General features: G+C 73.0%; 50 protein-coding genes (1 of these 50 running past the window's edge). 34 read left to right on the top strand and 16 right to left on the bottom strand.

The window, feature by feature from the left end; translation table 11 throughout:
• Positions 1-29 precede the first annotated feature (29 nt).
• Positions 30-734 (top strand): NRDE family protein, encoded by a 705-nt coding sequence (locus tag D5H75_RS04565; protein WP_119925009.1) that lies wholly within the window; start codon positions 30-32, stop codon positions 732-734.
• Between the two features lie 21 nt (positions 735-755).
• Entirely contained in the window at positions 756-1,982 is a 1,227-nt protein-coding gene (gene mshC / locus D5H75_RS04560) for a cysteine--1-D-myo-inosityl 2-amino-2-deoxy-alpha-D-glucopyranoside ligase (protein WP_119925008.1), read from the top strand.
• A 132-nt stretch (positions 1,983-2,114) separates the two neighbouring features.
• Here mshC and D5H75_RS04555 read toward each other — a convergent pair whose 3' ends face one another.
• The 3 genes from D5H75_RS04555 to bdeA form a co-directional block, all read right to left on the bottom strand.
• Positions 2,115-3,959 carry an AMP-dependent synthetase/ligase gene (locus D5H75_RS04555; RefSeq protein ID WP_119925007.1) on the bottom strand — a complete coding sequence of 615 codons (1,845 nt, stop codon included), beginning with the start codon at positions 3,957-3,959 and terminating at the stop codon, positions 2,115-2,117.
• Positions 3,960-4,056: 97 nt separating this feature from the next.
• A complete protein-coding gene (locus D5H75_RS04550; protein ID WP_119925006.1) occupies positions 4,057-5,259 on the bottom strand; it encodes a PucR family transcriptional regulator in 1,203 nt (400 codons plus the stop codon).
• A gap of 210 nt (positions 5,260-5,469) precedes the next feature.
• Entirely contained in the window at positions 5,470-6,387 is a 918-nt protein-coding gene (gene bdeA / locus D5H75_RS04545; RefSeq protein ID WP_119925005.1) for a bis(hydroxyethyl) terephthalate hydrolase, read from the bottom strand.
• A 325-nt stretch (positions 6,388-6,712) separates the two neighbouring features.
• On the opposite strand from bdeA, the gene D5H75_RS04540 reads away from it, so the two are divergent.
• From D5H75_RS04540 to D5H75_RS04515, 6 genes are all read left to right on the top strand, one after another.
• Positions 6,713-8,605, top strand: coding sequence for a substrate-binding domain-containing protein (locus D5H75_RS04540; RefSeq protein WP_202637799.1), 1,893 nt, complete (start codon positions 6,713-6,715; stop codon positions 8,603-8,605).
• Between the two features lie 195 nt (positions 8,606-8,800).
• Positions 8,801-9,604, top strand: coding sequence for an ABC transporter ATP-binding protein (locus D5H75_RS04535; protein ID WP_119925003.1), 804 nt, complete (start codon positions 8,801-8,803; stop codon positions 9,602-9,604).
• A complete protein-coding gene (locus D5H75_RS04530; protein ID WP_119925222.1) occupies positions 9,601-10,383 on the top strand; it encodes an ABC transporter ATP-binding protein in 783 nt (260 codons plus the stop codon). Before D5H75_RS04535 ends, D5H75_RS04530 begins: the two co-directional genes overlap by 4 nt.
• The gene (locus D5H75_RS04525; protein WP_119925002.1) at positions 10,380-11,270 is read left to right on the top strand and encodes a branched-chain amino acid ABC transporter permease; all 891 of its coding nucleotides are present in this window, start codon (positions 10,380-10,382) and stop codon (positions 11,268-11,270) included. Before D5H75_RS04530 ends, D5H75_RS04525 begins: the two co-directional genes overlap by 4 nt.
• Complete coding sequence (locus D5H75_RS04520; RefSeq protein WP_340137747.1) at positions 11,263-12,507, top strand: branched-chain amino acid ABC transporter permease; 1,245 nt, start codon at positions 11,263-11,265, stop codon at positions 12,505-12,507. The genes D5H75_RS04525 and D5H75_RS04520 overlap by 8 nt, the downstream gene beginning before the upstream one ends.
• A gap of 16 nt (positions 12,508-12,523) precedes the next feature.
• Positions 12,524-13,771, top strand: coding sequence for an ABC transporter substrate-binding protein (locus tag D5H75_RS04515; RefSeq protein ID WP_340137746.1), 1,248 nt, complete (start codon positions 12,524-12,526; stop codon positions 13,769-13,771).
• A 303-nt stretch (positions 13,772-14,074) separates the two neighbouring features.
• On the opposite strand, the gene D5H75_RS04510 is transcribed toward D5H75_RS04515, so the two are convergent.
• The 3 genes from D5H75_RS04510 to D5H75_RS04500 form a co-directional block, all read right to left on the bottom strand.
• A complete protein-coding gene (locus tag D5H75_RS04510) occupies positions 14,075-14,539 on the bottom strand; it encodes a YbaK/EbsC family protein (RefSeq protein WP_119925000.1) in 465 nt (154 codons plus the stop codon).
• Between the two features lie 96 nt (positions 14,540-14,635).
• Positions 14,636-15,484 (bottom strand): PAC2 family protein, encoded by an 849-nt coding sequence (locus D5H75_RS04505; RefSeq protein ID WP_119924999.1) that lies wholly within the window; start codon positions 15,482-15,484, stop codon positions 14,636-14,638.
• Positions 15,485-15,584: 100 nt separating this feature from the next.
• The gene (locus D5H75_RS04500) at positions 15,585-16,043 is read right to left on the bottom strand and encodes a universal stress protein (protein WP_119924998.1); all 459 of its coding nucleotides are present in this window, start codon (positions 16,041-16,043) and stop codon (positions 15,585-15,587) included.
• Between the two features lie 473 nt (positions 16,044-16,516).
• Here D5H75_RS04500 and metH point away from each other — a divergent pair, with 473 nt between their 5' ends.
• From metH to D5H75_RS04435, 13 genes are all read left to right on the top strand, one after another.
• Positions 16,517-19,987, top strand: a complete 3,471-nt coding sequence (metH, locus tag D5H75_RS04495; protein ID WP_119924997.1) for a methionine synthase — start codon at positions 16,517-16,519, stop codon at positions 19,985-19,987.
• A gap of 82 nt (positions 19,988-20,069) precedes the next feature.
• Positions 20,070-20,774, top strand: a complete 705-nt coding sequence (locus D5H75_RS04490; RefSeq protein WP_277949914.1) for an HAD family hydrolase — start codon at positions 20,070-20,072, stop codon at positions 20,772-20,774.
• A gap of 249 nt (positions 20,775-21,023) precedes the next feature.
• Positions 21,024-21,527, top strand: a complete 504-nt coding sequence (locus D5H75_RS04485; RefSeq protein ID WP_119924995.1) for a cellulose synthase — start codon at positions 21,024-21,026, stop codon at positions 21,525-21,527.
• A gap of 230 nt (positions 21,528-21,757) precedes the next feature.
• Entirely contained in the window at positions 21,758-22,765 is a 1,008-nt protein-coding gene (locus D5H75_RS04480; RefSeq protein WP_119924994.1) for an ABC transporter permease, read from the top strand.
• Between the two features lie 105 nt (positions 22,766-22,870).
• On the top strand, positions 22,871-24,637 hold the full coding sequence (locus D5H75_RS04475; RefSeq protein WP_119924993.1) for an ABC transporter substrate-binding protein: 1,767 nt from the start codon (positions 22,871-22,873) through the stop codon (positions 24,635-24,637).
• A 191-nt stretch (positions 24,638-24,828) separates the two neighbouring features.
• A complete protein-coding gene (locus D5H75_RS04470) occupies positions 24,829-25,824 on the top strand; it encodes an ABC transporter permease (protein ID WP_119924992.1) in 996 nt (331 codons plus the stop codon).
• A complete protein-coding gene (locus tag D5H75_RS04465; RefSeq protein ID WP_119924991.1) occupies positions 25,821-26,879 on the top strand; it encodes an ABC transporter ATP-binding protein in 1,059 nt (352 codons plus the stop codon). The genes D5H75_RS04470 and D5H75_RS04465 overlap by 4 nt, the downstream gene beginning before the upstream one ends.
• Complete coding sequence (locus D5H75_RS04460; protein WP_119924990.1) at positions 26,876-27,955, top strand: ABC transporter ATP-binding protein; 1,080 nt, start codon at positions 26,876-26,878, stop codon at positions 27,953-27,955. The genes D5H75_RS04465 and D5H75_RS04460 overlap by 4 nt, the downstream gene beginning before the upstream one ends.
• Before the next feature lie 227 nt (positions 27,956-28,182).
• The gene (locus D5H75_RS04455) at positions 28,183-29,856 is read left to right on the top strand and encodes an ABC transporter substrate-binding protein (protein ID WP_119924989.1); all 1,674 of its coding nucleotides are present in this window, start codon (positions 28,183-28,185) and stop codon (positions 29,854-29,856) included.
• 9 nt (positions 29,857-29,865) lie between these two features.
• Entirely contained in the window at positions 29,866-30,873 is a 1,008-nt protein-coding gene (locus D5H75_RS04450) for an ABC transporter permease (RefSeq protein ID WP_119924988.1), read from the top strand.
• Positions 30,873-31,790 (top strand): ABC transporter permease, encoded by a 918-nt coding sequence (locus D5H75_RS04445; RefSeq protein ID WP_119924987.1) that lies wholly within the window; start codon positions 30,873-30,875, stop codon positions 31,788-31,790. Before D5H75_RS04450 ends, D5H75_RS04445 begins: the two co-directional genes overlap by 1 nt.
• Positions 31,791-31,792: 2 nt before the next feature.
• Complete coding sequence (locus D5H75_RS04440) at positions 31,793-32,794, top strand: ABC transporter ATP-binding protein (RefSeq protein ID WP_119924986.1); 1,002 nt, start codon at positions 31,793-31,795, stop codon at positions 32,792-32,794.
• Positions 32,791-33,900, top strand: coding sequence for an ABC transporter ATP-binding protein (locus tag D5H75_RS04435; RefSeq protein WP_119924985.1), 1,110 nt, complete (start codon positions 32,791-32,793; stop codon positions 33,898-33,900). Before D5H75_RS04440 ends, D5H75_RS04435 begins: the two co-directional genes overlap by 4 nt.
• 147 nt (positions 33,901-34,047) lie before the next feature.
• Here D5H75_RS04435 and D5H75_RS04430 read toward each other — a convergent pair whose 3' ends face one another.
• Together D5H75_RS04430 and D5H75_RS04425 are read right to left on the bottom strand one after the other, a co-directional pair.
• Entirely contained in the window at positions 34,048-34,257 is a 210-nt protein-coding gene (locus D5H75_RS04430; RefSeq protein ID WP_119924984.1) for a hypothetical protein, read from the bottom strand.
• Between the two features lie 262 nt (positions 34,258-34,519).
• Entirely contained in the window at positions 34,520-35,659 is a 1,140-nt protein-coding gene (locus D5H75_RS04425) for a site-2 protease family protein (RefSeq protein ID WP_242453968.1), read from the bottom strand.
• Positions 35,660-35,760: 101 nt separating this feature from the next.
• Here D5H75_RS04425 and D5H75_RS04420 point away from each other — a divergent pair, with 101 nt between their 5' ends.
• The 6 genes from D5H75_RS04420 (at position 35,761) to arc (ending at position 42,313) form a co-directional block, all read left to right on the top strand.
• Positions 35,761-36,642, top strand: coding sequence for a RecB family exonuclease (locus tag D5H75_RS04420; RefSeq protein WP_119924982.1), 882 nt, complete (start codon positions 35,761-35,763; stop codon positions 36,640-36,642).
• Between the two features lie 233 nt (positions 36,643-36,875).
• Positions 36,876-38,093: a sensor histidine kinase gene (locus D5H75_RS04415; RefSeq protein WP_242453967.1), complete on the top strand. Its 1,218-nt coding sequence runs from the start codon at positions 36,876-36,878 to the stop codon at positions 38,091-38,093.
• A complete protein-coding gene (locus D5H75_RS04410) occupies positions 38,090-38,773 on the top strand; it encodes a response regulator (RefSeq protein ID WP_119924981.1) in 684 nt (227 codons plus the stop codon). Before D5H75_RS04415 ends, D5H75_RS04410 begins: the two co-directional genes overlap by 4 nt.
• A gap of 207 nt (positions 38,774-38,980) precedes the next feature.
• Positions 38,981-39,430: a VOC family protein gene (locus D5H75_RS04405; protein ID WP_119924980.1), complete on the top strand. Its 450-nt coding sequence runs from the start codon at positions 38,981-38,983 to the stop codon at positions 39,428-39,430.
• Positions 39,431-39,490: 60 nt separating this feature from the next.
• The gene (locus D5H75_RS04400) at positions 39,491-40,390 is read left to right on the top strand and encodes a tRNA (adenine-N1)-methyltransferase (RefSeq protein ID WP_119924979.1); all 900 of its coding nucleotides are present in this window, start codon (positions 39,491-39,493) and stop codon (positions 40,388-40,390) included.
• 159 nt (positions 40,391-40,549) lie between these two features.
• Positions 40,550-42,313 (top strand): proteasome ATPase, encoded by a 1,764-nt coding sequence (gene arc, locus D5H75_RS04395; RefSeq protein WP_119924978.1) that lies wholly within the window; start codon positions 40,550-40,552, stop codon positions 42,311-42,313.
• Positions 42,314-42,538: 225 nt separating this feature from the next.
• Here the strand turns inward: arc and D5H75_RS42680 are convergent, their stop codons facing one another.
• Positions 42,539-43,357, bottom strand: a complete 819-nt coding sequence (locus D5H75_RS42680; protein WP_242453966.1) for a TetR/AcrR family transcriptional regulator — start codon at positions 43,355-43,357, stop codon at positions 42,539-42,541.
• Positions 43,358-43,427: 70 nt separating this feature from the next.
• Between D5H75_RS42680 and D5H75_RS04385 the strand changes: the two genes are divergently transcribed.
• The 5 genes from D5H75_RS04385 (at position 43,428) to D5H75_RS04365 (ending at position 49,881) form a co-directional block, all read left to right on the top strand.
• Entirely contained in the window at positions 43,428-44,426 is a 999-nt protein-coding gene (locus D5H75_RS04385; protein ID WP_242453965.1) for an ABC transporter ATP-binding protein, read from the top strand.
• On the top strand, positions 44,426-45,226 hold the full coding sequence (locus D5H75_RS04380) for an ABC transporter permease (protein WP_119924976.1): 801 nt from the start codon (positions 44,426-44,428) through the stop codon (positions 45,224-45,226). Before D5H75_RS04385 ends, D5H75_RS04380 begins: the two co-directional genes overlap by 1 nt.
• Before the next feature lie 159 nt (positions 45,227-45,385).
• Positions 45,386-46,501, top strand: a complete 1,116-nt coding sequence (locus D5H75_RS04375) for an acyltransferase family protein (protein ID WP_202637798.1) — start codon at positions 45,386-45,388, stop codon at positions 46,499-46,501.
• Positions 46,502-46,596: 95 nt separating this feature from the next.
• Positions 46,597-48,111, top strand: a complete 1,515-nt coding sequence (gene dop / locus D5H75_RS04370; RefSeq protein WP_206781946.1) for a depupylase/deamidase Dop — start codon at positions 46,597-46,599, stop codon at positions 48,109-48,111.
• Between the two features lie 228 nt (positions 48,112-48,339).
• Positions 48,340-49,881: an MFS transporter gene (locus D5H75_RS04365; protein WP_119924974.1), complete on the top strand. Its 1,542-nt coding sequence runs from the start codon at positions 48,340-48,342 to the stop codon at positions 49,879-49,881.
• Between the two features lie 79 nt (positions 49,882-49,960).
• On the opposite strand, the gene D5H75_RS04360 is transcribed toward D5H75_RS04365, so the two are convergent.
• The gene (locus tag D5H75_RS04360; protein WP_119924973.1) at positions 49,961-50,809 is read right to left on the bottom strand and encodes a helix-turn-helix transcriptional regulator; all 849 of its coding nucleotides are present in this window, start codon (positions 50,807-50,809) and stop codon (positions 49,961-49,963) included.
• Positions 50,810-50,970: 161 nt separating this feature from the next.
• On the opposite strand from D5H75_RS04360, the gene D5H75_RS04355 reads away from it, so the two are divergent.
• The gene (locus D5H75_RS04355; protein ID WP_119924972.1) at positions 50,971-51,939 is read left to right on the top strand and encodes a TIGR03885 family FMN-dependent LLM class oxidoreductase; all 969 of its coding nucleotides are present in this window, start codon (positions 50,971-50,973) and stop codon (positions 51,937-51,939) included.
• Positions 51,936-53,615: an alpha-amylase family protein gene (locus D5H75_RS04350; protein WP_119924971.1), complete on the top strand. Its 1,680-nt coding sequence runs from the start codon at positions 51,936-51,938 to the stop codon at positions 53,613-53,615. Before D5H75_RS04355 ends, D5H75_RS04350 begins: the two co-directional genes overlap by 4 nt.
• A 59-nt stretch (positions 53,616-53,674) precedes the next feature.
• On the opposite strand, the gene D5H75_RS04345 is transcribed toward D5H75_RS04350, so the two are convergent.
• From D5H75_RS04345 to D5H75_RS04320, 6 genes are all read right to left on the bottom strand, one after another.
• Positions 53,675-54,520, bottom strand: a complete 846-nt coding sequence (locus tag D5H75_RS04345; RefSeq protein WP_119924970.1) for an ABC transporter permease — start codon at positions 54,518-54,520, stop codon at positions 53,675-53,677.
• Complete coding sequence (locus tag D5H75_RS04340) at positions 54,517-55,419, bottom strand: ABC transporter ATP-binding protein (RefSeq protein WP_119924969.1); 903 nt, start codon at positions 55,417-55,419, stop codon at positions 54,517-54,519. Before D5H75_RS04340 ends, D5H75_RS04345 begins: the two co-directional genes overlap by 4 nt.
• A 4-nt stretch (positions 55,420-55,423) precedes the next feature.
• The gene (locus D5H75_RS04335; protein WP_119924968.1) at positions 55,424-55,909 is read right to left on the bottom strand and encodes a Clp protease N-terminal domain-containing protein; all 486 of its coding nucleotides are present in this window, start codon (positions 55,907-55,909) and stop codon (positions 55,424-55,426) included.
• On the bottom strand, positions 55,906-56,139 hold the full coding sequence (locus D5H75_RS04330; RefSeq protein WP_119924967.1) for a hypothetical protein: 234 nt from the start codon (positions 56,137-56,139) through the stop codon (positions 55,906-55,908). The genes D5H75_RS04335 and D5H75_RS04330 overlap by 4 nt, the downstream gene beginning before the upstream one ends.
• A gap of 110 nt (positions 56,140-56,249) precedes the next feature.
• Positions 56,250-56,660, bottom strand: coding sequence for a hypothetical protein (locus D5H75_RS04325; RefSeq protein ID WP_119924966.1), 411 nt, complete (start codon positions 56,658-56,660; stop codon positions 56,250-56,252).
• Positions 56,661-56,764: 104 nt separating this feature from the next.
• On the bottom strand, positions 56,765-57,107 hold the final stretch of the coding sequence (locus tag D5H75_RS04320; protein WP_119924965.1) for a PIG-L deacetylase family protein. It continues 368 nt past the right edge of the window; 343 of the gene's 711 nt are visible here — the last part of the coding sequence; its start codon lies beyond the right edge, outside the window — the gene reads right to left on this strand; its stop codon occupies positions 56,765-56,767.

Genomic DNA, 57,107 nt, shown 5'->3' with positions numbered 1-57,107 from the left:
CCCTCGTTACCCCTCCACGGTGATCATTGATGTGCACTGTCGTCGTCTCCTGGGCGCCCGGGGCGCCCACCCTGCTGCTCGGCGTGCGCGACGAGGTCGCCGACCGTCCCTGGGAGGGCCCGGGCGCCCACTGGCCGCAGTGGCCCGGGCTGCTCGGCGGGCGCGACCTGCTCGCGGGCGGGACCTGGCTGGCGGTGGACCCGCGCCTGCCGCGCGCCGCCGCGCTGCTCAACGGCGTCGGCCCGCTGGCCCCCGGGTCCGTCCGCCGCTCCCGGGGCGAGCTGCCGCTCCGGGTCGCCGCGACCGGCGTCCTCGACGGGGACCTGTCCGTCTACGACCCGTTCCACCTGGTGCTCGCCGAGCCCTCCGGGTTGCGCATGTGGCACTGGGACGGCGTACGGCTGACGCGGTCGGCGCCGCCCCCCGGGGTGCACATGATCGTGAACAGCGGGTGGGAGCGGGGCACGGACAACCCGCGCGTCGCGCACTTCCTGCCCCGGTTCGCGGCGGAGCCGGAGCGGAAGGCGTGGCGGGAGATCGCGACGGGCGGGGACCGGCCCGCGCCGGAGGACCCCCGGGCGCTGATCGTGCGGGCCGAGCTGCCCGACGGGCGGGCGTGGGGGAGCTCCTCGGTGAGCCTCCTCGAACTCGGCGGGGACGGCCTCGCCTACGAGTTCTCGGACCTGTCCGCGTGGCGTCCGGTGGAGATCGATCCCGAACCTTTCCCCACATAGCAGGCGTATAGGCTGGCAATCATGAGATCGTGGTCCGTTTCTGAGCCGCCCGGCCTGCCCGGCCCGGGCCTGCCCCTCCGCCTGTACGACACCTCGGCGCGGGAGGTGCGGCCCACCGACCCGGGCCCCACGGCGAGGATGTACGTCTGCGGGATCACGCCTTACGACGCGACCCACCTGGGTCACGCCAACACCTACGTCGCCTTCGATCTGGTCAACCGCGCCTGGCGCGACGCCGGGCACGCGGTGGACTACGTCCAGAACGCCACCGACGTGGACGACCCGCTGCTGGAGCGCGCCAACGCCACCGGCGAGGACTGGCGGGCCCTCGCCGACCGCGAGATCGAGCTGTTCCGCGCCGACATGACCGCGCTGAACGTGCTCCCGCCCAAGGAGTACGTCGGCGCCGTCGAGGCGATCCCGCTGGTCGTGGAGCTGATCGAGAAGCTGCGGGAGAAGGGCGCCGCCTACGAGGTGGACGGCGACGTCTACTTCCCCGTCGGCTCCGACCCGCGCTTCGGCGAGGTGTCCGGGCTGGACCGCGAGACCATGCTGCGGCTGTTCGCCGAGCGCGGCGGCGACCCCGACAGGCCCGGCAAGAAGGACCGGCTCGACTGCCTGCTGTGGATGTCCCAGCGCGAGGGCGAGCCCGGCTGGGACTCGCCGTTCGGCAAGGGCCGCCCGGGCTGGCACATCGAGTGCGCGGCGATCTCGCTGCGGTACCTGGAGATGGGCTTCGACCTCAACGGCGGCGGCTCGGACCTGATCTTCCCGCACCACGAGATGGGCGCCTCCGAGGGGCAGGTCGTCACCGGCTCCTGGCCGTACGCCCGCCGCTACGCCCACGCCGGCATGGTCGGCCTGGACGGCGAGAAGATGTCCAAGTCCCGCGGCAACCTGGTCTTCGTGTCCCGGCTGCGCGAGAGCACCGACCCCATGGCCATCCGCCTGGTGCTCCTGGCCCACCACTACCGCTCGGACTGGGAGTACACCGCCGACCAGCTCGCCGCGGCCGAGGCCCGCCTGGACCGCTGGCGCCGCGCGGTGGCCGTCCCCGGCGCCCCGCCCGCCGACGCCGTCCTGGCCCGGGTCCGCGAGCGCGTCGCCGACGACCTGGACGCCCCCGGGGCCGTGGCCGCCATCGACGCCTGGGCCGACGCCGCCCTGGCCGCCGACTCCGGTGCCGGTTCCGGCGCGGGCGACCTGGTCCGCGCGACCGCCGACGCCCTCCTCGGCGTCCGCCTCTGACCGGGCCCCCGCCGCTCCGGCCTTGATCCACCCCGGAACGCCCGCCCCGTCCCGCCGTACGGCGCGGCGCGGGCGGGCGTCCCGCCGTACGGCGAGGCGCCGGCCGTACGGCGGAACGCGGGGGAGCGGGGGTCAGGTGGCGTCGTAGAGGGTGTCGATGACGTCGGCGTACTTGGCGTGGATGACGCGGCGCTTGAGGGAGAACTTGGGCGTCAGCTCGTCGGTCTCGGTGGTCCACTCGACCGGGAGGACGCGCCAGTGCTTGATCTGCTGCACGCGGGCGAGGCGGGCGTTGGCCTGCTCCACGGCGGTCGCGACCTCCGCGACGACCTCGGGCCGCTCGGCGAAGTCGGCCAGGCTCGTGAAGGGGATGCCCCGCGCCTCGGCCCACCTGGGGGCCACCTCGGGGTCGAGCGTGATCAGGGCGACGGGGTAGGGGCGGCGGTCGCCGTACGCCAGGGCCTGGGCGATCAGCGGGTGCCGCTTGAGGTGGTTCTCGATCAGTGAGGGGGCCACGTTCTCGCCGCCGGCGGTGATGAACAGCTCCTTCTTGCGGTCCACCACGCGGTAGTAGCCGTCCTCGTCCACCTCGCCCACGTCGCCGGTGCGCAGCCAGCCGTCGGCGTCGATCAGCTCGGCGGTGGCCTCGGGCAGGTTGCGGTAGCCGGAGGCGGCGATGGGCCCGCGCATGAGGATCTCGCCGTCCTCGGCCAGGCGGACCTCGACGCCCGGGACGGCGCGGCCGACCGAGCCGAAGCTGTAGTCCCCGGGGCCGTTGGCGGTGAACGCCCCGGTGGTCTCGGTCATGCCGTAGACCTCCAGGATGTTGATCCCCAGCCCGGCGAAGAAGCGCTGCACGTCCAGGGACAGCGGCGCGGCGCCGGAGCCGACCCAGTGGGCCCGGTCGAAGCCGATCAGCCCGCGGATGGTGGACAGCAGGCTCGCGTCCGCCTTCTCGTACGCCTCGCGGATCTCCTCCGGCGGGGTCGCGCCGCGCTGCCCGGCCTCCAGGTAGGCGACTCCCGCGGCCATCGCCTCGCGCACCCTGGCCTGCTGCTCCTCGGGCTGGGTGGCGAGCACGGCCAGGAGGCCGGCCATGAGCTTCTCCCAGACGCGCGGCACGCCGAAGAAGGTGGCCGGGCGCACCTGGCGCAGCACCCCGGCGAGTTGCAGCGGGTCGGGGCAGAAGTGCACGTGGGAGGCCTTGAACAGGGGCAGGTACATGCTGAGCACGCGCTCGGCGATGTGGGCGTAGGTGAGGTAGGAGATCTGCGGGTTCAGCTCGCCCAGCTCGCCCACCCGGTCGACGACGGCCACCTCGAAGCAGACGTTGGCGTGCGTGAGCGGGACGCCCTTGCAGACACCGGTGGTGCCCGAGGTGTACAGGACGGTGAGGGTGTCCTCCGGGCGGATGGCCTCGTACCTCGCCCGCACCGCGGCCTCGTCGTACCGCTCCCGGCCCAGCTCCATCAGCCGGTCCCAGGTCAGGTAGCGCTCGCCGTCCGGGCAGGCCGCCGGGTCCAGGACGATCACGTGCTCGATGTGGGGCAGCTCCGCGAGCGCGCTCTCCCAGCGGGCCAGGTCCGCCGCGCCGCCGAGGACCACGGCGCGGGCCCGGCAGTCCGCGGCGATGTAGGAGACCTGCTCGGGGGCCAGCGTCGCGTAGACGGTGATCGGCACGGCGCCCGCGTGCAGCGCGCCGAGGTCGGCGAGCACGTGCTCGGTCCGGTTCACCATCATGAGCGTGACGGCGTCCCCGGGCTCGATGCCCAGCGCCAGGAACGCCGAGGCCGCCTCCAGGACGCGCCGCCGCGCCTCGCCGTACGTCAGGGTGTCCCATCCGTCGCCGGCGGGGTTGGAGTAGGCGGGGGCGTCGGGATGCGCGGCGGTGATGTCGGCGAACTGGGCGCAGATGGTGCGACCGGCGATCTCGTCCAGGATGGCGGCACGCTCGGCGAGGATGGGGGAATCGGCCATGCGCGAGTCCAATCAGTGACCACTTACAAGGGTGGGTGTATCTGACCACGCCCCGCCCCCCGGGGCAATACCTCGCGCCGCCGCGATCCGGGCCGGATCAGGCGGGCGGGCCGAGCGTGTGGGCGCTCAGGGCCAGGGCCAGCTCGGCCAGGTGGCGGGGGCGGGTGACGGAGCGGCCGGTGAGCTCCTCGATCTTGCGCAGCCGGTTCAGGACCGTGTTCGGGTGGCAGTACAGGCGGGACGCGGCGCGCGGCGCCGAGCCGTCGCAGTCGATCCAGGTCGAGAGCGTGGACAGCAGGACCGCGCGGAAGACCGGCTCGACCCCGTCCAGGCCGCCCAGGACCTCCCCGGCCAGGCGGCCGGACAGCTCCGGCTGGGAGACGATCAGCGCCTCGGGCAGGCGGCGGTCCAGGCGGGCGATCTCGGTCTCCGGCGCGCGGCACGTGCGCAGCGCGAGCTCCGCCAGCCAGCGGGCGCGGCCCAGGTCGGCCAGGCTCTCCACGACCGGGCTGATCCCGGCGTGCCCGCGCACGCGCGGCGCGAGCACCTCCACGAGGTCGTCCAGGCCCGCCGCGCCCAGCGCGACCAGGCCGATCTGGGCGTCGGCGCGCATCCGCCAGACGAAGCGCAGCCCGCCGCCGTCCCCGGGCCGGTCGAACCCGCCCCCCTCCAGCGCGTCGCCCTGGCTCAGCACCACCACGGCGTACCTGCCGCGCGCGGGCAGCCCGAGCAGCCGCGTCACGGTCGGCAGCAGCGCCGGCTCCCCGCCCCGGCCCTCCAGCAGCGCGTCCACGAGCGCGTGCACCCGCTCCTCGCTGCGCCGCAGCAGTTCGTACTCGGTCCGCCGGTAGGCCTCGGCGGCGGCCGAGGACTGCTCGTCGATCGTGTGCCAGGTGCGGGTGGCGTGCCGTACCAGGGAGGTCACGTGCTCCGGGTCGTCCTCGGTCACGACCTCGACGAGCCCGTCCCAGAACACCCGCCCGGCCAGCCGGTACGACCGCAGCAGGTGGTCCAGCGGCAGGCCCTGCTCGGCGCGGCGGCGGCCGAGCCAGGCGGCCCACTCCAGGTCGGCGCGGCCGTCGCCCGGCCGCAGGATCGCCCGCATCCCGTGGCCCAGGCCCAGGTGGCAGGAGTCCCACAGATCGTCGGTGAGCCCGGCGGGCCGGTCGCGGCCCTCGCCGCGCAGGATCTCGGCCACCAGCCGGTCGGCGAGCCGGGGCAGCTCGCCCGACAGCCGCCGCACCGCCGCGCGTACCACGGCGCCGCTCTCCCGACCGCGCGCCTCCGCCGCGACGTTCACGCGCCACCTCCGGCCGTCGTTCGGGGCCGCCCGGCCCAGGCGCGGGCGCCCACAGGTGCGCCCATGCTGTCATCCCGCTCCGGGTGTTTCCAGCGGAAACCGCCCGCGTTGTGTGGATTCACAGTCCGCCGGAGTCTCGGTCCGGCTCCGCGACGCGGCGGGCCGCCCCGCCGGGGTACGGCGGGGCGGCCCGGGCCGCTCGGGGCGGGGTCAGCCGGAGTGGGGGCAGGTGTCGCGGTACTCGGAGATCTCCGTGCTCACGCGCGGGGGCGGGCAGAGGAACTGCTCGTACCGGGTGTCGTTGTCGATGAAGCGCTTGAGCCAGGAGATGCTGAACCTGGCGATCGTGGTGTCGGAGACGTTCGGGGCGAAGTGGCTCGCCCCGTTGAGTTCCAGGTACGCCTTGTCCAGGGTGGACGGGAGACTGGCGTAGAACGGCTCGCTGTGGCTGGAGACCGGGGCGATCGAGTCGTTCTCGGCCCCGATGATGAGGGTGGGCACGCGGACCTCGGGCCAGGTCTTGTCGAGGTTCCACGGGGTGAGCGGGATCGCCGCCTGGAGCGAGGGGCGCGAGACCGTCGCTTCGAGGCTCCCGCCGCCGCCCATCGAGTGGCCCATCACGCCCAGGCGGGAGGCGTCGACGCGCGACCGGACGGAGCTGCGCTGGGTGAGGTAGTCCAGCGCGGCCAGGAGCTGGCGGCCGCGGCTGTCCGGCTGGTCGCCCGTGGTGATCGTGTCGATGGTGAAGATCACGAAGCCCTGGGAGGCCAGGCGCGGGCCGTACCACGCCATGCTGGACTGGGAGGCGGTGTAGCCCGGGGCGATCGCCACCGCGCCGAACGTGCCCTCGGCGGTGCTGGTCGGGTAGTAGATCGTGCCGCCGCCGAAGCCGCTGACCGCGAGCCTGGACACGCTCACCTGGGAGATCGCGAACGGGCCGCGCTCGGCCCGCACGCTCTGCTCGGTCGGCGCCGGGCCGCGCTCGTAGGGGTTCTGCGCCGCCTGGGCCGCCTGGGCCGTCCGCGCCGCGGGGGCCGCCGGGGCGGCGTGGGCGTGCGGCGCCACCGCGAAGGCGGCGGCGGCCAGGGCCACGAGGGCGGGGCAGACCCGTAGGGACCGGCTGGGCATGTCGGTGTCCTCTCTGGTCGGTTCCGCGCGGCGGGGGAGACCGCGCGGTAGTCAGGGAGTGTGAATCGCCGGGCGCGCTTCGGCAACGGTGTGAGACCTTCCGGCTCCCGCCCGTGAAATCCCCGGCGACCTGGGTGTACGGCGGGCCGGTTGGGCGTGGTCACAAAAGGCGGGCGGCAACGCGTTGGGCCGGGACAGTCTTGGCGCCGTCCCGTTGACCCCGCGGGAACGGGCCCGTGAACCTGCGGTGATCTGAGTGACCGGCGTGGCGGCACGGCCGACGCGGTTCGCCGCGGGCGCCGGCCGGACTGATCGGATGATCGCGATGAAGCCGAGCCGGAACGTGAACGGGCGTCATCACATCGAAGGGTCCGGGCGAGCGACGCCCGGCCTGGCGGACCCCCCGTACCCCGGCCGTTCCCGGGGCGGGCGGCGGCGGGCGCGGCGGGGGAGGGGCCGGGGCGCGGCGGCGCTGGCCGGGGCTCTCGTCTGCGCCGCGGTGCTGGCCGCCGCCGGCGTCCGCGCCCTGGACGCGGCGGCCGGGGAGCCCTGCGCGGGCCCCGTGCTCACGCTCCGGGTCGCGGTCGCCCCCGCGCTGGCCCCGGCCCTGCGGCCGGCGGCGGACCGCTTCGGCCGGAGCGCCCACGTCGTGGACGGGGCGTGCGCGCGGGCCGTCGTGCGGGCGGAGGACCCCGGCGCGACCGCCGCGCGGCTGGAGAGCGGGCGGGGGGAGCGGCCCGACGTCTGGATCCCCGACTCGGCGATGTGGCCCGCCCAGGTGCAGCGGCCGGGCGCGCTGCGCGTGACCGCGACCTCGGTCGCCCGCACGCCCCTGGTCGCCGGGCTGACCGGCCCGGACCCGGGCGCGGGCGGCACGCCGTCCTGGCGCGACCTGCTCGTCGCCGCCGGATCCCTGCCCGGGGCCGCGCGCCCGTCGCTGCGCCTGCGGGCGCCGGACCCCGGCCGGGACGCCTCGGGCCTGGGCCTGCTGATGATCACGCACGGCCTGCTGCGCCCGGAGCGGGCCGCGACGGGCCTGTTCACGAGCGTGGTCAGGTCGGTCCGCGAGCACCGCTTCGCGCCCCCGCGCCCGGGCGAGGACCCGGCCGCCGCCCTCGCCCGCGCCCTGGCGTCGTCCCCGCCCCGCTCGGCGTCACCGGCGCACCCGGCGGGCCGTACGGCGGATGCGGCGGCGACGGCCGGCCCGGCGGCCCCGGCGGAGGCGGCCCCGGCGGAGGCGGACGGGGCGGCGGACGGGGTGGCGGACGGGGCGGCGGGCGGGCTTGCGGGCGGGGCGGACGGGCGGCACGTGGCGGTGGTGGCCTCCGAGCAGGCGTTCTCGGCGTACGCCCGGAGCGGGCGGCCCCCGGTCCGCGTCCTGCGCCCGGCGGGGGCCGGCCTGGACCTGGATCATCCGTACGTCGTGACCGCCGCCACGGGCGCCGCGCGCCGCGCCGCCCTGCTGCTCGAACGCGAGCTGACCTCCGCCGCGACCCGGGCGGAGGTGCGCGCGGCGGGCTTCCGCACCGGGACGGGGGAGCCCCCTCCCGCGGCGGCGGAGGTGCGGCAAGTCGTGCAGGCCTGGTGGCGGCTCACGCTCACCGCCCGCATCCTGTCGCTGATCGACGTCTCGGGCTCGATGGCCGAGAAGGTGCCCGGCTCGGGGATCTCCCGCATGGAGGCGATCGTGCGCGTCTCGCGGGCGGGGCTGCGGCTCCAGCCCGACGACACCGAACTGGGCCAGTGGGTGTTCTCCACCCGGATGGACGGCCGCCGCGACTGGCGCGAGAACGTCTCCCTCGGCCCGCTCGGCCGGGACTCCCGGCGGCAGCGCATCCTCGGCGCGCTCGACCGCATGCGGCCGAAGCCGGACGGCGACACGGGCCTGTACGACACCGTGCTGGCGGCGTTCGAGCACATGACGCGGACCTACCGGCCGAACATGGTCCACACCGTGCTGCTGTTCACCGACGGCCGCAACGACGACGCCGACGGGCCCACCCTGCGCGAGACGCTGGACCGGCTGCGCGAGATGTACGACCCGAGGAGGCCGGTGCAGATCGTCATGGTCGGGTTCGGGCCGGGCGTCGAGCGCGCCGAGCTCGAACGCATCGCCGAGGTGACGCGCGGCGGCGTCCACGTCGCCCGGACGACCGAGGACATCGAGCGCATCCTGCTGAACGTCACCGCGCGCCGCGTCTGCGCCCCGGACTGCTGAGGCCCGCGCGGCCGGGGGACTCGCCCGCCGCCCGCCCACGCGGGCCGCCCATGCTGCCATCGCGGAGCCGGCTTTTCCAGATCGGCCCGCCCGGACTGTGCGGGCGCACAATCGCGGGCCGCGCGGATTGCGTCCCCACCCCGCATTAGAACCTTGCTCTGGACCGGCCCCCGAAGCCCGTGCTGGGGTGCCCGCATGAGTCCCCCCGCGCTGCGAGTGCGCGACCTCACCGCCGCCTACGGGCCCGTCCCGGCGCTGCGCGGCATCACCCTGGAGGTGCCCGCCGGCGGCGTCGCCGCCGTCCTCGGCGGCAACGGCGCAGGCAAGTCCACCCTGCTGCGGGCCCTGTCCGGCGTGCTGCCGTTCCACGGCGGCGCGGTCACCGGCGGCGAGATCACCGCGGGCGGGACGAGCCTGCGCGGGCTGCGGCCGGACCGGATCGTCGCCGCCGGGGTGGTGCACGTCCCCGAGGGACGGCACGTCTTCGCCCGCATGACGGTGGCCGAGAACCTCCGGGCCGGCTCGCTGGGCGCGCGCGACCGCCGCCGCGCCGCCGAGGCCCGCGACCGCGTCCACGCCCTGTTCCCGATCCTGGCCGAGCGGTCCCGCCAGCCCGCCGGGCTGCTGTCGGGCGGCGAGCAGCAGATGCTGGCCATCGGCCGCGCGCTCATGGCCGGCCCCGACCTCCTCCTGCTCGACGAGCCGTCCCTGGGCCTGGCCCCGCTGGTCACCGCCCGCATCGCCGGCACGATCACCGAGATCAACCGGTACGGCACCGCCGTCCTGCTCATCGAGCAGAACGCGGCCCTGGCGCTCCGCCTCGCCGATCACGCCTACGTCCTGGAGACCGGCGCGGTCGCCCTGCACGGCACGGCGGACGAGCTGGCCGCCTCCGACGAGGTCCGCCGCCGCTACCTCGGGGTGGCCACCTCCGGGGAGGACGAGGAGGACCTCGGCCCCGGCCCCGCCGTACGGCCCCTGGCCAGGTGGGCCGGATGAGCGGCGAGGTCCCCCGGCTGGAGGTGCGCGACGTCACCGTGCGGTTCGCGGGCGTGACGGCGCTGGACGGCGTGGGCTTCACGGTGGAGCCGGGCTCCCTGCACGCGGTGATCGGCCCGAACGGGGCCGGCAAGTCCACCTGCTTCAACGTCCTGTCGGGCCTGTGCCGGCCCGCGTCCGGCAGCGTGCGGCTCGGCGGGACCGAGCTGGTCGGGCTGCCCCCGCACCGGATCGCCGCGCTCGGCGTCGCGCGGACCTTCCAGAACATCGCCCTGTCGCCGCACCTCACCGCCGCCGGCAACCTCATGCTCGCGCGGCACCGGCTCACCCGCGCCGGGTTCCTGGCCTGCGGGCTGCGCCTGCCGTCCGCCCGGCGGGAGGAGCGCCGCCACGCCGCCCGGGTGCGGGAGATCGCCGAGTTCACCGGGGTCGCCGCGCACCTGGCCACGCCCGCCGGGCTGCTGCCGTACGGCGTGCGCAAACGGCTGGAACTCGCCCGCGCGCTCTGCCTGGAGCCCGCGGTGCTGCTGCTCGACGAGCCCGTCGCCGGGATGAACGGCGGCGAGCGGCGGGAGATGGCCCGCACGATCCAGCGGGTCCGCGCCGGGCTCGGCGTGTCGGTCCTGCTCGTGGAGCACGACATGGACCTGGTGGCGCGGCTGGCCGACGAGGTCACCGTGCTCGACTTCGGCCGGCGGATCGCCGGGGGGACGCCGGAGGAGATCCAGCGGCACCCCGACGTGGTCCGCGCCTACCTGGGAACGGAGGCCCCCGCGTGACCGCGCTGGCGGAACTGCTCGTCAACGGGCTCGCGTCCGGCGCGGTGTACGCGCTCGTGGCGCTGGGATTCGTGATCGTCCACCGCTCGACCGAGGTGATCAACTTCGCTCATCCGTCGCTGCTGCTGGCCGGCGGGTACCTCGTCGCGGTGCTCCACGACGACATCGGGTTCTGGCCCGCGCTCGGGGCCGGGGTGGCGGGCGCCGCCGCGCTGGGCGCGCTGGTGGAGTTCGTCGTGCTGCGGCGGCTGAGGTCCGGCTCGCACGGCACCCTGAGCATCGTCACGATCGGCGTGGACATCGTGCTCACCGTCGAGATCGCCCGCCGCATCGGCGCGGAGGTCCTGCCGCTCGGCGACCCCTGGGGCGACCGCGTGGTCCAGGTCGGCGGCGTCACGATCGCGCAGGCCCGGATCGCCGCCCTCGGCGTCGCCGTGGCCGCGATCACCGTGTTCCTGCTGGCCTTCAAGTACACCTCCTGGGGCGTGGCCATGCGCGCCGCCGCCGAGGACCGCGCCACGGCCGCGCTCATGGGCGTGCGGCTCGGCCGGGTCTCCGCGGGCGCGTGGGCGGTCGCCGGGGCGCTCGCCGCGCTGGCCGCGCTGTTCCTGTGCGTCTTCCCGACCCCGGGGCTCGACCGCGCCACCTCCTTCGCCGCGCTCAAGGCGCTGCCGGCGGCGGTGATCGGCGGCGTGGACTCCACCACGGGGGCGCTGGCCGGGGGCCTGCTGATCGGCGTGACCGAGGCCCTGGCCGTCGGCTACCAGGACGAGGCCGCGCTGCTGCGCGGCGGCTTCGCGGACATCGCCCCGTACCTCCTCATGATCGTCGTCCTCCTGATCCGCCCCACCGGACTCTTCGGGACCAGGGAGCTCGCCCGTGCCTGACTCCATCCCGCCCTCCGGGCGCCGCGACCCGGGCCCCGCCGGCGCCGGCACCCTCGCGGACCCCGCCGCGCCCGCGGGCGTGGCCTCCCCGCCGCCGGGCGGCGACGGCGCGCGCCCCGCGTCGCGGGCCGGGCGCGGCGGCTGGGCGCGGGCCGCCGCGGGGCTGGCCGCGGCGGCGGCCGTGTGCGCGGTCCCGTTCTACGCGGAGGCGTTCTGGCTCCAGGCCGGCCTGTTCGCGATGGCCGCGGCCATCGGCGCGATCGGGCTCAACCTGCTGACCGGGGTCGCCGGGCAGCTCTCCATGGGACACGCGTTCTTCCTCGCCGTGGGCGCCTACACCTACGTGTGGCTGGCCGCCGAACCGGAGCGCGCCGCCGGGCACACGCTCCACGGGCTCGGGTGGCCGCCCCCGCTCGCGGCCGCGGTCGCGGTCGCGGCCGCGGGGATCGCCGGCGGGCTGTTCAGCCCGATCGCGGGCCGGCTGCGCGGCGCCTCGCTGGGCATCGCGACGCTGGCGCTCGTCTTCCTCGGGCAGCACGTGCTCTTCCGCGCCGAGGCCGTCACCGGCGGCGTGAACGGCCGCGCCGTGCCGCCGATGGAGATCCTCGGGCTGCGCCTCGCCGACTCCCCGGAGCCGCCCGTCGTGCTGGGCGTGCCGTTCGGGGGGCTGGAGATGCTGTGGTTCCCCGGGGCGGCGCTGCTCGCCCTGGCCGCCTGGTTCGCCCGGGGCGTGGTGTACGGCAGGCCGGGGCGGGCGCTCACCACGATCCGCGACCACGAGATCGCCGCCGGGGCCATGGGCGTGCCCGTGGCGCGCTACCGGGCCGGGGTGTTCGTGGTCTCGTCGGTGTACGCCGGGCTCGCCGGGGTGCTGCTGGCGCTGGTCTTCCAGCGCGCGGTGCCGGAGTACTTCGGGCTCGCGCTCGCCCTCGACTACCTCGCGATGATCGTCATCGGCGGGCTCGGGTCGGTCGGCGGCGCGGCCGCGGGCGCGGTCTTCGTGTCGCTGCTGCCCCAGCTCCTCACCCGGTACGGCGACGCCATCCCCTTCGTGGCGCAGCCGGGCGAGGAGGGGCTGTCCCCCTCCGAGGCCGCCCGCGTCCTGTACGGCGCGGCGTTCGTCGCCGTGCTGCTCTACCTCCCCCGCGGCCTGCGCGGCCTCCTTCCCCGGTGCGCCGCCCCCGCCTCGCGGGCGCGGGCCGTACGCGCGGGGGACGCGGGTGATCCACCTCGATGACAAGGGAGCAATGAACATGAGAACTGTGCGCATCGGGATCGCCGCGGCGGTCGTGGCCTGCCTGGCCGCCGGATGCAGCGGGAAGGCCACGGGCGGAGGGGGCGAGTCCGGCGGCGTGAAGACCGGGCCCGGCGTCACCAAGGACACGATCACCGTCTCGGCCCTGACCGACCTGACCGGGCCCTACGCGGCGCTGGGCAAGGGGGTCACGCAGGCGCAGAAGCTCTACTTCGACCAGCTCAACGCGGCCGGCGGGGTGTGCGGGCGCAAGGTCGAGCTGCTGGTCCGCGACCACGGGTACGACGTGCAGAAGGCCGTCGCCGCCTACAGCGAGATCGCGCCCAGGTCCGCCGCGCTGCCGCAGGTGATCGGGTCGCCGATCACCAACGCGCTGCGGTCCCGGCTGGAGTCCGACAAGCTGCTGACGATCCCGCAGGCGTGGGCGCACACCCTGCTGGGCAGCAGGTACATCCAGCTCACGGGCACCACGTACGACATCGACATGGTCAACGCCGTCGCCTTCCTCGTGAAGGAGAAGGGCCTCAAGGCCGGGGACAGGATCGGGCACATCCACCTGGAGGGCGACTACGGCCAGAGCGCGCTGGCCGGGTCCCGGTTCGCCGCGGAGAAGAGCGGGCTGAAGCTGGTGGAACAGCAGGTCAAGGCCACCGACGCGGACATGACGGCGCAGGCGGCGGCGTTCCGCAAGGCCGGGGTGAAGGCGATCCTGGTCAGCGTCAGCCCCAAGCAGGCCGCGTCGCTGGCCGGGGTCACGGCGGCGATGGGGCTCAAGGTGCCGTTCGCGGCGAGCAACTCGGCGTTCGCGCAGCAGCTCCTGGCGACGCCGGTCGCGCCGGTGCTGGAGCGCGAGTACTACGTGATGACGGCCGCCACGCCGTTCAGCGCGGACGTCCCCGGGGTGAAGAAGCTCGCGGGCGACTACCAGAAGGCGTTCCCGGGGCAGCCGCTGGACTCCAGCGTGTTCTCCGGCTACACCACGGCGGCGATCGTCGGCGAGGCGCTCAAGAAGGCGTGCGCGGCCAAGGACCTGACGCGTGAGGGGATCGTGACCGCCCACCGCTCGGCCAAGGCCTTCGACATCGGCCTGGGCGGCGCGCCGCAGGACTACAGCCAGTGGACCCGCCCCGCGTCCCGCGCCGGCTACATCGTCAAGCCCGACAAGGCCGCCCTCGGCGGCACCCGCGTCCACCAGGAGCCCGCCGAGTCCGACCTGGCCAAGTCCTACAACCCGCCCGCCGGCTGACCTGCCGTATCATCTGATCACTCCGATCGGCGCTCTCCCGGAACCGCCACGGCCGCGACCCCGAACAGGCCGACCGCGTCGCCGGCATCCTCCGACGCCCCCCGCCCTGACGCCCCGCCCTGACGCCCCGCCCTGGAGCCCCGCCCTGGAGCCCAGCCCTGGAGCCCCGCCCTGGCGGCCCGCCGTACGGCACGGCGGGCCGCGCCGGCGGTGCGGCGAGGTGATGCGCCCGGCCGCGCCGGGGGGGCGGGACACCGCCTCGCCGATACGGCCGGGGCGGGGCCGCCCGCGGCGCCGAAGCCGTCAGTAGAGGAGCGGGTTCTCCAGCTCCTGGAGGGACTTGGGGCTGAGGGCGACGGACGTGGACAGGTCGCCGGCGTTGAAGTAGATCTCCTCCTCGTCCAGCAGGTCGGCGTCGAGGAGGAGGGGGAAGCCGTAGAGGCCGCCCAGGGGCGCCAGCTCGCCGAAGTCGCAGCCGGTCCGCTCCCGCAGGTGGTCGCGCGTGGCCAGCTTGACCTCGCGCGCCTCCAGGAGGGCGGCGGCGCGCTCGGGGTCGGCCCGCTTCTGGGCCTGGATCACCAGGATCGCGTAGGTCTTCTCGCCCGGGCGGCGCACCCGCAGGAAGATGGACTTGGCCTGCTGCTCGTAGGAGGTGCCGAGCACGCGGTGATACTCCTCGGCCGACCCGGCCGGGGGATGCGTGATCACCCGGTGGGCGACGCCGTTCGCGGTGAGGTACTCGACGATCTTCTCGTGCGCGCCGTTCATGGGCGGCTCCTGAGGCGGACGACCGGAACGCTGACGTGGCCGAGCGTAGCCGCGGGCGCGGCCGGACGGGGGGACGTCCGGCCGCGCGCCGCGCGGTCAGCCGTCGTTCTCGCGGCGGCGCAGGTAGCGCTCGAACTCGCGGGCGATGGCCTCGCCGCTGGCCTCGGGCAGGTCGGCCGCGTCCTTGCGCTCCTCCAGCTCGCGGACGTATTCGGCGACCTCGGCGTCCTGCTGCGCCAGCTCGTCCACCCCGCGCTCCCAGGCCTTGGACTCCTCCGGCAGGTCGCCGGCCGGCATGGGGACGCCGAGGATGTCCTCGGCGTTGCGCAGCAGCGCGAGCGTGGCCTTGGGGTTGGGGGGCTGGGCGACGTAGTGGGGGACCGAGGCCCACAGCGAGATCGCCGACAGCCCGGCGTTCTCGAAGGAGTTCTGGAGCACCCCCACGATGCCGGTCACGCCCTCGTAGCGGCTCAGCTCCAGGTCGAGCGTCCGCGCCAGGCCCGGGTCGCTGACCGAGGCCACGACGGGCACCGGCCGCGTGTGCGGGGAGTCGTTGAGCATCGCGCCGACCAGCAGCGTCTTCTCGATCCCCAGTTCGCGGACCACCGAGAGGATGTCGTCGCAGAAGGCGCGCCAGCGCATGTTGGGCTCGATGCCCCGGACCAGCACCACGTCGCGCTCCAGGCCCGGCGGGCGGGCCACCGAGAAGCGCGTCGTGGGCCAGGTGATGCGCCGCGTGGAGCCCTCCACGATCTCCACGCTCGGGCGGGTCACCTGGAAGTCGTAATAGTCCTCGGGGTCGAGGGCGAGCAGCGGCTCGGCCTTCCACGCCGTCTCCAGGTGGGAGATCAGGCCGCTGGCCGCCTCGCCGGCGTCGTTCCAGCCCTCGAAGGCGGCGATCAGCACCGGTTCGACGAGCTCGGGGACTCCGTCGAGCTCGATCACGCGGTCTCCTCACCGGCCGCTTACCGCGGCCTGTCGTCGTTTTACCGAACTCCAAGCGTACGTGGTCCGGCCCACATCCTCGGGGCGAACCCGAACAAGATCAACGTCCGCTCGTGGTGTGCACGATGAGGACGTCGCACTCGGCCCGGTGGGAGACGTTGGAGGGGACGGAGCCGAGGAGGCGGCCCGCCAGGCTGTTCAGGCCCCGGTTGCCGACGACGATCAGGTCGGCCGAGCGCTCGTCGGCCAGCTTCACCAGCACGTCCACGGCGTCGCCCGGCTCGGCCGCCAGCTCGACGTCGGTGGCGCCCGCGGCGAGCGCGCGGTCCTTGGCCGCCCGCAGCGCGTCCTCGGCGGGCGTGGACCCGGTGACCTTGTAGGCCAGGTCCCCGAGCGCGTCGGCGGCGGCGGCCCGCTCCCGCTCGGGCATCGGGTGGTAGGCGCAGGCCAGCACGAGCGTGGCGCCGGTGGCGGCGGCGAGCGCCCCGGCGGCGGTCACGGCGCGGAAGGAGGAGGCCGAGCCGTCGGTGCCGACGATGATGGTGCGGTAGGCGGTCACGGGGGGTGCACCTCGCTTCGAGTCACCCGCGCGTTCTGCGCGGCTGTACGTCGGGGACCATGGGGGAAGTCGGGGACACGGGTGAAGTCGGGGACACGGGTCAGGGGGAGCCTTTCACGCGGACCGGCCCCCCGGCCTCTCACGTACCGCTAAACCTGGGCCCCGCCGGTTCGCACTCCGGCGATCACGCGGCCCCGCCCCCGGCGTACGGCCGAGCCCTCCCCGCCCGCCCCTATGCGCGGCGCGGGACCGGGCGGGACGCCGTACGGCGGCGGTGCCGGGGTGACGCCGGGGTGACGCCGGGGTGACGCCATGGTGACCGCCGGGGTGACCGCCGGGGTGACCGCTGGGGTGACCGCCGTGGCGACTGTCGTGGTGACCGTCGTGGCGATGCCGGGGTGACGCGGCGGGGGCCCCGGGGGCGGCGGGCGCCAGGAATCCGATACCGCCCGATCCCTATAGGCTTGGGGACCATGAGCAGAGCATCGTCCTTCCGTGAAGTCCTGGGCCGGCGCGTGATCGTGGCTGACGGGGCCATGGGGACGATGTTGCAGGCCCATGACCTCACGCTGGCGGACTTCCAGGACCTCGAGGGCTGCAACGAGATCCTCAGCGTCACCCGGCCCGACGTGGTGCGCGCGATCCACGACGCCTACTTCGAGGTCGGCGTCGACGCGGTGGAGACCAACACCTTCGGCGCGAACCTGTCGGCCCTCGGCGAATACGACATCGCCGACCGCATCTACGAGCTGTCCGAGGCCTCGGCGCGGATCGCCCGCGAGTCCGCGGACGCCTGGTCCACGCCGGACCGGCCGCGCTTCGTGCTCGGCTCGATCGGCCCCGGCACCAAGCTGCCCACGCTCGGCCACGTCACCTTCGCCGCCCTGCGCGACGCCTACCTGCAGAACGCCTCCGGCCTGATCGCCGGCGGCGCCGACGCGATCATCATCGAGACCTGCCAGGACCTGCTCCAGACCAAGGCCGCGATCATCGGCACCCGCCGCGCGATCGCCGAGGCCGGCCGCGACGTCCCGGTCATCGCCCAGGTCACCATCGAGCTCAACGGCGCGATGCTGCTCGGCTCGGAGATCGGCGCGGCCCTGACCGCGCTGGAGCCGCTCGGCGTGGACGTGCTCGGCCTCAACTGCTCCACCGGCCCCGCCGAGATGAGCGAGCACCTGCGCTACCTGGCGCGGCACTCCCGGCTGCCGCTGTCCTGCATGCCCAACGCCGGGCTGCCGGTGCTCACCGCCGACGGGGCGCACTACCCGCTGACCCCGGAGGAGCTGGCCAACGCCCACGACCGCTTCACCGTGGAGTACGGCCTGTCGATCGTGGGCGGCTGCTGCGGCACCACCCCCGAGCACATGCGCCAGGTCGTCGAGCGGGTGCGCGCCCGCGAGGTCGCCGAGCGCGACCCGCGCCCCGAGCCCGGCGCCTCCTCGCTCTACCAGCACGTGCCGTTCCGCCAGGACACCTCCTACCTGGCGATCGGCGAGCGCACCAACGCCAACGGCTCCAAGGCCTTCCGCGAGGTCATGCTCGCCGGCAACTGGGACGAGTGCGTGGAGATCGCCCGCGGCCAGGCCCGCGACGGCGCCCACTTCCTCGACCTGTGCGTGGACTACGTCGGCCGGGACGGCGTGGCCGACATGGACGAGCTGGCGTTCCGCTTCGCCACCGCCTCGACCCTGCCGATCGTGCTCGACTCCACCGAGCCGGAGGTGCTGCGCGCCGGCCTGGAGCGCCTCGGCGGCCGCGCGGTGATCAACTCGGTCAACTACGAGGACGGCGACGGCCCCGACTCCCGCTGGCAGCGGCTGCTCCCGGTGGTCAAGGAGCACGGCGCGGCCGTCGTGGTCATGCTCATCGACGAGGAGGGCCAGGCCCGCACGGCCGACTGGAAGGTCCGCATCGCCGAGCGCGCCGTCAAGGACCTCACCGAGAACTGGGGCATGCGCGTCGAGGACATCATCATCGACGCGCTGACCTTCCCCATCGCCACCGGCCAGGAGGAGACCCGCCGCGACGGCGTCGAGACCATCGAGGCGATCCGCGAGATCAAGCGCCGCTGGCCCGGGATCCAGACCACGCTCGGCATCTCCAACGTCTCCTTCGGCCTCAACCCGGCCGCCCGCATCGTGCTCAACTCGGTCTTCCTGCACGAGTGCGTGCAGGCGGGCCTCGACTCGGCCATCGTGCACGCCTCCAAGATCCTGCCGATGAACCGGATCCCGGACGAGCAGCGGCAGGTCGCCCTGGACATGGTCTACGACCGCCGCCGCGAGGGCTACGACCCGCTCCAGCGGTTCATGGAGCTGTTCGAGGGCGTGGACGCCGCCGCCATGAAGGCCGGCCGCGCCGCCGAGCTGCTGGGCCTGCCGCTGTGGGAGCGGCTCAAGCGCCGCATCATCGACGGCGAGCGCAAGGGCCTGGAGGCCGACCTCGACGAGGCCCTGCGGGAGCGGCCCGCCCTGGAGATCATCAACGACGTGCTGCTCGACGGCATGAAGACGGTCGGCGACCTGTTCGGCTCCGGCCAGATGCAGCTCCCGTTCGTGCTCCAGTCCGCCGAGGTCATGAAGACCGCCGTCGCCTACCTCGAACCCCACATGGAGAAGACCGAGGACGGCGGCAAGGGCCGCATCGTGCTCGCCACCGTCAAGGGGGACGTGCACGACATCGGCAAGAACCTCGTGGACATCATCCTCACCAACAACGGCTACGAGGTGGTCAACCTCGGCATCAAGCAGCCGGTGTCGGCGATCATCGAGGCGGCCGAGCAGAAGCAGGCCGACGTGGTGGGCATGTCCGGCCTGCTCGTGAAGTCCACGGTGATCATGAAGGAGAACCTCGCCGAGCTGAACGAGCGCGGGCTGGCCGGCCGGTGGCCGGTGCTCCTGGGCGGCGCGGCCCTCACCCGGGCCTACGTCGAGCAGGACCTCGCGGGCATGTTCGAGGGCGAGGTGCGCTACGCCAAGGACGCCTTCGAGGGCCTGAAGCTCATGGACGCCTTCATGGCGGTCAAGAAGGGCGTGCCCGGCGCGGAGCTGCCCAAGCTGCGCGAGCGCCGGGTCAAGACGGGCGCGGTCCTGGAGCGCACGGCCGAGGAGGACCTGCCCGCGCGCTCGGACGTCGCCGTGGACAACCCGGTGCCCGTCCCGCCGTTCTTCGGCGACCGCGTCGTCAAGGGCATCCCGCTGGCCGACTACGCCGCGTTCCTCGACGAGCGGGCCACGTTCATGGGCCAGTGGGGCCTGAAGGCCGCGCGCGGCGGCGAGGGCCCCTCCTACGAGGAGCTCGTCGAGACCGAGGGCCGGCCGCGGCTGCGCATGTGGCTCGACCGGCTGCAGACCGAGGGCCTGCTGGAGGCCGCGGTCGTCTACGGGTACTTCCCGTGCGTCAGCGAGGGTAACGACCTGGTGATCCTCACCGAGTCGGGCGAGGAGCGCACCCGCTTCACGTTCCCGCGCCAGCGCCGCGACCGGCACCTGTGCCTGGCCGACTTCTTCCGGCCGCGCGAGTCCGGCGAGACCGACGTGATCGGGCTGCAGCTCGTCACCGTCGGCTCCCGGATCAGCGGGGCCACCGCCGAGCTGTTCGAGAAGAACTCCTACCGCGACTACCTGGAGCTGCACGGCCTGTCGGTGCAGCTCACCGAGGCCCTGGCGGAGTACTGGCACACCCGCGTCCGCGCGGAGCTGGGCTTCGGCGGTGAGGACTCGGCCAACGTGGAGGACTTCTTCAAGCTCGGCTACCGGGGCGCCCGCTTCTCGCTGGGATACGGCGCCTGCCCCGACCTGGAGGACCGCGCCAAGATCGTGGACCTGCTGCGGCCGGAGCGGATCGGCGTGACGCTGTCGGAGGAGTTCCAGCTCGTGCCCGAGCAGGCCACCGACGCGTTCGTGGTCCACCATCCCGAGGCCAAGTACTTCAACACCTGATCGGATCGACGGCGCCCCGCCGTGCCTCCCCATGCCCGGGCGGTACGGCGGCGCGCCGCCACACGGGGAGAACGGCGGAACAGTGGCGGACACGGCGACGACGGGACCGGAGACCGGGGGAGACGCGCTCGAGGCCGTGTTCTTCGACATGGACGGCCTGCTCGTGGACACCGAGCGGGTCTGGTTCGAGGTCGAGACCCAGGTGATGGCGCGGCTCGGCGGCGAGTGGAGCCTGGAGCACCAGGAGAAGCTCGTCGGCGGCTCGATGGACCGTTCCGTCGCCTACATGCTCCAGGTCTCCGGGGCCGACGTCGCCCCCGAGACGGTGGCGGCCTGGATGGACGAGGGCATGACGGCGCGCCTGCGGGTGGGCGGCGCGGCGGTGATGCCGGGCGCGCCCGAGCTGCTGGTCGCCCTCCGCGCGGCCGGCGTGCCCGTCGGCCTGGTCACCTCCTCCCTGGGCTCCATCGCCGACGCGGTCCTGCGCAGCGTCGGCCGGCACCACTTCGACACGATCGTCACCGCGGACGACGTGACGCTCACCAAGCCCGACCCCGAGCCCTACCTGCTGGCCGCCAAGCGCCTGGGGGTGGACCCGGCCCGCTGCGTCGTCCTGGAGGACTCCCCGAACGGCGTGGCCGCGGCCACCGCCGCCGGATGCCTGGTCGTCGCGGTCCCCAGCCTCCTGCCCATCGACCCGGCCCCCGGCCGCCTGGTGGTGTCCTCCCTCACCGAGGTCACGGTGGACCGGCTCCGGGCCCTGGCCGCCTCCCGGCCCGCCGCCTGAGGCCGTACCGCCCGAGGCCATTCCCCGCCCGGGGCCATCCCCTGCCTGAGGCCGTGCCCGCCTGTGGCGTGCCCCCGCCTGAGGGCCGCACCTCGGCCCGCGAGCGCCGGGGGTGGCGGCGGCGCGTGGAACCCTGAGGTGGGGCGGGTAGTTGGACAGGGTGACCCCTAGGGGCGCGGCCATCCCCGCGGATGAGGGGCCGGGCCGGACCCGCGTGTCAGGATGGGGTGACGACTGAGGGAGGCGGCCATGCCGGGATACAACGAGATCGCCTGGTTGCCGTTGACGCTGGGGTTGACGGTGGCGGGGCTGCTGCTGAGCTGGATCGCGTGGCGGCGCCGGGGGGCCGCGGCCGGGATGCGGGGCGCGGCGTGGTCGCTGCTGCCGCTGGCCGCCTACCTGACCGGGATCATCGCCACCCTGTGGACCGTGGGCACGGCGCTGGTGGGCTTCGTGACGCGGTTCGTGTTCTCGCCGATGGCCTGGGCGGGCGTCATCGTGACGGGCCTGGCCGCGGTGCTGTTCGTCGTGTCCGGCGTGATGCGGCGGCGCGGCGCCGGGCGCAAGGGGGCGCGCACGCGCGAGCCCGCCGAGGCGGAGGCCGCCGGGCGGCCCGCGGCGCCGGGATCCCCGGCCCAGGCCCCGGCCCAGGAGCCGAAGCAGGTGCGGGGCAAGAAGGCCGAGCCGCGCGGGCCCGTGGACGACGACATGGCCGAGATCGAGGAGATTCTGCGCCGCCGCGGCATCGGCTGAGCGGCATCGGCTGAGCGGCCCGCCCCGGCGCCGGGGCGGAAAAAATCTTGAAGACTATCGGCCGTCGAGTAACAAGATCGGCACGGTGCGGTTTCGCGGCCGTCACAATCGTGCCCCGGGTACCCCCTTGGGTCTGGCCGAGGTGCGGAAGGCGATTCATTCTCCGCTTGAGGGTTGCCGCATGAGCGGCATCCGTACGGATTCATCCGTATCTCAGGGGGCCGTCGCCTATGACCGCGCCGCTCGACGTTTCCGGGACCGAGTCCTCCGCCCGGCCTGAGGCCGTACTGCAGGGAGCCGGCCGCCAGGCCATCGAGGGCCGGTCGCTGGGCCAGATCGCCTGGGCGCGGCTGCGGCGCGACAAGGTGGCCATCACCGGCGGGGTCGTGATCGTCCTGCTGATCGTGGTGGCCGTCCTGGCACCCGTGATCACGAACGTGGTGGGCGGGCCGCCGGACAAGTTCAACGAGGAGCTGATCGACCCCACGTTCAGCTCGCCCAAGGGGTCGGGGATCTTCGCCGGGGTGAGCTGGGAGCACCCCCTGGGGGTGGAGCCGGTCAACGGGCGCGACGTGTTCAGCCGCATCCTGTACGGCGCGCGCATCTCCCTGCTGATCGGCTTCCTGGCCACGCTGGTCTCGGTGGTGCTCGGCGTGTTCTTCGGCGTGGTCGCCGGCTACTTCGGCGGCTGGGTGGACACGCTGATCAGCCGGATCATGGACGTCTTCCTGGCGTTCCCGCTGCTGCTGTTCGCGATCGCGCTGGTCGGCGTGGTGCCGGACGAGGCGTTCGGGCTCAGCGGGAACGGGCTGCGCCTGGCCGTGCTGGTGTTCATCATCGGCTTCTTCAGCTGGCCGTACATCGGGCGGATCATCCGCGGGCAGACGCTCTCGCTGCGGGAGCGGGAGTTCGTGGACGCGGCCAGGAGCCTGGGCGCGCGCAGCCCCTACATCCTCTTCCGCGAGCTGCTGCCGAACCTGGTGGCGCCGATCATCGTCTATTCGACCCTGCTGATCCCGACGAACATCCTGTTCGAGGCGGCCCTGTCCTTCCTCGGGGTCGGCATCGAGCGGCCCACCGCCACCTGGGGGAAGATGCTGGAGCAGGCGGTGCCCTTCTACAGCGTCGCCCCCCTGTTCGTGGTGGTCCCGGGCCTGGCCATCTTCATCACCGTCCTCGCCTTCAACCTGCTCGGGGACGGCCTGCGCGACGCGCTGGACCCGCGGGGGACCCGGTGACCCGGGGCCCGGGCCGCGCCGCACGACCCCATCGCGCCGACCGGCGGACCACTCGCGCCGCCGTACCCGACCCACCCATCACGAAGCAAGGGGTGTAGCGAGACCATGATCAGAAAGAACGCACTGGCGGCGGTGGCGCTCGGCGCCACGCTGGCCGTGGGCCTTTCGGCCTGCGGCGGCGGAGGCCCGGCCAAGGGCAAGGGCCCGGGCGGCGGGCAGGGGCAGGGGGCGGGCTTCAACGCCGCGGACAAGGACTGGGTGAACAGGTCCGACAAGAAGGGCGGGACGCTCAAGCTCGTGAGCTCCCAGGACTGGGACTCCCCGGACCCGCAGAACACCTACTACGCCTGGTCGGTCAACTTCGCGCGCGTCTACGGCCGCCAGCTCACGACGTTCAAGTCGGCGCCCGGCACGGCGGGCCTGGAGGTCGTCCCCGACCTGGCCGAGAGCCTGGGCGAGGTGAGCCCCGACGGCAAGACCATCACCTACCGGCTCAAGCCGGGCCTGAAGTTCGACGACGGCTCGCCGATCACGAGCAAGGACGTCAAGTACGGCATCGCCCGCATGTTCGACCGCCAGGTGCTGCCGAACGGCCCGGACTACTTCGTGCTGTTCATCGACAACGGCGGCAAGAAGTTCGAGGGCCCGTACAAGGACAAGGAGCTGAAGAACCTCACGGGCATCCAGACGCCCGACGACCGCACCATCGTCTTCAAGCTCACCCAGGCGTTCCCCGACTTCGACTACCTGGCCACGTTCCCGCAGACCACGCCGGTCCCGCAGGCCAAGGACACGGGCGCCAAGTACCTGGAGAAGATCGTCGCCAGCGGGCCGTACAAGATCGACTCGTACCAGCCGGGCAAGGGCATGCAGCTCAGCCGCAACCCGCACTGGGACCCCGCCTCCGACCCCAACCGCAAACAGCTCGTCGACAAGATCGAGGTGCAGGTCGGGCTCAACCAGGACGACATCGACAACCGGCTGCTGTCCGGCGCCGCGCACATCGACGTCCGCGCGGTCGGCGTGGGCCCCGCCGCCCAGGCCAAGATCCTGGCGAACCCGCAGCTCAAGGCGAACGCCGACAGCACGTTCACCGGCCGGCTGTGGTACTTCACGCTGAACGAGAAGATCGCGCCGTTCGACAACATCGAGTGCCGCAAGGCCGTGCAGTACGCCACGGACAAGGTGGCGCTGCAGACGGCGTTCGGCGGCCCGATCGCTGGCGGCGACGTGGCCACGACGATGCTCCCGCCGAGCGTCGCGGGCTACCAGAAGTTCGACCTGTACCCGACGCCGGGCCACAAGGGCGACCTGGCCAAGGCCAAGCAGCACCTGACCGCGTGCGGGCAGCCGAACGGCTTCACCACCAAGATCAGCGCGCGGGCCGACCGGCCGACCGAGATGCGCGCCGCCGAGGCGCTGCAGCAGTCGCTCCAGAAGATCGGGATCCAGACCTCGATCAAGTCCTTCCCGAGCGACCGCTACTTCACCAACTTCGCCGGCTCCCCGGCCTACGTGAAGAAGGAGAAGATCGGCATCTCCTTCCACGGGTGGCACGCCGACTGGCCGACCGGGTTCGGCTTCCTGCAGCAGCTCGTGGACGGCCGCACCATCAAGGCGCAGGGCAACACGAACGTGCAGGAGACCGACGACCCGAAGATCAACGCCCTGTTCGACCAGGTGACCAAGACCAAGGACACCACCGCGCGCGAGAAGATCTACGGGCAGATCGACCGGCTCCAGATGGAGCGCGCCTCCACGGTGCCGTACCAGTACTCCAAGGGCCTGTTCTACCGCAACCCGCAGGTCGCCAACGTCTACTTCAACTACGCCTACGGCGAGTACGACTACGCCAACCTCAGCCTCCGCTGACCGGCGGGCGCACGCCGTACGGCGGGCGGGGGCCCGCGCGCGCCCGCCCGCCGTACGGCCGCAGCCCGCCTCGGAGTCCGTCCCCGGGCCGCCAGAGCCCGTCATCGGACCGTCATCGAGGCCCGTCACGAGCACAGAGGGGCAGGTGAAGGCAGCGGGCGCCCGGCACCCCCGGGCGCCCCGCCGCAGACGTGGTCGCATACATCGTCCGCCGGGTGATCGGCGCCGTGCTGCTGCTGGCCATCACGACGATGGTCACCTTCGGCATCTTCTTCCTGGTCCCGCGGCTGGCCGGGCAGACGACCGACCAGATCGCCGCGCAGTACGTCGGGCGCGACCCCAGCCCGGAGGAGATCACGCTCACCAAGCGGCGGCTGGGGCTGGACGACCCGCTGGTCGTGCAGTACGGCCGGTTCGTCAAGGGGCTCGTGGCCGGCACCGACTACTCCTACGGGCCGAACACCGAGTTCTGCCCGCCGCCGTGCTTCGGCTACTCGTTCAAGTACCAGCGGGCGGTCTGGCCCGACCTGGTGGACCGGTTCCCGGTGACGTTGTCGCTCGCCGTCGGGGCCGCGGCGATCTGGCTGGTCGCCGGGGTGGCGATCGGCGTGCTGTCCGCGCTGCGCAAGGGGACGGTGTTCGACCGGGCGGCCATGATCACCGCGCTCGCCGGGGTCTCGTTACCGATCTTCTTCACCGGGCTGCTCACGCTGGCGTTCATCCGGCCCGAGGGCGTGGTGTTCGTGCCGTTCACCGAGAACCCGCCGGCCTGGGCGGGGAACCTGCTGCTGCCCTGGGTCACGCTGGCGTTCCTGTTCGCCGCCGGATACGCCCGGCTCACCCGGGCCACCATGCTGGAGACGGTCGGCGAGGACTACATCCGCACGGCCCGCGCCAAGGGGCTGCCCGAGCGCACGGTCATCGGCAAGCACGCGCTGCGCGCCACGATGACCCCCACGCTCACCATGTTCGGCCTGGACCTGGGGCTGCTGCTGGGCGGGGCGGTGCTGACCGAGAGCACCTACTCGCTGCCGGGCCTGGGCAAGTACGCCGTGGACGCGATCCGGCAGAACGACCTGCCGCAGATCCTCGGCGTCACCACGCTCGCCGCGTTCTTCATCGTCGTCGCGAACCTGGTCGTGGACCTGCTGTACGCGGTCGTGGACCCGAGGGTGAGGCTGGGATGACCGTCGAGATCACCCGCCCGGACGCCCCGGACGCCTTCGTGGCCGTCCGCGACCTGCGCGTCCACTTCCCGACCGAGGACGGGCTCGTGCGGTCGGTGGACGGGCTGTCCTTCCGGCTGGACCGCGGGCGCACGCTCGGCATCGTGGGGGAGTCCGGCTCGGGCAAGAGCGTGACCAGCCTGGCCGTGCTCGGCCTGCACAACCGGCGCACCGCCCGGATCTCGGGCGAGATCTGGCTGGACGGCGAGGAACTGGTCGCCGCGCCGCCGGAGCGGGTGCGGGCGCTGCGCGGCAAGAAGATGGCGATGATCTTCCAGGACCCGCTGTCCTCGATGCACCCCTACTACACGGTGGGGGCGCAGATCGTGGAGGCGTACCGCATCCACAACGACGTGAGCCGGAAGGTCGCGCGCAAGCACGCGATCGAGATGCTGGGCCGGGTCGGCATCCCGCAGCCCGCGCGCCGCGTGGACGACTACCCGCACCAGTTCTCCGGCGGGATGCGGCAGCGGGCCATGATCGCGATGGCGCTGTCGTGCGACCCGGAGCTGCTGATCGCCGACGAGCCCACCACGGCCCTGGACGTGACCGTGCAGGCGCAGATCCTGGACCTGATCCGGGACCTGCAGCGCGACTTCGACACCGCGGTGATCGTGATCACGCACGACCTGGGCGTGGTCGCCGAGCTGGCCGACGACGTCCTGGTCATGTACGCCGGGCGGGCGGTCGAGTACGGCGGCGCCGACGACCTCTTCGAGCGCCCCGAGCATCCGTACGCCTGGGGGCTGCTCGGGTCGATGCCGCGGCTGGACCGCGAGCCGGCCGAGCGGCTGCTGCCGATCAGGGGGACGCCGCCCAGCCTGATCAACGTGCCGCCGGGCTGCGCCTTCCACCCGCGCTGCGCGTACTGCGAGCTGACCGGGGGGCTGAGCACCACCGAGGTGCCGCCGCTGACCGAGACCGCCGGCGGGCATCTCGTCGCCTGCCACCTGGCCCCGGAGAAGCGGCGGGAGATCTGGGAGAACGACGTGCGGCCGACCCTGGAGAGCCGATGAGCGACCCGCTGCTGTCCGTGACCGGCCTGCGCAAGCACTTCCCGATCACCAAGGGCCTGCTGAGGCGGCAGGTCGGGGCCGTCAAGGCGGTCGACGGCGTGGACTTCGACGTCGCGCGCGGCGAGACCCTGGGCCTGGTGGGGGAGTCCGGCTGCGGCAAGACCACGACCGGCCGGCTGCTGATCCGGCTGCTGGACCCGACCGGCGGCACGATCGTGTTCGACGGCCGGGACATCACCCGCCTGCCGCAGCGGCGGATGCGGCCGCTGCGCCGCGACATCCAGATGATCTTCCAGGATCCGTACTCGTCGCTGAACCCGCGGCACACCGTGGGCGCGATCGTGGGCGCGCCGTTCCGCATCCAGGGCATCGAGACCGAGCACGGGGTCAAGCGGGCCGTGCAGGAGATCCTGGAACTGGTCGGGCTCAGCCCCGAGCACTACAACCGGTACCCGCACGAGTTCTCCGGCGGCCAGCGGCAGCGCATCGGCATCGCCCGCACGCTGGCGCTGCGGCCCAAGCTGATCATCGCGGACGAGCCGGTGTCCGCGCTGGACGTCTCCATCCAGGCCCAGGTCGTCAACCTGCTGGAGGACCTGCAGAACGAGCTGGACCTGACCTACGTGGTGATCGCGCACGACCTGTCGGTGGTCCGGCACATCAGCGAGCGGGTCGCGGTGATGTACCTGGGGAAGATCGTGGAGCTGGCGGACCGCAGGAGCCTGTACGAGACGCCGATGCATCCGTACACGGTCGCGCTCATGTCGGCGGTGCCGGTGCCCGACCCGGCGCGGCGGCGGCAGCGGGACCGGATCCGGCTCGCGGGGGACGTGCCGAGCCCCCTCAATCCGCCCGCGGCGTGCCGGTTCCACACCCGGTGCTGGAAGGCGCGGGAGGTGTGCCGCCAGGAGGAGCCGCCGCTGGCCGAACTGGCCCCCGGTCACCGCGTCGCGTGCCACTTCCCCGAGAACGCCCCCGCGGCGGCGCCGTCCCGGGGAGACTCGGATCGGCAGGTCTCCGACCAGCGGTCCGAGGCGCCCGCGGGGGGTGGCGGCGGTCCCGCCGCGACGTCCTGAAGGCGCTCCGCGGGCCGTCTCGAATGCTGGACGCTTAATCGCCGCCGGATATCGCCCGGGTGACGGAACCATTGCAACTTCACGTTTTGGCCATCAGTTTTACGTGTTTTAGCCAGTCGTACGCTAATCGTTACCACCTCGGGACCGGTGGCTGTCCAGCATTTGATACCAAGTGGGGGACGTAGGCCGGGAAGTCACCCGGCCTTTACGAGTTCATGAGGTGGGAGATGCATCGACGCAGGGGGCCCGTGCGCGCGCTGACCGCGCTCGCACTGGGCGGCGCCCTCGCGCTCGCGGCGGCGTGTGGCGGCGGCGGGCAGAGCGGTGGGGGCAACAAGGCCGGCGGCGGCTCGGGGACCAAGGACGTCTTCGTCTGGGCGCTCTCCGACCAGCCCAAGGTCCTCGACAGCTCCTACGCGAGCGACGGCGAGACGTTCCGTGTGACCCGTCAGATCTACGAGGGGCTGGTGGGCACCGAGGCCGGCGGCACCAAGATCGTGCCGGCGCTCGCGACCCAGTGGGACACCAAGGACAGCAAGACCTGGGAGTTCACGCTCAAGAAGGGCGTGAAGTTCCACGACGGCACCGACTTCAACGCCAAGTCCGTCTGCGACAACTTCGAGCGCTGGTACAACTTCACCGGCGCCCAGCAGAACCCCGCGGTCTCCACCTACTGGCAGACCACCATGGGCGGCTTCAAGAAGAACGAGAGCGAGGACCTCGGCCCGAGCCTCTACAAGTCGTGTGAGGCCAAGGCCGACGACAAGGTCGTCATCACCCTCACCAACCCCTCGGCGAGCTTCATCTCCGTCCTGGCCCTGCCCTCCTTCGCCATGGTCAGCATGGACGCGGTGAAGAAGTACGGCGACACGGTCGAGATGAAGGGCGACGCCCCGAACTACACCGGCAAGTTCTCCACCGAGAACCCGGTCGGCACCGGCGCCTACAAGTTCGTCTCCTGGCAGCGCGGCGACAAGCTCACGCTGGAGCGCTTCGACGGCTACCACGGCGAGAAGGCCAAGATCAAGACGATCGTCTTCCGCGCGATCGGCGACGGCCCGGCCCGCCGCCAGGCCCTGGAGAGCGGCGAGATCGACGGCTTCGACCAGGTCGAGCCCGCCGACGTCGAGACGATGAAGGCCGCCGGCTTCCAGGTCCAGGAGCGCGCGGCGCTCAACGTGGGCTACGTCGGCTTCAACCAGAAGAAGAAGCCGCTGGACAACCCCAAGATCCGGCAGGCCATCGCCCACGCCCTCAACCGTGACGGCCTGGTCAAGGCCAAGTACCCGCCGGGCTCCGAGGTCGCGCACCAGTGGATGCCGCCGGCGATCGAGGGCTACAACGACGCCGTCACCAAGTACGACTACAACCCCGAGAAGGCCAAGCAGCTCATCAAGGAGTCGGGCGTCACCGACCTCTCCCTGGAGTTCTGGTACCCGACGAAGGTCTCCCGGCCCTACATGCCGGACCCCGCGGCCAACTTCCAGGCCTTCAAGTCCGACCTCGAGGCCGTCGGCTTCAAGGTCACCACGAAGACCTACCCGTGGAACCCGGACTACCTGGAGAAGGTCGATCAGGGCCAGGCGGGCATCTTCCTCCTGGGCTGGAACGCCGACTTCGCGGACGCCGACAACTTCATCGGCACCTTCTTCCAGCAGTTCAACCCGCGCTACGGTTTCCGTAACAAGGAGATCTTCGACATCCTCGCCAAGGCGGAGGCCGAGCCCGACCCCGCCAAGCGCGTCGAGCTCTACAAGGAAGCCAACAAGATGATCAGCGACTTCGTGCCGGGCGTGCCCTACGTCCACAACAAGTCGTACGTCGGCCTGGCCAAGGACGTCCAGGGCTTCAAGACCGACCCGCTGAGCAACGAGCAGTTCTCGATCGTCTCCCGGGGCTGACCGTAACTCATGCTGAGGTTCATCGTCCGGCGGCTCCTGCTGCTCATCCCCGTGCTGTGGGGGCTGTCGGTAGCCCTGTTCCTCTGGGTCCGCGCTCTCCCAGGATCGCCCGCGCAGGCGCTCCTGGGAGAGCGCGCCACCCCGGAGAAGATCCGTCAGATCGAGATCGCGCTCGGTCTGGACCAGCCCCTCTACGTGCAGTACTGGCGCTTCCTCGAGAAGGCGCTGCGGTTCGACTTCGGCACCTCGATCCAGAGCAGCCGGCCCGTCGTGGAGGAGATGGGACGCCGCTTCCCGGCCACGATCGAGCTGGGCGTCACCGCCCTGCTGATCGCGGTCCTGATCGGCATCCCCGTCGGCTACTTCGCGGCGCGGCGGCACGGCACCTGGCTCGACCAGCTCTCGGTCAGCGCGTCCCTCGTCGGGATCACCATCCCGGTGTTCTTCCTCGCCTACATGCTGCGGTACGTCTTCGCCAACCAGCTCGGCTGGCTGCCGAACACCGGCCGCCAGGAGGCCCGCATGCTCGACGTCGAGCATCCGACGGGCTTCTACGTCCTGGACGCGATAGTCACCGGCAACGGCCCGGCGCTGAGTGACGCCCTGCTGCACCTCGTGCTCCCGGCGGTCACCCTGGCCACGATCCCGCTGGCGATCATCGCCCGGATCACCCGCGCCGCGGTGCTCGACGTGCTCAACGAGGACTACGTCCGTACGGCCGAGGCCAAGGGCCTGACCGCCCGGACGATCACCCGCAGGCACGTGCTCCGCAACGCGATGCTGCCGGTGTCCACCACGATCGGCCTGCAGTTCGGCCTGCTGATGTCGGGCGCGATCCTCACCGAGACCGCGTTCGCCTTCGAGGGCGTGGGCAAGTTCGTGGCGCAGGCCATCCCGTCCCGCGACTACGCCACGCTCCAGGGCTTCATCCTGGTGATCGCCGCGCTGTTCGTCCTGATCAACCTGCTGGTCGACATCTCGTACGGCCTGATCGACCCGAGAGTGAGGGTCCGCTGATGAGCCTTCAGGTCGCCGAAAGCGCGATCCAGCAGGCCGAGCACGCGGACGAGGCCGGCGGCGGGCTGTGGCGGGAGGCGTTCCGGCGCCTCGTACGCAAGCCCGCCGCGATCATCGGCGCGATCTTCGTGGCGATCTTCGTGATCGTCGCCGTGTTCGCGCCGCTGATCGCCCCCTACAGCCCGACGGCGACGGACCTGTCGCAGATCAAGGGGCCGGGGCACATCCCGGGCCCGTCCTCGACCCACTGGCTGGGCCTGGACGACCTGGGCCGCGACGTGTTCTCCCGGATGATCTACGGCGCGCGCCAGTCGCTGGTCGTCGGCGTGGTCTCGATGGCGTTCGGCATGGTCGGCGGCATCATCCTGGGCCTGCTCGCGGGCGGCCTGGGCGGCTGGGTGGACGCCACCATCATGCGGTTCGTGGACATGATGCTGGCCATCCCCGGCCTGCTGTTCGCCATCGGCATCGCCGCCATGCTGGGCCAGAGCCTGGTCTCGGTCATGATCGCGATCGGCGTGGTGAACATCCCGGTGTTCGCCCGGCTCCTGCGCGGCCAGATGCTCGCCCAGCGGGAGGCCGACTACGCCCTGGCCGCCAAGTCGCTCGGCGTGAAACGCAGCCGGATCATCCTCGGGCACGTGTTCCCCAACTCGCTCTCGCCGGTGATCGTCCAGGGCACCCTGACCCTGGCCACGGCGATCATCGAGGCGGCGGGCCTGGCCTTCCTGGGCCTGTCCGGCGCCGACCCGGCGATCCCCGAGTGGGGCCGCATGCTGGCCGACACGCAGAAGTTCCTCACCAGCGCGCCGCAGCTCGTGTTCTACCCGGGCATCGCGATCGTGCTGTCCGCCCTCGGCTTCACCCTGCTCGGCGAGTCCCTGCGTGAGGCCCTCGATCCGAAGAACCGGAGGTGAGCATGTCCCTGCTGGACGTGCGCGATCTGTCGATCGTGTTCAGCCGCCGGGGCCGCCGCGACGTGCGGGCCGTGGACGAGGTCACCTTCTCCGTGGCCGCCGGCGAGACCGTCGGCCTGGTGGGGGAGTCGGGGTGCGGCAAGTCCGTCACCTCGCTGGCCATCATGGGGCTGCTGCCCAAGCGCGGCGCGGCCGTGGGCGGCAGCATCAAGTTCGACGGCACCGAGCTGACCTCGCTGCCCGCCGACAAGATGCGCGGCCTGCGCGGGCGCGACATCGCGATGGTCTTCCAGGACCCGATGACCTCGCTCAACCCGGTCATCCCGATCGGGCTCCAGGTCACCGAGGTGCTGCGCCGCCACCGGGACATGGACGCGGCCGCCGCCTCCAAGGAGGCCGCCTCGCTCCTGGAGCGGGTGGGCATCCCCGACCCGGCGCGGCGGCTGAAGGAGTACCCCCACCAGCTCTCCGGCGGCATGCGGCAGCGCGCCCTCATCGCGATGGCGCTGGCCTGCAAGCCCCGCCTGCTGATCGCCGACGAGCCCACCACCGCGCTCGACGTGACGATCCAGGCCCAGATCCTGGAGCTGCTGAAGGAACTCGTCGTCGACTCGGGCACCGCCCTCGTCATGATCACCCATGACCTGGGCGTCGTCGCGGGCATGTGCGACTCGGTGCACGTGATGTACTCCGGCCGCATCGTCGAGCGCGCCTCGCGCTGGGAGCTGTTCGAGGCGCCGCGTCATCCGTACACCGCGGGGCTGCTCGCCTCCGTGCCCCGGCTCGACCAGGCGCGCGGCGAGAAGCTGGAGCCCATCCCGGGCTCGCCGCGCGACACGATCCCGTGGACCCAGGGCTGCGCCTTCGCGCCGCGCTGCCGCAACCGGATCGAGTCGTGCACGCAGGGCGCCCCCGAGCTGGTCGCCGACAAGCTCCGTCCCGACCACGACCTGCGCTGCTTCAACCCCATCGACGTCGCCGAACAGGAGGCGGTGACCCTGTGAGCACCGAGAAGCAGCAGCCGGCCGGGAACGGGCGGGACGCCGAGAACCTGCTGTCCGTGCGCGGCCTCCAGGTGCACTTCCCCATCAAGAAGGGCATCCTGGTCGACCGCGTCGTCGGGCACGTCAAGGCGGTGGACGGGGTGGACCTCGACGTCGCCAAGGGCACCACGTACGGCCTGGTCGGCGAGTCCGGCTGCGGCAAGAGCACGCTGGGCCGCGCCATCCTGCGCCTGATCGAGCCCACGGCGGGCACGATCAGCTTCGACGGGGTGGACGTGCGGGCGCAGCGCGGCGAGGACATGCGCCGGCTGCGGCGGCGCATGCAGATGGTCTTCCAGGACCCGCTCGCCAGCCTCGACCCGCGCCAGAGCGTGGAGTCGGTGCTGACCGAGCCGCTGCGCACCCACGGGTACGGCAACGGCAAGGCCGACCACGCCAAGCGGGTCCGGGAACTGCTCGACGTGGTGGGCCTGCCCGCCAACGCCGCGGGCCGCTACCCGCACGAGTTCTCCGGCGGCCAGCGCCAGCGCGTCGGCATCGCCAGGGCGCTCGCGCTCAGCCCCGACCTGATCATCGCGGACGAGCCGGTCTCGGCCCTGGACGTGTCGATCCAGGCGCAGATCGTCAACCTGCTGGAGGAGCTGCAGGAGCAGCTCGGGCTGACCTACATCGTGGTCGCGCACGACCTGGCGGTGGTCCGCCACGTCAGCGACACGATCGGCGTCATGTACCTGGGCGCGCTGGTGGAGGAGTCCCCCTCCGACGACCTGTACGCCGAGCCGCTGCACCCGTACACGATCGCGCTGATGTCGGCGATCCCCATCCCCGACCCGAAGGTCGAGGAGCGGCGGGAGCGCATCCTGCTCACCGGCGACCTCCCGTCGCCGGCGAACACCCCGCCGGGCTGCCGTTTCCACACGCGCTGCCCGTTCCGCCAGCCCAAGCGCTGCGCGGACGAGCTCCCGGCGCTGCGGGAGATCCGGCCGGGCCGCAAGGTCGCCTGCCACTACGCGGAGGACATCGCCGCGGGCCACATCCGCCCGGCGGAGAGCGTCCACGACCCGGCGGCGACCGAGGTGGGCACCCCGACGGTGGTCGCCTCCTAGCCCGCCGCCGAGCGGAAGACAGCGCGAAGGCCGCGCCCGGAGGACGGGCGCGGCCTTCGCCGTACGGTGCGACGCGCGGCCTTCGCGTGCGGCGGGCTCGCGCCGGCTCGGCGGCGGCGCGGGGCGCGGGACGCGGGACGCGGGAGCTCAGCAGCCGCGGGTGTAGAAGACGCAGGAGACGGTGGTGCCGCCGCCGTCGGGGTTGACGCAGTAGCGGTAGCGGTAGTACAAGCCGGAGCCGGCGTTGGGGACGCACTTGCAGCCCGCGCCCCAGGTGCAGCTCGCGGCCTGCGCCCGTGCCTTCGGGACGACCAGGGAGACCAGGGTGTCGGCGAGGTTCTCGACGAGTCGACGCATGGGCTGAACTTCCTCTCTCATGGAAGGAACGTCCGCCCGCCTGTGATCGCGGCGGTAAGGCGCAGGGTATTTTCGCCGGATTTCCGGGTCAAGATCGCCATGTTCGCGCCGCCTGTCCGGATGCGGACACCGCGGCGGCCTCCCCCGCGCCGCCGTACGGCCTGAGCCGGCCGGGTGGGGCGCGGAATGCGGGGCGGGCCCGCCGTACGGCCTGAGCCGGCCGGGGCGCGCGGAGGAGCGGGGCCGGGTCGCGGGAGCGGGGTCAGGAGCGGGCGAAGACGTGTTCCAGGTCGGAGGTGCTGAGGACGCCGTAGACGCCGCCGCCCGGCTCGACGAGGAGGTATTCGCCCGCGGGGTTGCGGCGGACCGCCTCGATGAGGGCCTCGCCCGACAGGTCGGCGGGCAGGGTGAGACCGGGTTCGAGGGTGCGGGCGACCGAGCCCGCGGTGACCCAGGGGCGGCGGTGCTCGGGGGTCGCGGTGACGGCGGCCTCGTTGACCAGCGCCAGGGGCGTGCCCGCGGGGTCCACGACGACGAGGGCGCCGGCGCGGGCCTCGTGGGCGCGGCGCATGGCCTCGGCGAGCGGGAGGTCGGCGGTGACCGGGATGGCGCGGCGGGCCAGCGCGCGGGCCTGGACGTGGGGGAGTCGGGCCTGCACGCGGGCCGACTGCAGCGCCTGGGTGGCGCCGAACCAGATGAACGCCGACAGGATCGCGGCCCAGATCACCATCACGAAGTCGAACGCGCCGGTGAGCAGGCCGAGCAGGAACGGCGTGAGCGCCAGCAGCAGGGCCAGGCCGCGGCCGACCCAGGCGGCGGCGACGGTGCCCGAGCCCGGGTTGCGGGTGATCTTCCACACGCCCGCGCGCAGCAGCCGGCCGCCGTCGAGGGGGAGGCCCGGCAGCAGGTTGAACACGCCGACGACGAGGTTGGCGAACCAGAGCTGGAGCACGAGGACGCCCACGACCGAGTCGTCGGCCAGGAACCGGTCGAACACGAACCCGGCGCCGGCGAGCCCCAGGGACAGCAGCGGCCCGGCGAAGGCGACCCAGAACTCCCGGCCCGGCGTCTGCGGCTCCTTCTCGATCTCCGAGACGCCGCCGAGGAGGTAGAGCGTGATGCGGCGCACCGGCAGCCCGAACATCCGGGCGACCACGCAGTGCGCCAGCTCGTGCAGCAGCACCGAGACGTACAGCAGCACGGCGAACACGAACGCGATCAGGTATCCGCCGAGGTTGGAGGTGTGCAGGCGGGCCTGGACGACCGGCTCGAACCACAGCGTGATGAGGATCGCCACGATGAACCACGTGGGCGACACGTAGATCGGGATCCCGAAGGGGCTGCCCATCTGCAACCCCGGCGACGCCTGGCGTTCGGGTCGCTGCTGCGGCTCAGTGGTCATGCTCGCGCTCACCTTCGATCACGACTCGATGCTACGCGGTGGACCAGGGGAGACGCGCGACGAGGCGGATCCTGTCGGCCCGCTGCCCTACGCTGCCAGGCATGACGATTGAGGAGCAGCGAGAGATCATCGGCGCGCTGTCGCCGTCCCGCGCCGGAGATTTCATGACATGCCCGCTTCTCTATAGGTTCCGTGTGATCGACCAGCTCCCCGAGCGGCCCACCCTGGCCATGGTCCGCGGCACCGTCGTCCACGCCGTCCTGGAGCGCCTGTTCGACCTGCCGGCCGAGGCCCGCACGATCGCCGCCGCCCGCGACATGCTCGAACCCCAGTGGCAGCGGCTGCTCGACGAGGAGCCCGAATACGCCGCCCTCTTCGCCGACGACGCCGAGCGCGACTCGTGGCTGGAGGAGGCCACGACCATGCTGGAGCGTTACTTCACGCTGGAGGACCCCCGCAGGCTGGAGCCCGCCGAGCGCGAGCTCTACGTCGAGGCGCTGCTCGACGACGGCCTCATGCTCCGCGGCTACATCGACCGCCTCGACGTCGCCCCCACCGGTGAGGTCCGCGTCGTCGACTACAAGACCGGCACCGCGCCCCGCGCCGAGTTCGAGGCCAAGGCGCTGTTCCAGATGAAGTTCTACGCCCTGGTGCTCTGGCGGCTCCACGGGAAGGTGCCGCGCCTGCTCCAGCTCATGTACCTCGGCAACGGCGAGATCCTGCGCTACGCCCCGGACGAGGACGACCTGCGCGCCACCGAGCGCAAGGTCCGCGCCCTGTGGCAGGCCATCCAGCGCGCGGCCGAGACGGGGGAGTGGCGAGCCCGCCCCAGCCGCCTGTGCGCCTGGTGCGAGCACCAGGCGTTCTGCCCCGAGTACGGCGGCACGCCCCCGCCGCTGCCGGATCGCCTGCCCTGGCCCGCCCTGCGCGCCCGCGCCGCCGCCGAGGTCCCCTCGCCCCGGAGCGACCAGGCCGATCTCTGACCCGTCACGCCCCGCGTGCCGCCGTACGCCCCGGGGGGCGGCGCCGTACGCCTGGGAGCGGTTCGGCTGGGAGCGGTCCGGCAGGCGCCGCCGTACGCCCGGGGGAGGGTCACGGTCAGCTTCCGTCCAGGTGGCGATGGGTGCGCGATCAGCCGGAATCATCCTCTGGTAGGAGACCGGATTCCGCACTGAGGACCGTGGGGGCACCGGGGGCGGCGGCCTAGATTGAGACCGTGAGCAACCTGCCCCGCGGTCCGCGCACGTGGATGCGCCAGCACCTGGCCCTCGTGGACTCGGTGCTGGCGTTCGCGCTGACCGTGGCCGGGCTGCTGGTGTTCGCCGTGCCCGAGATCCCCGGGAGCGCGAGCGACCCGCTGACCGTGCTCCTGGTGGCGGCCTGCTGCGCCTCCGTCGCCTTCCGCCGGCGCTGGCCGTTCACCCTCACCTGCGTCACCTCGCTGATCGTGGCGGGGCTGGAGGTGGGCGGGCGCGAGTCGTCGCTGAGCGTCGTCGCCGTGGTGATCCTGTTCTACACCCTGACCGCCTACCGCGGCCTCGCGCTGAGCCTGGCCGGGATGGCCGTCGCCGCCGGAGCCTGCCTCGCCGGGGCCGCCCTGACCGAGGACTCCGTCGACCCCGGCGCGATCCTCGTGGCCCTCCTCGTGCTGTTCATCACCTGGCTGATCGGCCGGGGCGTGCGCCTGCGCCGGGCCTACTTCGCCGAGCTGGAGGACCGCGCCGAACGCCTCGAACGCGCCCGCGACGCCGACACCCGCGCCGCCCGCGTCGAGGAGCGCTCCCGCATCGCCCGCGAGCTGCACGACGTCGTCGCCCACCACGTCAGCGTGATGACCGTCCAGGCCGCCGCCGCGCGCAAGGTCCTGGCCGCCAATCCCGAGGCCGCCTCCGCCGCCCTCTCCGCGATCGAGGACATGGGCCGCACCGCGATGGCCGAGATGCGCAACATCGTCGGCGTGCTCCGCACCGAGGACGAGTCCCGGCCCGGGACGGCCGAGCGCGGCCCCCAGCCGGGCATGCACGAGGTCTCCCAGCTCGTCCAGCAGACGCGCGAGGCCGGCATGCGCACCCAGCTCTCCATCGAGGGGGAGCGCCGCGACCTGCCGCCCGGCATCGACCTGGCCGCCTTCCGCCTCACCCAGGAGGCGCTCACCAACAGCCTGCGCCACGCGGGGCCCGACGCGCGCGCCTGGGTGACCGTCCGCTACGGCGACCACGAGCTGGAGATCCACGTCGAGGATGACGGCCGGGGCGCGGCCGCCGGGCTGCGCGGCGACGGCCGTCCCGGCCACGGACTGGTCGGCATCCGCGAGCGCGTGGCGCTCTATGGTGGTTCCCTGAGGATCGGGCCGCGCCAGGGCGGCGGCTTCGAGGTCCGCGCCCGCTTCCCGCTCAGCCCCCGCACGACCCGCCAAGGATCGAGGACAGCATGACAATCCGCGTGCTCCTGGTCGACGACCAGCCGCTGCTGCGCACAGGCTTCAAGCTGATCCTTGAGGCCGAGGGGGACATGGCCGTCGTCGGCGAGGCCGGGGACGGCGCCCAGGCGGTCGAGCAGACCCGCGCCCTGCTGCCCGACGTCGTGCTCATGGACATCCGCATGCCCGGCGTGGACGGCATCGAGGCCACCCGCCGCCTCGTCCGCGAGGCCGCGGCCAGCGCCCACGTGCCCCGCGTCCTCGTGCTGACCACCTTCGACCTGGACGAGTACATCGTCGAGGCGCTGCGCGCCGGGGCCAGCGGCTTCCTCCTCAAGGACGTGCCCCCGGACGAGCTGGTCCAAGCCATCCGCGTGGTCGCCGCCGGGGACGCCATCGTCGCGCCGAGCGTCACCCGCCGCCTCCTGGACAAGTTCGCCACCCGCCTGCCCTCCGCGCACGAGCAGGCCACCCCCGCGCGCCTGGACCGCCTCACCGAGCGCGAGCTGGAGGTCCTGCGCCTCATCGCCCGCGGCCTGTCCAACGCCGAGATCGCCGCCGAGCTCGTCGTCAGCGAGACCACCGTCAAGACCCACGTCGGCAACGTCCTGACCAAGCTGGGCCTCCGCGACCGCGTCCAGGCCGTGGTCCTCGCCTACGAGTGCGGGCTCATCACCCCCGGCGCCCTCCCGTAGCGGTTCGCCGCCGCGCCCCCTCGCCGAGCGTCCCCCTCGCCGCCGCGTCCTCTTCGCCGCGTCCCCTCGCCGCGGCGTCTTCTTCGCCGCCGGCCCGGCCCGCCGTCCCGCCCCCGTGCGTGCCGTACGGCGGGCGCCGTACCGGGCCTCTGGTCCCGCCGCCGGGAACGGGGCTATAACGGGGGCAGGCGCGACGGGAGGTCCGGGATGGCCGTGGAGTGGAGGCTCGTGATCGACTGCGCCGACCCCGACCGGCTGGCGGCCTTCTGGGCCGGGGCGCTGGGCTACGTCCTGGAGGACAACTCGGCGCTGATCGAGCGGCTGCTCGGGGCCGGGCTGGTGACCGAGGCGGACGTGACGGCGATCGGCGGGCGGCGCGCGTGGAAGGCGCTGGCCGCCGCGCGGCACCCGGACGACCCCGTGGACCCCGAGACGGGCACTGGACTCGGCCGGCGGCTGCTGTTCCAGGCCGTCCCCGAGGCCAAGACCGGCAAGAACCGGCTCCACCTGGACCTGCACGTCGGCCCGGACCGGCGCGACGCCGAGGTCGAGCGCCTCCGCGCCCTCGGCGCGACCGTCCTGTGGGCCGTCGAGGACCGCGGCTCCCGCCACGTGACGATGGCCGACCCCGAGGGCAACGAGTTCGACGTCATGTGACCCGGGGCGGGCCCCGCGAGGTGACAAGATCGGGGGTCTGGTGGCTATAGCCTTTGCGGCATGGGTTTGCGCAGGCACGGGCCTTTTCAGGCCGGGGATCAGGTACAGCTCACCGACCCCAAGAACAAGCGGCACACGATCACGCTGGAGCCGGGGAAGCAGTTCCACACGCACAAGGGGTCCGTCGCGCACGATGACCTGATCGGGCAGCCGGAGGGCTCCGTGGTGCGGGCGAGCGGGGGGACCGCCTATCTGGCGTTCCGGCCGCTGCTGTCGGACTTCGTGCTCTCGATGCCGCGCGGGGCGGCCGTGATCTACCCCAAGGACGCCGCGCAGATCGTGGCCATGGCCGACGTCTTCCCCGGGGCCCGGGTCGTCGAGGCCGGCGTGGGGTCGGGGGCGCTGACGTGCTTCCTGCTGCGCGCGGTCGGATCCGAGGGCCACGTGACGTCGTACGAACGGCGCGCGGACTTCGCCGAGATCGCCGAGCGGAACGTGCGGAAGTTCAACGGCGGGCCGATGGAGAACTGGCGGCTCCAGGTCGGCGACTTCGTCGAGGCCCTCGACGAGACCGACGTGGACCGGATCATCTTGGACATGCTCGCGCCGTGGGAGTGCGTGGACGCCGCCTCCAAGGCGCTCACTCCCGGCGGCGTGATCTGCGTGTACGTCGCGACGACTACGCAGCTCTCCCGGACCGTGGAGACGCTGCGCGAGCACGGCGCCTTCACCGAGCCGCACTCCTCCGAGACGCTGGTGCGCGACTGGCACGTCGAGGGCCTGGCCGTACGCCCGGACCACCGCATGGTGGGGCACACCGGATTCCTGGTCACGGCGCGGCGGATGGCCGAGGGCGTGACGCCCCCACCACGCCGCCGCCGTCCCGCCAAGGGGGCTTTTGGTGACGATTCAGCCACAACCGTTGGTACGCCCGTGATCGGGGAACAAACAATCTTGTAAGACTGTCGGCTCGGTAACGGCTCGGATAAACGCTCCAAACCGGATAAGTCTCCGGCCACTCGGTGTAACGACACGAACACTGCGCGGCCAGGTTACGGATCGGGCCTAGATAGGTAGGGTCTGAAGTAGTCGTTGAAGCTGGGAAGGAGGTGACGGGGCGTGGCAGCTCGCGACGACGCGGAGGCTCGCGCCGCGCAGCGCGAACGAGAGGTCGCCGACCTCACAACGCAGGTCTCCTTCTTGCAGGAGGAGATCGGCGCGCTTCGCCGCAAACTCGCGGAGTCTCCCCGACAGACGCGTGTCCTTGAGGAGCGACTCCACGAGGCCCAGGCCAATCTCTCCGCCGTCACGAGCCAGAACGAGCGTCTCGTGGCCACTCTCAAAGAAGCGCGGGACCAGATCGTCGCTCTGAAGGAAGAGGTCGATCGGCTGGCTCAGCCGCCGTCGGGGTTCGGGGTGTTCCTCGAGGCCCGCGACGACGGCACAGTCGAGGTGTTCACCGGGGGCCGCAAGCTGAGGGTCAATGTCAGCCCCGCGGTGGACGTGGACGAGTTGCGGCGTGGCCAGGAGGTCATGCTGAACGAGGCCCTCAACGTCGTCGAGGCTCTCGACTACGAGACCGTCGGCGACATCGTGATGCTCAAGGAACTGTTGGAGGACAGTGAGCGGGCGCTGGTGATCTCCCATGCCGACGAGGAACGCGTGGTGCGGCTCGCCGAGCCGCTCAAGGACGTTCCTCTGCGGCCGGGGGACTCCCTGTTGCTCGAACCCCGTTCCGGATACGTCTACGAGCGCATTCCCAAGTCCGAGGTGGAGGAGCTGGTCCTCGAAGAGGTGCCGGACATCTCCTACCACGAGATCGGCGGATTGAGCCGGCAGATCGAGCAGATCAGGGACGCGATCGAGCTGCCCTACCTGCACGCCGAGCTGTTCCGCGAGCACCGGCTGCGGCCGCCCAAGGGCGTGCTGCTGTACGGCCCGCCCGGTTGCGGCAAGACGCTCATCGCCAAGGCCGTCGCCAACTCCCTGGCCAAGCAGGTCGCGGAGAAGACCGGCCAGGAGGGCAAGAGCTTCTTCCTCAATATCAAGGGCCCCGAGCTGCTCAACAAGTACGTCGGCGAGACCGAGCGGCACATCCGGCTGGTGTTCCAGCGGGCGCGTGAGAAGGCGTCCGAGGGCACCCCGGTGATCGTGTTCTTCGACGAGATGGACTCCATCTTCCGCACCCGCGGATCCGGCGTCTCCTCCGACGTGGAGAACACCATCGTTCCCCAGCTCCTCTCGGAGATCGACGGCGTCGAGGGCCTGGAGAACGTCATCGTCATCGGCGCCTCCAACCGCGAGGACATGATCGACCCGGCGATCCTGCGGCCCGGCCGCCTGGACGTCAAGATCAAGATCGAGCGGCCGGACGCCGAGGCGGCCAAGGACATCTTCTCGAAGTACATCACCACCGACATCCCGCTGCACCCCGACGACCTCGCGGCCAACGGCGGATCGCCGGAGGCGTGCGTCGAGGCGATGATCCAGCGGGTCGTCGAGCGGATGTACACCGAGAGCGAGGAGAACCGCTTCCTCGAGGTGACCTACGCCAACGGCGACAAGGAGGTCCTGTACTTCAAGGACTTCAACTCCGGCGCGATGATCCAGAACATCGTCGACCGCGGCAAGAAGATGGCGATCAAGGAGTTCCTGGAGACCGGCCAGAAGGGCCTCCGGGTGAACCACCTCCTGAACGCCTGCGTCGACGAGTTCAGCGAGAACGAGGACCTTCCCAACACCACCAACCCCGACGACTGGGCCCGCATCTCCGGCAAGAAGGGCGAGCGGATCGTCTACATCCGCACCCTGGTGTCCGGCAAGCAGGGCACGGAGGCCGGCCGCTCCATCGACACGGTCGCCAACACCGGTCAGTACCTGTAACACCTCGCGGAACCCCCGGCCGTCCGGCGGCCGGGGGTTCCCGCGTGTCCGGCCCCCTCCAGAGCCGCCCGCAGCGCTCCGGGGCGCCGGAGCCATCCGGGAGCGTCCGGGGGCGTCCGGAGCATCCGGGCGTGGCCGTACGCCGCGAGAGGCCGTACGGCGCGAGAGGCCGGGCGGGCGCACGAGGACCCGTTCGCCGCGCCGACCGCCCTGGCGGCGGGCGGGTCAGGGGAGGTCGCGGAGGAGGCGGCCCACCCGTTCGACGTCCGGCAGGAGGGCGGCGTGGCCGTCCCGGGGCGGGGAGGGGTCGGCCGCGGCGGCGGCCGGGTCCACGAGGCGGCGCAGGCCGGCGCGGAGCAGGGCGCCGTCGATGCCGGCGACGCCGCTGAGCGCGAGGACCGACACGCCCTGGTCGAGCGCGGCCATGAGCTGCGCGACGTCGCCCGCGGGGAGCTTCTCGCCCGCCGGGCGGCCGGCGGCGGCGACGCGGCCGTAGGCGTCGAGCAGGACCTGGACCCGGGCGCGGAGCAGGTGGGCGAGCCTCTCGTCGCGGGCCGCGGTCGTGATGAACTCCAGCGTGGCCAGCGCGAACCCGCGCACCATCTCCGCCGCGTCCTCACCGCCCTCCCCGCCCTCCGGGGCCGCGCCGCCGCTCCCCCTCGCGACGCCGTTCCCCGTCGTGCCGCCGTTCCCCGTCGTGCCGCTGTTCCCCGTCGTGCCGCCGTCGCCCGGCGCGGGGACGCCGTTCCGTGCGGGCGCGCCGTCGCCCGGGGTGGCGAAGGGGTCCCAGCCCTCGCCGCGCAGCGCCGCCAGGTTGTAGTCCATGACCTCCAGGAACAGCTCGGCCTTGCCGCCGAAGTTGGAGTAGACCGCCCCCTTGGAGAACCCGGCCTCGCCCGCGATCTCCTCCAGGCTCGCGCCGTGGTAGCCGTCGCGGCTGAAGACCGCCAGCGCCGCCGCGATGAGCGCGTCGCGGGTCTCCTGCTTGCGCTCGGCGCGAGTGCGCCGGACGCGCCGCGCGGGCGCGGAGTGGCCTGCATCCATGCCTCGCATCCTAGTTGACGTACCAGCGGCATCCGGATACCAATGGTATCGCAATACCGTCGGTATCTGAATGGCAGGTGAGCCCATGCGGGGCGCGGTGCTGGAGATCGATCGCCTCACCAGGCGGTTCGGCTCCGTGGTGGCGAACGACCAGGTCAGCCTGCGGGTCAGACCGGGTGAGGTGGTCGGGCTGCTGGGCCACAACGGCGCGGGCAAGACCACCCTGGTCTCGCAGGTCGTGGGCCTGCTCCGGCCCGGCGGCGGGTCGATCCGGGTGGCGGGGGCGGACGCGGTGGCGGATCCGGCGGCGGCGCGCCGCCGCGTGGCGCTCCAGGCCCAGGCGCAGGCGCCGCTGGACGGCCTGACCCCCAGGACGGCGATCGAGATCGCCGGGCGGCTGCGCGGTCTGTCGCGGGCGGGCGCCCGGGCCGCCGCGCGCCGCCTGGCCGCCGAGCTGGACATCGGCGAGTGGCTCGACCGGCGGGCCACCCCGGACGGCGGCGGCCTGTCCGGGGGAGTGCGCCGCCTGGTCGCCTTCGCCATGGCCGCCGTCGCGCCGGTGCCGCTGGTCATCCTGGACGAGCCGACCAACGACGTCGACGCGGCCCGGCGGCGGCTGCTGTGGGAGGCCGTCCGCCGGCTCGGCGACGACGGAGCCGGCGTGCTGCTCGTCACGCACAACGTCGTGGAGGCCGAGCGCGTGGTGGACGAACTCGTCGTGCTCGACCACGGCAGGGTCGTGGCCTCCGGGTCACCCGCCGGGCTGCGCGGGACGGGCGACCGGGACCTGCAGCTCGAACTCGCGCTGCGCCCGGACGGGACCGACCCCTCCGAGCCGCCCGCCGGGCCGCCGCTCCCGGTGACCCGCCGCGTCCGCGCCGGCCGCCGGGTGCTGCTGACCATCGGCGCGGCCGACGCCGAGGCCGCCGTCGCCTGGGCCGCGGCCCTCCGCGACAGCGGGCGCGTCGAGGGCTACGCCCTGACCCCCGCCACCCTCGAGGACGTCTACCTCGCCGTCACCGCCGGCGCCCCCGCGGGCCCGGCCGCCGCCCCGGAAGAGAGCCGCTGATGCGCGAGACGATCGCCACCCCCGCGCCGCCCTCGCGCGTGCCCCCGGTCACGCCGCCGCGCACCGGCCTCTGGACGGCCTACGCGAGCCTGCTGCGCTGGACCACGGCGCAGATCGGCGCGATGCTGCCGCTGTTCGTCGTCGTGCAGGCGCTGCTCGCCGCCGGTGTCGTCATCGGGTTCGGGCTGCTCATCCCCGGCATCGACACGCCCGCGGCCCGGTTCCTGTCCACGGGCGCGCCCACCGTGCTGCTGATGGTCATCGGCCTGGTCATGGTCCCCCAGGGCGTGGCGCAGGCGCGCGCCTCCGGGACGTTCACCTACATGCGCTCCCTGCCGGTGCCCCGCCCGCTGCTGCTGCTGGCCGACCTGACGGTGTGGCTGGCCGTCGCCCTGCCGGGCATCCCCGTCGCGCTGGTCGTGGCCTGGCTGCGGTACGGCTTCGGCTACGACCTCGACTGGCCCGTGCTGGCGGCGGCCGCCGCGCTGACCGCGCTGACGGCCACGGCCGTCGGGTACGCGGTCGCCGTACTGCTGCCGCCGCTGCTCGCCCAGCTCACCTCCCAGGTGCTGGTGTTCTTCGTGCTGCTGTTCTCGCCGATCACCTTCCCGGCGAGCCGGCTGCCCGGGTGGTTCCAGGCGGTCCACGACGTGCTCCCGTTCAGGCCCGCCGCCGACCTGCTCCGCGCGGGGCTGCTGTCGGGCGCGTACGGCGCGCGGTGGCAGGACCTGGCCGTGCTGCTGGCCTGGTCCGCGCTCGGGGTGGCGATCAGCGTCCGCGCCCTGGTGCGCCGTCCCTGAGGCCCGGCGCCGGCGGACCGGGGAGGGCGCCGGCGGCCGGCGGCGGGGCGTTCCCGGTCACGGGAGGAGAGCCGGGACAGGAGGGAACCAGGAAGATCATCGCGGCGTCCAAGGGCCGTGGATCGATCTACTGGTCCCAGCCTCGGGGGGCGCCTCGCCGTGCTGGACCTGCTGCGCTTCGGCGCGGCGTTCGCCGTTCTGTGCGTGCACTACCTGACGACGCATCGGGGGTTGTGGGGGAAGCGGGGGACCGAGGTGTTCCCCGAGGTGGCCGGGGCCGCGCAGCTCGGGAACCTCGGGGTGCAGCTCTTCTTCGTGATCAGCGGGTTCGTGATCCTGATGAGCGTGCAGGGGCGCGGGGTGGGGGACTTCGCCGTGTCCCGGGTCGCCCGGCTGTTCCCCGCCTACTGGCTGAGCGTGGCGGCGTTCGCGGTGGTCTACCTGGCCACGTCGCTGGCGTCCACCAGCCCCAGGATCGGGGCGCGGGACTACCTGACGAACCTGACGATGATGCAGGCGGGCGTCGGGGCCGGGAACGCCGACGTCGTCTACTGGACGCTCTGGGTGGAGCTGCGCTTCTACGTGCTGGTGTGCCTGCTGGCGGCGGTCGGCGCCACCGTGCGGAACACGCTGGGGTTCATGGCCGGGTGGCTCGTGGTCTCCGTCTACGCCCAGGCCGCGGGGAACGAGCTGCTCAAGGTCGTGTTCGTGCCCAAGCACGCGCCGTTCTTCATCGCCGGGATGGCGTTCTTCCTGATCCACCGGTACGGCTCGGCGCTGATCCCGTGGGGGTTCGTCGGGGTCGCCTGGGTGCTGGGCATGCACCAGACCGTGACGTTCGCGACCGACCTGCAGTACGACAGGGTCCCGCACGCCGACTTCGCGGTCATGGCCGTCATCACCGCGATCTTCGTGCTGATGGGGCTCGTCGCGCTGGGCGTGTTCGACCGCGTGAGGTGGCGGGGGCTGGTGGTGCTGGGCGCTCTTACCTATCCGCTGTATCTCTTTCACCAGCTCGTCGCGGTCCTGCTGGTGCCCGCACTGCGCCCCCACCTGGGCCGTTGGGGCGTGTTCGCCGTGACCGCGGGGGCCGCCGTGCTGTTGTCTTACCTGGTGTACCGGTTCGCCGAGCGGCCGGGCCAGCGCTTTCTCCGGGCACGGCTGCGCGAGTCGCTGGACCGGCTCCGGCGCGAGTCCGCCCCCGCGACCAGCGTGAACCCGCCGCCGGAGCAGGTCCCGGTGATCCCGGAGCAGGCCCGGGTGCCGGTGCCGTGAGACACGCGCGCCGGTACCGGCGGCAACTGTGGGGTCGATAACGGCGGGGAAAGGTCTAGGCTCGGGGACATGACGCTGAAGGGTCAGGGGTGCTGATGACGGTACGGCGGGTCATGGGTATCGAGACCGAGTACGGAATCTCCGTGCCCGGCCAGCCCGGCGCCAACGCTATGGTGACCTCCTCCCAGGTCGTGAACGCCTACCTCGCGGCCTCGGCGGCGCGGGCGCGGCGGGCGAGATGGGACTTCGAGGAGGAGAACCCGCTGCGCGACGCGCGCGGGTTCGACCTGGCGAGAGAGGTGGCCGACCCCAGCCAGCTCACCGACGAGGACCTGGGGCTGGCCAACGTCATACTCACCAACGGCGCGCGGCTCTACGTGGACCACGCCCACCCGGAGTACTCCACGCCGGAGTGCACCAACCCCCGCGCCGCCGTGGTGTGGGACAAGGCGGGCGAGCGGGTCATGGCCGACGCCGCCCAGCGGGCCTCGCAGATGCCCGGCAACGCCCCCATCCAGCTCTACAAGAACAACACCGACAACAAGGGCGCCTCCTACGGCTGCCACGAGAATTACCTGATGCGGCGGGCCACGCCGTTCGCCGACATCGTGCGGCACCTGACCCCGTTCTTCGTCTCGCGCCAGGTCGTGTGCGGGGCCGGGCGCGTCGGCATCGGGCAGGACTCCCGGGGCGAGGGCTTCCAGATCAGCCAGCGCGCCGACTTCTTCGAGGTCGAGGTGGGGCTGGAGACCACCCTCAAGCGGCCGATCATCAACACCCGCGACGAGCCGCACGCCGACCCCGAGAAGTACCGCCGGCTGCACGTCATCATCGGCGACGCCAACATGTCCGAGATCTCGACGTACCTCAAGCTCGGCACCACGTCGCTGGTCCTGGCCATGATCGAGGACGGGTTCCTCACCGTGGACCTGTCGGTGGACCTGCCGGTCGCGGCGCTGCGCGCGGTCTCCCACGACCCGACCTGCAAGCACGAGATCTCCCTCCGCGACGGCCGCAAGATGACCGCCGTGCAGCTCCAGATGGAGTACCTCGAGCAGGCCCGCAAGTACGTCGAGGACCGCTTCGGCACCGACGTGGACGACATGACCAAGGACGTCCTCGACCGCTGGGAGTCGGTCCTCACCCGGCTGGCCGACGACCCCATGCAGCTCAAGAGCGAGCTGGACTGGGTGGCCAAGCTGTCGCTGCTGGAGGGCTACCGCAGCCGCGACGACATCCCCTGGTCCCACCCCCGGCTCCAGCTCGTCGACCTGCAGTACTCCGACCTGCGCCCCGAGCGCGGCCTGTACAACCGGCTGGTCGCGCGCGGCAGCATGAAGCGGCTGATCGACGAGGCCGAGGTCGAGCGCGCGATCGAGAACCCGCCCGAGGACACCCGCGCCTACTTCCGCGGGCGCTGCCTGCGCCAGTACAGCGACGCGGTGGCCGCCGCCTCCTGGGACTCGGTGATCTTCGACATCCCCGGGCGCGAGTCCCTGCAGCGCGTCCCCACCCTTGAGCCCCTGCGCGGCACCAAGGCCCACGTCGGCCGGCTCCTCGACCGCTGCCGCACCGCCGCCGACCTCGTCACCGCCCTCACCGGCGAGTGACACCCGCCGCTCCGGCGTTCACAAGGGCGCGTCCCCGCGACGGGGACGCGCCCTTTCCCTTCCGTACGGCCGGCGCCGGGGGCAGCCGGGGCGGCCCGCCCCGCGCGGCGGGCATCGCGGAACCGCGACGCCCGGGGCCGGGCAGCGGGCCGCCTCAGAGTGCACCTGCCAGATGTACCCTCAGCGGAGATCTGGCTGGTCTTTCCGGCCGGCCGCAATCTGGTCCGCATGACGACTGAGACGCTTCGAAGTGGAGTCCGGCTCGGGACGCGCGGGTGGCTCATCCTCCTCACCCTGTGCGGCGCGACGTTCATGACCGGGCTGGACTACTCGATCATCACGGTGGCGCTCCCGGAGATCGGCCGGGATCTCGGCTTCTCCAGCGCGTCCGCGCTCCAGTGGGTGGCCACCGCCTGCCTGCTGCCGACGGCCGCGCTGATGCCGCTGTTCGCCCGGGCGTCCGACATGATCGGCCGGCGGCGGCTGTTCATCGCCGGGGTGGTGGCCTTCGCCGTGTTCTCGCTGATCGCCGGGCTCGCCCCATACCCCGGGCCGCTGGTGGCCGCGCGGGCGGGGCAGGGAGTCGCGGCCGCCATGATCGGCCCGACCGCGCTGGCGCTGATGACCGCCGCGTTCCCCGAGGGGCCGCGGCGCACCAGGGCCATGGGGGTCAACGGGGCGGTGCTCTCGCTGGGGTTCGTCATCGGCACGATCGGCGGCGGCCTCATCACCAGTGGCCTGAACTGGCGCTGGACGATGCTCATCCTGTTCGGCATCGGCGTCCTGGTCCTGCTCGGCGCGCTCACCGTGGTCCGTGAGACGGCCCGGCGGAGCCGCGCCCGGCTGGACGTCCCCGGCGCGATCCTGGCGAGCGGCGGGCTGTTCGCCCTGGTCTACGGCATCTCCTCCGCCGGCGAGGCCGGTTGGGGCAGCGCCCCCACCCTGGCGACGCTCGCGGCCGCGGTGGTGCTCCTCGGCTCCTTCCTGGCCGCCGAGGCCCGGTCCGCGGCCCCGCTCGTCCCGCTGCGGCTGCTCCGCCGTACGACCGTGAAGTGGGGGATGACGGTCGGACTGGTCACCTTCGGGATGTGCGGCGGGGCGACGCTGCTGCTCAGCGTCTACATGCAGGACGTCCTGGGGTACTCCCCGCTGCAGACCGGGCTCGGCTTCCTCGGCGAGGGTGTGGCCGCCCTGCTCGGCGGGGGGCTCGCGGCCCGGCTCATCAGCGGGCGGGGCGCGGTCGCCGTGATCGTGACGGGTCTGACGGCACAGGCGGCCGGCACCGCGGCGATGGTGTTCCTGCCCGCCGAGGGCGGGCTCGCCCTGCTGCTGGCGACCTCGGCCACGATGGGCTTCGGGCACGTCCTGACGGTCGTGGCCGTCATCACGACGATCACCTCCGGCCTCGACGAGTCGGACCAGGGCGTCGCCGGCGGCCTCGCCCAGATGCCCACCTTCGTCGGCGCCGTCGGCGTGGCCGGGCTCATGGCGATCGTCGCGGCCCGTGCCGAGGCGCTCGCCCCGGTCACGACCGGGACGGCGGCCACCCTGGGCGGCCTGCACGCGGCCTTCCTGGCGGCCGGCGCGGTCGCGCTGCTCGGCGCCGCCGCCGGCGGTGTCCTGCTCCGCGGGTCGGACGCCGGCCGGACGGCCGGCCAGGCCACCGGACGACCGTCCCGGCAGCCCACCGCACGCCCCGCCGGGCGGTCCACCGCCCAGCCCGCCGGGCAGTCCAGCGGCCGACCGGCCGGGCACTCACCGGCCCCGTGACCGAAGGCGGCCTCCACGCCAACCGAAGGCGGCCTCCACGCCACCGGCCAGGCGAGGACACCCCTCGCCGGGCCGCGGCCTATCCGGCCGCCCCGGCGGCCACGAGCCGGGCCAGCCGCCGCAACCGCTCGTGCGACGGCGAGCCCACCTCGGCCTGGAAGACCGTCACGCCCTGGCCCTCGTCGTCGGGCGTGCGCAGGAACTCGGCGGTGAGCCACATCGGTCCCACCTCCGGGTGCCGGTACTCCCGGGTGATCGACGCGCAGTCGCTCACCGGGTGCTCGGCCCACATCGCGCGGAACTCCGGGCTGAGCGCCCGCAGCTCCTCGATCAGCCCGGTCAGGCCTTCGTCCCCGGGGAACCTGCTCAGCGCGCCCGCCAGATAGGCGATGTCATCGCGGGCCTTCTGCTCCCAATCGACGTACAGACTCCGAGAGAACTCCAGCTCCAGGAAGTCCAGACGGATGAAGTTCGGCTTCTCCCCGCCCTCGAACGGCCAGTGCGGAGCCAGCAGGGCGTGCGCCGGCCGGTTCCACGCCAGGATGTCCCCCCGCCTCCCCACGGCGATGGCGGGCGCTTCGGTGAAGGCGTCCACCATCAGTCTCACGCCCGGGCGCAAGCGTTCGGGCCGTGCCTCCCCCCGGGCGCGCGACGCCCTCGCCAGCCGGCGCAGGTGGGCCGCCTCCACGTCGTCCAGCCCCAGCACCCGGGCCACCGAGTCCAGGACCTCCTCGGAGACGTTCGGGCTCAGGCCCTGCTCCAGCCGCGTGTAGTAGCCGACGCTGACCCCGGCGAGCGAGGCCAGTTCCTCCCGGCGCAGTCCGGCCACCCGCCGGCGCCTCACCCCGGCACCCAGCCCCACGTCCTCCGGGCGGCGCCGGGCGCGCCGGGATCGCAGAAACTCGCCAAGAACGGAACTGGGATACATGACTTCGAGTCTGCCACGCTCGTCCCAGCCGTACGGCTCGCGCCGGCCCCGCCGGCGGACGCACGCGGGGAGCTTGCCCGCGCCCCGGCGGTGGCCGTACGAAAGCCGAGAGATCGTGACACGAGGGAATCGGTACGCCAAGGGCGGGTAAAGACCGCGCCATGACGGTCTATGGGTTTCACGCCTCGCATGAGCAGGTTCATCCCTCGGAACTGGTGGCGGCCGTCGTCCGGGCGGAGGAGGCCGGGTTCGAGGCCGCCATGTGCTCCGACCACTTCTCGCCCTGGAGCGCCCGGCAGGGGGAGTCGGGGTTCGCCTGGGCCTGGCTGGGCGCCGCGATGCAGGCCACCGCCCTGCCGTTCGGCGTGGTGACCGCACCGGGGCAGCGGTACCACCCGGCCATCACCGCGCAGGCGATCGGCACCCTCGCCGCGATGTACCCCGGCCGGTTCTGGGCCGCGCTCGGGAGCGGCGAGGCCAGCAACGAGCACATCACCGGCGGCGGGTGGCCGCGCAAGGACGTGCGCAACGCGCGGCTGCTGGAGTGCGCGGGCGTCATCCGGGCTCTGCTGGCGGGGGAGGAGGTCAGCCACGACGGGCTGGTGACCGTGGACCGGGCGCGGCTGTGGACCCGGCCCGAGACGCCGCCGCCGCTGGTCGGGGCCGCCGTCAGCGCCGAGACCGCCCGCTGGTGCGCCGGGTGGGCGGACGGGCTGATCACCGTGAACGCGCCGCACGACCACCTGCGGCGGGTGATCGGCGAGTACCGCGACGCGGGCGGGCGCGGCAAGGTGTGCCTGCAGGTGCACCTGAGCTGGGCCGAGACCGAGGACGAGGCCCTGGCCATCGCGCACCACCAGTGGCGGTCCAACGTCTTCCCGCCCCCGGTGTGCTGGGACGTCGAGACCGCCGAGGTCTTCGACGCGATCTCCGAGCACGTCACGCCCCAGGCGGTCGCCAAGGCCGTGTACGTCTCCGCCGACCCCGGGCGGCACGCCGCCTGGCTCGCGGAGCTGGCCGCACTCGGGTTCGACGAGGTGTACCTGCACCACGTCGGCCGCGAGCAGTCCGCGTTCATCGACGCCTTCGGGGAGAAGGTGCTGCCCCGGCTCGAAGGGAACCCCTCGTGAAGCTCACCCACACCTCCGACCTGTGGTGGAAGAACGCCGTCATCTACTGCCTGGACGTCGAGACCTACAAGGACGGCAACGGCGACGGAGTCGGGGACTTCCCCGGCCTCACCCAGCAGATCGACCACCTCGACCGGCTCGGCGTGACCTGCATCTGGCTCATGCCGTTCTACCCCTCGCCCGACCTGGACGACGGGTACGACATCACCGACTTCTACTCCGTGGACCCCCGGCTCGGCACCCTCGGCGACTTCGTCGAGTTCATCCGCACCGCGCGCGACCGGGGCATGCGCGTCATCGCCGACCTCGTCGTGAACCACGTCTCCGACCAGCACCCCTGGTTCCTGTCCGCCCGCGAGAGCCGCGAGTCGCCGTACCGCGACTGGTTCGTCTGGCGCGACGAGATCCCCGAGGACGGGCCCACCGGCATCACCTTCCCGGACCGGGAGACCAGCCTGTGGGAGTACGACGAGAAGTCCGGCCAGTACTACCTGCACCGCTTCTACCGGCACCAGCCCGACCTGAACATCGCCAACCCCGCCGTCCGCGACGAGATCTCCCGGATCATGGGCTTCTGGATGGAGCTGGGGCTGTCCGGGTTCCGCGTGGACGCGGTGCCGTTCCTGCTGGAGACCAAGGGCCAGCTCGACGCGGCCAAGCTCCCCGACCCGCACGGCTACCTCGCCGAGCTGCGCGCCTTCCTCTCCCGCCGCGACGGCCAGGCCATCCTGCTCGGGGAGGTCAACCTGCCCTACCCCGACACGATGGAGTTCTACGGCGGCGGCGACGAGCTGACCATGTGCTTCGACTTCATCTCGATGCAGCGGATGTACCTCTCGCTCGCCCGCCGCCACGCCGGGCCGCTCGCCTCCTCCCTGCGCGAGCGCCCCCGCGCGCCGCGTGACGGCCAGTGGGCCACCTTCGCCCGCAACCACGACGAGCTCACCTTGGACAAGCTCTCCGACGACGAGCGCCAGGAGGTCTTCGACGCCTTCGGCCCGGAGAAGGACATGCAGTTGTACGGCCGGGGGCTGCGGCGGCGGCTGCCGGCGATGCTCGGCGGCGACATGCGGCACGTCAAGATGGTCTACAGCCTGCTCTTCTCGCTCCCGGGCACCCCGGTCCTCTTCTACGGCGAGGAGATCGGCATGAGCGAGAACCTGGAGGCCGAGGCCCGCCTGGCCGTGCGCCCGCCCATGCAGTGGACCCCGGGCCCGGGCGGCGGCTTCTCCACGGCCGACCCCGCCCGCTTCCCCATCCCGCCCGTCGAGGGGGAGTACGGCGCCGCGCACGTCAACGTGAGCGACCAGCGCCGCGACCCCGAATCCCTGCTCGCGTGGATCACCATGCTGATCGAGCGGTACCGCGAGTGCCCCGAACTGGCCTGGGGCGACTACCAGGTGCTCGACTCCGGCGCCGACCCGGTGCTCGCCGTCCGCGCCGACGCCGACGGCGGCTGCGTCGTCGCCCTCCACAACCTCGGCGACGCCGAGACCGAGGTCACGCTCACCCTCGACGGCCTCGACGACGGCCGCGAGCTGACCGACCTCCTCACCGACGGCACCACCCCCGTCGGCGCGGACGGCCGCGTCACCTTCCGCCTCCCGCCGTACGGCTGCCGCTGGCTCCGCGCCACCCCCCGCCACCACGTCCCCTCCGGCCACCCCGCCTCCTGACCCGCCCGCCCCGCCGCGACCGGTGCCCAGCCCGGCGCGGCGGGGCCACCGGTCCGGGTTCAGCCGACGCGCTGGAGAGCGCGCTCCCGGCGGGCCTCCACGGCGGAGCCGGACTCCCGGCGCGCCATGCGGCGGAGCACGGCCGGGGCCACGAGCAGGCCGAGGACCGCCCACGCGCCCAGGACGCCGGCCGTCTCCAGATGCCGCCAGGAGCCGCCGATCTCGATCGCGGCGGCGGCGTCGGGCAGCAGGGCCGAGCGGGTGCCGAGGCCCATCCAGTAGACGGGGAAGAGCTGGGCGGCCCACTGAAGCCAGCCGGGCAGGGCGGTGATCGGATAGAAGATCCCGGAGATCCCGATCACCGCGAGGAACAGGAGCTGGACGACCCCCTGACCGCGGGCGCCGGAGAACGCCGACCCCAGGACGGCGCCCAGCGGCAGGGTCGCCACCAGGCCCAGCCCGAGCACCCAGGCCAGGGTCGGCCAGGCGTCCGGGCCGGCCGACAGGCCCCGCACGATGAGCACGGCGGGCACCAGGAAGATGACCAGGTCGGCCAGCAGGCCGCCGGACACCGAGATCACCTTGCCGATGAGGTAGGCGGGCATCCCGTGCGGGGTCGCCCGGGCCCGCAGCAGGGTCCCGTCCTCACGGTCGGCGGTGAGCTGCTGGCTCATGGCGATCAGGCCGGTCGCGGCGTTCATCCCGAGGATCCCGGGCAGCGCCAGCGTGCCCAGCAGGAGCCCGCCGCCGGCGTACGGCAGGTCGCGCAGGAAGAACATGGCCGCCACCATCAGTCCCGGCCACAGGAAGTGGGAGACCAGGTCGGGACCGTTGGTGAACGACTGCCGCAGCTCGATCAGGCCGCGGGACAGCCCCGCGCGCAGGACGGCGGCGAAGGGGCTCATCGGGGGGCCTCAGTGGCGGCCTCGGCGCGGCGCACCAGGGCCAGATAGGTCTGCTCCAGCGAGGCCCGGCGGACCTCCAGCTCCCGTACGGCGGCGCCGTGCCGCGCGAACAGGTCGCGGGCGAACGCCGTGGAGTCCTCGGTCTTCTCGACGTGGCGGCGCCCGCCGAGCACCCAGCGCACCTCGTCGGGGCCGGCGATGCGGCGGGCGAGCTCGGCGCCGGTGCCGTCGGCGATGACGCGTCCGCCGTCGAGGACCAGGATGCGGTCGGCCAGTTTCTCGGCCTCGGCGAGGTCGTGGGTGGTGAGCAGGACGGTGGTGCCCCCGGTGCGGACCAGACGCAGGACGAGGTCGTGGAACTCGTGCCGGGCCTGGGGGTCGAACGCGGCCGTGGGCTCGTCGAGGAACAGCAGCTCGGGACGGCCCACCAGGCCGATGGCCACGTCGAGCCGCCGCCGCTGGCCGCCCGAGAGCGTCTTGATCTTCTTGCCCGCGTGCGGGGCCAGGCCGACCGCCTCGATCAGCGCGTCGGCGTCCCAGGGGCGGGGGATCCCCGGGGCGGAGTAGCGGGCGTAGTAGGAGCCGAGATGGGCGAGCAGTTCGCGCACGCGCCACCGGCCGTGGTCGCGCCAGGACTGGAGGACGACGCCGATCCGGGCGCGCCATCGCTCGTCGCCGCGCGCCGGGTCGGTCCCCAGCACCTGGACCCGCCCCCGCGACCGGGCGCGGAAGCCCTCCAGGATCTCGATGGTCGTGGTCTTGCCCGCGCCGTTGGGCCCCAGCAGGGCCGGCACCTCGCCGTGGCGGGCCTGGAAGGTGACGTCGTGCAGGACGTCGGCCCGGCCGTAGCGCATGCGGAGCCCGCCGACGTCGATCGCGACGCGGTCGCCGGTCGTCATCGGGTCACCAGTCCCCGCCGGCGAGGGACTCCTGGGTGCGGGCGATCAGGGCGGCGCGGTCGGCGCCGGCCAGGGCGAGGGCGCGGGGCACGGTGCCGATCCCGGCGGTGAGGACGCCGAGGAGCAGGTGGGCGGGGCGCAGGTCCCTCTTCTTACCCCCGCAGGCGGTCAGCGCGCGTTCGAGGGCGAGCCCGGCCGAGGCGCCGGGCTTGGGCCGCCGGCCGGGGTCGGGGGCGGGGGCCGGGAGGGGGAAGGAGGACGGGGAGACGCCCACGGCGGCCAGGCTGTGCTCGAACTCCCGGTCCAGGGCGTCCCTGATCTCCCGCCGCCCGAGTCCCGCCCCGGTCAGGAGGCGATGCGGGGCGGTGCCCTCGTGGGCGGCGATCGCCAGCAGCAGGTGGTGGGCCTCGATCGCCGCCGACCCGTCCTCCCCGGCCTCGGCCGCGCCCTGTTCCATGATCGTGTTGATGTAGTGGTCGATCGCGCTCAACGTCGTCTCCTCAGCGTCACGCCGGCGGCGATGAGCCGCTTGGCGTGCTTCTTGTGGACCGCCTGGCGGGTGACGCCGAGCGCCTCGGCGACGTCGGGCCAGCTCCAGCCCGCGCGCATGGCCTGCTCCACGGCCGCGTCCTCCAGCCTCTCGGCCAGTCTCCGCAGGGCCACGACCGCGGCCAGCGCGTCCGCGGGGTCCGGGGGAACGGGTAGCTCTTCTGCCGGCATGTAAGCAACCGTAGTTGACTAATCTGAAGATAGTCAACCTAGGTTGCTTAGATGACGTGCCGCTCCAGACGTGGTCGCGATGTCCTATGTGATCTACTTTGTAAAGGGGGTCAGCGGAACAGCAGGCCCAGGCCGAGGATCAGCGTGCCGACCGCGAAGGACGCCCCGCCGAGGAAGGTGAGCCAGATCAGCTTGCTGGGGCGGGTGTCGGAGGGGCGGACCACCGACAGGAAGAAGCCGAGCGGCATGAGGATGGGAGCGGCCACGATCAGGACCCGCGCCAGGGTCCGCACGCCCTCCGGGAGCGCGGCCTGGTCCACGTAGAGCATGGCCACGAGGGAGAACAGGACGAGGACGCCGGCGTGGGCGTGCCCGGCGCGCCACAGGCCGCGGCGCACGGGGTTGTCCAGGTAGCCGGGGGCGCGGCTGCCGATCGCGCGGAGCAGGGTGGCCCCGCCGAAGGCGATGGTGGGGACGGTGACCAGCAGGATGCCGGCGGTGGTCAGGGACGCGGGGGACACGGTTCCTCCAGGGGCGCATTGATGGATAGCTCTACTATCCAATTAATGGATAGTAGAGCTATCCAAGTCAAGGGCCGCCCCGGAGATTCCCGGGAGCGGCCCCCTCAGCCGCCGAAGACCTCGAAGGTGACCACGCCGCTCGCGGCCGTCTGCTCCAGCACCTGGCGGGCCTGTTCCTCCGCCGGCGCGTCGCCCAGGGCCTCCAGGTAGGCGCGGTGCGCGGCCAGCGACGCCACCCCGCGCTCGAAGGTCGCCGACACGTCCACCGAGTGGGTCGGGTACGGCGAGCCGAACACCGCGACCCGCCGTACGCCCGGCCAGGGCTCGGGGCCGCCGGGGTCGGGGAAGATCCACCGGTTCCCCGCGTCGGCCACGGCGTCCAGCGTCGCCCGCCCCACGGCCCGGTGGTCCGGGGTGTTCCACATCCCCGGGCCCCACACGTCGTGG

The sequence above is a fragment of the Bailinhaonella thermotolerans genome (genome assembly GCF_003594875.1).
Classification (GTDB): Bacteria; Actinomycetota; Actinomycetes; order Streptosporangiales; family Streptosporangiaceae; genus Bailinhaonella; species Bailinhaonella thermotolerans.
The sequence above is the reverse complement of the archived record's forward strand: the minus strand, read 5'-3'. Positions and strand labels throughout refer to the sequence as shown.

Excerpts from the sequence above, each read along its gene's own strand:
- D5H75_RS04565 (WP_119925009.1), top strand. The coding sequence starts at position 30 with ATGTGCACTGTCGTCGTCTCCTGGGCGCCCGGGGCGCCCACCCTGCTG.
- mshC (WP_119925008.1), top strand. The coding sequence starts at position 756 with ATGAGATCGTGGTCCGTTTCTGAGCCGCCCGGCCTGCCCGGCCCGGGC.
- D5H75_RS04555 (WP_119925007.1), bottom strand. The coding sequence starts at position 3,959 with ATGGCCGATTCCCCCATCCTCGCCGAGCGTGCCGCCATCCTGGACGAG.
- bdeA (WP_119925005.1), bottom strand. The coding sequence starts at position 6,387 with ATGCCCAGCCGGTCCCTACGGGTCTGCCCCGCCCTCGTGGCCCTGGCC.
- D5H75_RS04540 (WP_202637799.1), top strand. The coding sequence starts at position 6,713 with ATGAAGCCGAGCCGGAACGTGAACGGGCGTCATCACATCGAAGGGTCC.
- D5H75_RS04535 (WP_119925003.1), top strand. The coding sequence starts at position 8,801 with ATGAGTCCCCCCGCGCTGCGAGTGCGCGACCTCACCGCCGCCTACGGG.
- D5H75_RS04530 (WP_119925222.1), top strand. The coding sequence starts at position 9,601 with ATGAGCGGCGAGGTCCCCCGGCTGGAGGTGCGCGACGTCACCGTGCGG.
- D5H75_RS04515 (WP_340137746.1), top strand. The coding sequence starts at position 12,524 with ATGAGAACTGTGCGCATCGGGATCGCCGCGGCGGTCGTGGCCTGCCTG.
- D5H75_RS04510 (WP_119925000.1), bottom strand. The coding sequence starts at position 14,539 with ATGAACGGCGCGCACGAGAAGATCGTCGAGTACCTCACCGCGAACGGC.
- metH (WP_119924997.1), top strand. The coding sequence starts at position 16,517 with ATGAGCAGAGCATCGTCCTTCCGTGAAGTCCTGGGCCGGCGCGTGATC.
- D5H75_RS04485 (WP_119924995.1), top strand. The coding sequence starts at position 21,024 with ATGCCGGGATACAACGAGATCGCCTGGTTGCCGTTGACGCTGGGGTTG.
- D5H75_RS04480 (WP_119924994.1), top strand. The coding sequence starts at position 21,758 with ATGACCGCGCCGCTCGACGTTTCCGGGACCGAGTCCTCCGCCCGGCCT.
- D5H75_RS04475 (WP_119924993.1), top strand. The coding sequence starts at position 22,871 with ATGATCAGAAAGAACGCACTGGCGGCGGTGGCGCTCGGCGCCACGCTG.
- D5H75_RS04465 (WP_119924991.1), top strand. The coding sequence starts at position 25,821 with ATGACCGTCGAGATCACCCGCCCGGACGCCCCGGACGCCTTCGTGGCC.
- D5H75_RS04460 (WP_119924990.1), top strand. The coding sequence starts at position 26,876 with ATGAGCGACCCGCTGCTGTCCGTGACCGGCCTGCGCAAGCACTTCCCG.
- D5H75_RS04455 (WP_119924989.1), top strand. The coding sequence starts at position 28,183 with ATGCATCGACGCAGGGGGCCCGTGCGCGCGCTGACCGCGCTCGCACTG.
- D5H75_RS04450 (WP_119924988.1), top strand. The coding sequence starts at position 29,866 with ATGCTGAGGTTCATCGTCCGGCGGCTCCTGCTGCTCATCCCCGTGCTG.
- D5H75_RS04445 (WP_119924987.1), top strand. The coding sequence starts at position 30,873 with ATGAGCCTTCAGGTCGCCGAAAGCGCGATCCAGCAGGCCGAGCACGCG.
- D5H75_RS04440 (WP_119924986.1), top strand. The coding sequence starts at position 31,793 with ATGTCCCTGCTGGACGTGCGCGATCTGTCGATCGTGTTCAGCCGCCGG.
- D5H75_RS04430 (WP_119924984.1), bottom strand. The coding sequence starts at position 34,257 with ATGCGTCGACTCGTCGAGAACCTCGCCGACACCCTGGTCTCCCTGGTC.
- D5H75_RS04425 (WP_242453968.1), bottom strand. The coding sequence starts at position 35,659 with ATGACCACTGAGCCGCAGCAGCGACCCGAACGCCAGGCGTCGCCGGGG.
- D5H75_RS04420 (WP_119924982.1), top strand. The coding sequence starts at position 35,761 with ATGACGATTGAGGAGCAGCGAGAGATCATCGGCGCGCTGTCGCCGTCC.
- D5H75_RS04410 (WP_119924981.1), top strand. The coding sequence starts at position 38,090 with ATGACAATCCGCGTGCTCCTGGTCGACGACCAGCCGCTGCTGCGCACA.
- D5H75_RS04405 (WP_119924980.1), top strand. The coding sequence starts at position 38,981 with ATGGCCGTGGAGTGGAGGCTCGTGATCGACTGCGCCGACCCCGACCGG.
- D5H75_RS04400 (WP_119924979.1), top strand. The coding sequence starts at position 39,491 with ATGGGTTTGCGCAGGCACGGGCCTTTTCAGGCCGGGGATCAGGTACAG.
- D5H75_RS42680 (WP_242453966.1), bottom strand. The coding sequence starts at position 43,357 with ATGGATGCAGGCCACTCCGCGCCCGCGCGGCGCGTCCGGCGCACTCGC.
- D5H75_RS04385 (WP_242453965.1), top strand. The coding sequence starts at position 43,428 with ATGGCAGGTGAGCCCATGCGGGGCGCGGTGCTGGAGATCGATCGCCTC.
- D5H75_RS04380 (WP_119924976.1), top strand. The coding sequence starts at position 44,426 with ATGCGCGAGACGATCGCCACCCCCGCGCCGCCCTCGCGCGTGCCCCCG.
- dop (WP_206781946.1), top strand. The coding sequence starts at position 46,597 with ATGACGGTACGGCGGGTCATGGGTATCGAGACCGAGTACGGAATCTCC.
- D5H75_RS04365 (WP_119924974.1), top strand. The coding sequence starts at position 48,340 with ATGACGACTGAGACGCTTCGAAGTGGAGTCCGGCTCGGGACGCGCGGG.
- D5H75_RS04360 (WP_119924973.1), bottom strand. The coding sequence starts at position 50,809 with ATGTATCCCAGTTCCGTTCTTGGCGAGTTTCTGCGATCCCGGCGCGCC.
- D5H75_RS04355 (WP_119924972.1), top strand. The coding sequence starts at position 50,971 with ATGACGGTCTATGGGTTTCACGCCTCGCATGAGCAGGTTCATCCCTCG.
- D5H75_RS04345 (WP_119924970.1), bottom strand. The coding sequence starts at position 54,520 with ATGAGCCCCTTCGCCGCCGTCCTGCGCGCGGGGCTGTCCCGCGGCCTG.
- D5H75_RS04340 (WP_119924969.1), bottom strand. The coding sequence starts at position 55,419 with ATGACGACCGGCGACCGCGTCGCGATCGACGTCGGCGGGCTCCGCATG.
- D5H75_RS04330 (WP_119924967.1), bottom strand. The coding sequence starts at position 56,139 with ATGCCGGCAGAAGAGCTACCCGTTCCCCCGGACCCCGCGGACGCGCTG.